The sequence below is a fragment of the Romboutsia sp. genome, from assembly GCF_056995035.1.
The window spans coordinates 115,343-162,503 of the sequence record NZ_JBXKIW010000083.1 but is presented as its reverse complement, the minus strand read 5'-3'; the positions used below and the strand labels follow the sequence as shown (position 1 = coordinate 162,503).

The following is a 47,161-nucleotide window of genomic DNA, read 5'->3' as shown; positions in this document are numbered from 1 at the left end:
GATTATATTTTCTTGCATCTGCTTCACCTCTGATTTTTTTATTTATTATTTATATTATATATCATAAATACATAATTTTATAGACTTTTTAGAAATTTCTTTGTCTATCTAAATACCCTTGTAAAATTATTGATGCTGCCACCATATCAATAACACTTTTTCTATTTTCTCTTCTTACATTTCCTTCTATTAATGTTCTTTCTGCTGCTACTGTAGATAGTCTTTCATCCCAATATTCTACTTTTATACCAGTTGCTTCTTGTAATAATTCACAGAACTTTATCACCTTTTCTCCTTGTGGCCCTAATGTACCATTCATGTTTTTAGGTAATCCTGAAACTATTTTATTAACTTGTCTTTCAGCTATTATAGCTTTTAATTCTTCTATATCTTTTTTCTTTCCAACTCTTTTTACTGTCGTAATTCCTTGGGCTGTAATTCCCATTATATCACTCACTGCAACTCCAATGGTTTTATCTCCTACATCAAGTCCCATTATTCTTCCGTCTAGCATAGTTTTCTCCTTAATTGTCTCTTTATATAAGATTAGTCAGGATTTTTTCCTGACCAATCTTATTTATTATTTGTATTTTAGTTTTTATTATTGTTATTCTCAAATATTATCATATTTATACTTATTATTATAAGTGGTATAAGTATATAAATGGAAGCAGTAGCTGCTGCAACTATTCCTGAGTCATTTACTAAAAGTGTAACTATACATCCAACCATAGATGCTACAAAGCCTTTAAATATTATTGGATATTCTCTAGCTATATCTCTAAAGTGCTTTGATGGTCTAAATATAAATGTTGCTATTATAGCAATTCCTGCAAGTAATATATTTACCCATACACTTGTTTGTGCAAGTTTTAAATTCATTTCTATTTTTCTAGCAAATGTTTGTATTATAACCCCTGGTCCATTTAATAATATTTGCTTAACAAATAATCCTAAATGAGATCCACTTCCTGTTATTATATCTACAGTTGCAAATATTACAACTACACCTACCGCTACTATTCCTAATAATATAACTTTCTTAAAATCAATCTTTACATCAAATATTAGTAATATAAATAGGAAATACGCTACACTCTCAGATATAGCCCCCCCTACATTAGCTCCCATAGGTGGATATGCACTTGTAATTAGTATTATTACTGATAATACTGCTATTAACCACTTTGGAATTTTTTTATAGTTTAGAAGTACTGCAAGACCAAATATAGCAGATGCTATAGTAACTCCTTCATATTCATTTCCTACACCATAGTATCTAGCACCTATCATAGCATCATAACTCATTATATTATTTTGCATTAAATAAGTTCCAAATATTGAATCTATAGTTATAACAGCTATAGTTATAAATGCAAAGAATCCCATTTGCTTTATATCATCTTTAAATAATTTTTTACCAATTAAGTAAAGTACTAATGTTGTTAAAAGAATTCCACCTGTTATTGTTATAGGTTGTTTAAAATTAAATATAGGCGACACCATGAATGATAGTGGCATTATTATACCTAATTTTATAAATTCTTTTAAAACTATAAATACTTTCTCTTTATTAGGTAAATAATTTCTAAGTAATATAGCAATCATAGCTATTATCCAAGATGCAGAAATTACTCCTACAAATCCATTTATGACACTTGCTCTTATATCCGATATTGATACTATTTTTTCATATTTATCTAAGATATGATCTACATTATCATCTTTTTCTATTAAGTTATAGCTTCTACCTACCATAGCATCATTTTTAAGACCAAATTCATTTAATATATCTACACCAACATCTAAATTAGCTACTATACCATCTCCTCTTGTTGTAGCTGAGGATAATATCCCTTTTTTATCTCCTTTAAACTTTATTATTGGAGATAATCTTCTTTTGTTTTTATAATCTAAGTCACTAGGAAAAGCACTACTTATATATACAGTGTCCTTTTCATCTACCATAGCAAATACTTCTTGAAGATATTTATCTATATTTTTTGATATGCTATTTTTCATGCCTTTGTATGTATTTTCATTTAAGCTCAATCTATAGTTGTCTAATCTATATGTATCACCTAAATCTACAAATATAGCATCACTTTCTTCATAGTACTTTTTAGTTTCTTTTTTTAATTTATCATAGTCAGTTTTTATTCCAAATGGCATAGTCGCATCTTTAATATTGATATCATCAACATTACCAGCATCTATTCTTCCATATTGATCCATAGCAACTAAACCTATGTTTCTATTTTTTTTAAGTTCTCCATTTTCTATAATATCACTGTTTCCTAAAACAGCGGTTTTAAGTCCATTGTCAGATAAAGTTTGTCCTAATGAACCTAATATAGAACCATATTGACCGTTTTCTATATTTTCATTTATAGATTTATTGATAGTTAAATCATTTATCTTTTTAGGATTTTTACCCGTTGATGATTTAAATTTTTGTGCAGTTTCTTTGTCTATAGCTTGAAAATTTATATATTCCTCAGTAGACACATTCACTCTTCCACCTGCACCCATACTAGCATAAGATCTTCTATCATCCGTACCTTGATCTCCTCTTATATTCATAAGACCTACATAACCTCTGTTTTGAACTTCTTTTTGCAGCGTTGGTACGTTTAACATATTTATCAAATTAGTTCTATTCATATTAATAAATATAACTTTGCCTTTTTCATCGGCAAAGCTATATTTTGGAATAGAAACTAGGAGTATCATAGTTACTACTAATAATGATACAATCTTCTTTTTCATAAGATTGACCTACTTTCTGTTTAAATAATGTGTGATTACTTCTTCAAGTATCTCATCTCTTTCAAATCTTTTTATTACAGTTCTCGCATCTTTGTAACTAGTTACGTAACTTGAATCACCTGAAAGAATATATCCTATAATTTGATTTATAGGGTTATATCCTTTTTCAAGTAATGCTTCATGTACAAAATCTATAGTTTCTCCAACGCTCATTTTATCAGTTACTACACCTTCAAACTTCATAGTATAATCTAAATCTTTATCCATGTTAAAAACCCCCTTGAGTAAATTATTTTACTTGTGATTTAACAACTTCATTTGCATGATTTAACGCTTCATCAACTTTTGCTATATCTGGTGCTCCAGCTTGAGCCATATTAGGTCTTCCTCCGCCTTTTCCACCTGCTATAGCTGAAACTTCTTTAACGATATTACCACAGTGTATTCCTTTGTCTATAGCATCTTTAGTTGCTGTGACTACAAAGTTTACTTTACCCTCAGCTACATTAGCAAGTGCTACTACACCAGAAGCTAATTTGTCTCTTAGGCTATCTGCTACTTCTTTTAATGTATTCATATCCATATCTTCAAACTTAGAACAAACTAGATTAACTCCATTTATATCTATCTTTGAATCTAATAATGAATCCATTGATTGTAAGCTCATCTTAGTCTTAAGATCATGTAGCTCTTTACCTAAGTTTTTATTCTCCTCTAGTAAAGATGTAACTCTTAAAGATAGGCTATCTTCTTTAGTTTTTAAGTTTGAACAAACATTAGCTATAAGTTCTTCTTTTTCTTTTACGTAGTTATAAACTGCTTTTCCTGTTATAGCTTCTATTCTTCTTACTCCTGCAGCTACTCCACCTTCAGATAATATCTTAAACATTCCTATTTGAGAAGTGTTAGTTAAGTGTGTTCCTCCACAAAGTTCTATTGAGAAGTCTCCCATAGAAACAACTCTTACATCATTACCATACTTTTCTCCAAATAGGGCCATAGCTCCTTTTTCTTTTGCTTCATTTATGCTCATATTTTCACAATTTATTTCTAAAGATTCTAAAATTGCATCATTTACTTTCTCTTCTATAATTTTTAATTCTTCTTTTGTCATAGCTTCAAAATGAGTTACGTCAAATCTTAATCTTTCTGGAGTAACAAGTGAACCTGCTTGGTTAACATGATCTCCTAATACATTTTTTAATACCTCATGAAGTATATGTGTTGCACTATGATTTCTTGCAGATGCCATTCTTATTTCTTTATTTACTATAGTAGTTAATTTTTCATTAGCATTTATAATTCCGCTTTTAACAAAACCAATATGCTTTATAGTATTATTTGCACCTTTTTTCGTATCTATTACTTCTATTACTATATTTTTATTTTTATTTACAAGTAATCCAGCATCTCCTGCTTGGCCTCCACCTTCTGGGTAGAATGTTGTTTTATCTAAAACTATAACAACTTTTTCACCAGCACATGCACTATCTACTATTTCATTATCTTTAACTATAGCTTTAACGACTCCAGCACTTTCTAATTCTTTATATCCATCAAATTCACTAGCAACTGAAGAATCTAATTTTGATAATGGATCTTCTTTCCAGCTTTCTCCATCCATGTTTCCTCTAGCATTTCTAGCTCTTTCTCTTTGCTTATTCATTTCATCATTGAAAGCATCTTCATCTATTAAAAGATTTTCTTCTTCTAATATTTCTTTAGTTAAATCTATTGGGAACCCATAAGTGTCATATAATTTAAATGCATTTTCTCCACTTAAAGTATTTTCTCCATTTTTCTTTAAGTCTGCTATGTAAGAAGCTAATATCTCACTTCCTTGGTCTATAGTTTCATTGAATTTTTCTTCTTCTATTCTTATAACTTTTTTGATGTAGCTCTCTTTTTCCACTAATTCTGGATAAGCGTCTCCACTTACTTTTATTATTTCGTCAACTAACTTGAATAAAAAGTTTTCTTTCATCCCTAATAATTTTCCATGACGAGCAGCTCTTCTAAGTAATCTTCTAAGTACGTATCCTCTACCTTCATTTGATGGAAGTACACCATCAGCCACCAAGAAACTTACAGCTCTTGTATGATCAGTTATTATTCTTATTGAAGTATCCGTTTTATTATCTTTTCCATATGTAACCCCTGCCATTTTTTCAACAGTGTTTAATATGTGTTTTATAGTATCTACATCAAATATAGTATCAACGCCTTGCATTATACAAGCTATTCTCTCTAGACCCATTCCTGTATCTATGTTTTTGTTTTCTAATTGTCCATAGTTCCCATTTTCATCTCTATCAAATTGAGTAAATACGTGGTTCCAGAACTCTAAGTATCTGTCACAGTCACATCCTGGTTTACAATCTGGATTATCACATCCGTATTCTGGCCCTCTGTCAAAGTGTATTTCTGAACATGGTCCACAAGGTCCTATACCTATTTCCCAGAAATTATCGTCTTTTCCAAGTCTAACTAATCTTTCTTCAGGGAATCCCATTTCTTTTGCCCATAGGTCATAAGAATCATCATCTTCTTCATATACAGTTACCCATATCTTATCTTCTGGTATGTTTAAGTGTTCTGTAACGAACTCCCATCCCCATCTTATAGATTCTCTCTTGAAGTAATCTCCAAATGAAAAGTTTCCTAACATTTCAAAGAAAGTACCATGTCTAGCAGTCTTTCCTACATTTTCTATATCTCCCGTTCTTATACACTTTTGACAAGTAGTCATTCTCTTACTTGGTGGTACTTCTACCCCTGCAAAATAGTTTTTAAGTGGAGCCATCCCTGAGTTTATAAGTAATAAACTCTTATCATTGTGTGGTACTAAAGAAGCACTTTCTTTCATATAATGTTCTTTAGACTCGAAAAAGTTTAGAAATTTACTTCTTATTTCGTTTAATCCCATTTTTTGCATTTTTGTTTCCTCCTGCATTATGTATTTTATAATAATTATTTTTATTTATATCGTAACTAATTACATTTAAATTAGTTATTAAAATTAAAAAACCCCGCGCCTATAAACAACTTATAGGGGCGAGGATTATATTCGCGGTACCACCCTAATTATCATAATAAATTATGACATCTTCGGAAAACCTTAGTTATAACGGAACTACCGTCAACCTCTACTAGACTTTCAAGATTGATACTCAAAGGCTGCTTCAATCATTTTATTCTAAGGGCTCCCACCATTTCCCTCTCTCTGTAAGACATCAAATAATTTACTATTTCTTATCACAGTATTTTAAATTAATTTAATTTTATATTACATTTTATCTATATGTTATCTTACTAAATTTTACATAATTAATCAATAGTAGCTTATTAAAATTTTCAAATTTTTTATGATATTAATCTATTACGCCTCCACCAACTACAACATCTCCATCATACATTACAACAGATTGGCCTTTAGTTATAGCTCTTTGTGGCTCATCAAATACTATTTTTATAGAGTTTTCTCCATGCTTATACACTGTGGCTGGAGATGGTTTTGCTGAATATCTTATTTTAGCTTGTATTCTTATAGGTTCAACTATTTCATCAAATGGTATGAAGTTAACATCCTTAGCTATAAGTTCTTTGTTAAATATATCTTCGTTATCTCCTAACACTACTGTATTTTTCTTAGGATCTATATCAACAACAAATGTAGGCTTTCCAAATGCTATTCCTAGACCTTTTCTTTGACCTATAGTGTAGTTTATTATTCCAGTATGTTTTCCTAAAACTTTACCACTAGTATCTACGAAATATCCTTCTTCAATTCTCTTTTTAGAATGTTTTTTTACATATCCAGCATAATCATTGTCTTTTACAAAACATATTTCTTGGCTATCTGGTTTATTATGAACTTCCATTCCCATTTCTTTTGCTATTTCTCTTACTCTATCTTTTTCAAACACTCCTATAGGTAGCAATGTATGTTCTAATTGCTCTTGAGTTAAATTATAAAGTGCATAAGTTTGGTCTTTTTTATCCGTAACTGATTTTTTAAGTAAAAATCTTCCACTTTCTTCGTCTTTCTCTATCTTTGCATAATGCCCTGTAGCTACATAATCACATCCTATTTGACGAGCTTTTTTAAAGAAGTCATCAAATTTTATATGCTTATTACAAGCTATACATGGATTAGGAGTTCTTCCATTTAAGTATTCATCTATAAAAGGTTCTATTACCTTTTCTTTAAATACTTCACTAAAGTTTAACACATAAAAAGGTATCCCTATACTATCTGCTACTTTTCTCGCATCCTCAACTGCAGCTAATGAACAACATCCACCTTCATTTTCTATTAACTCGTCATCATCATCTTGCCATAGTTTCATAGTTACCCCTATTACGTCATAACCTTGTTGTTTTAAAAGATATGCCGCAACAGAACTATCTACTCCACCACTCATACCGATCATTACTCTTTTTTTCATGTTGTCACCTCGTTCTATAAATTACATTTATTTTACTATTATATATATATTATGCTTTTTTTAAAAGGCTAAACTTTTATTTTTGAATAATCATAACTTAAATAATCATTAAGTATAATTTTTTATTTTAGCTTTTATATTAAATAATTATCTAAAATTATAATATCCCTTTTAAGTGTATTACCTAAAAGGGATATTATTCTACATCATTAAATATAATCTTAAGCTTCTTCTGCCTCTATATCATGATGATGGTCATGATCATTGTCTATAACTACACCATCTAATTCTGGTATATGGATATTGTTCTTCTGCGCATAATCTATTAATGCTGCTTTTATAGCTTGCTCTGCAAGTACTGAGCAGTGCATTTTTACTGGTGGTAATCCATCTAATGCCTCTGCAACTGCTTTATTTGTCACAGCTAATGCTTCATTTATAGTTTTTCCTTTTATCATTTCAGTAGCCATTGATGAACTTGCTATTGCAGATCCACACCCAAATGTTTTAAACTTTACATCCTTTATTACTTTTGTTTCCTCATCTATATCAAGATATATTTTCATTATATCTCCACATTTAGCATTTCCAACTTCACCTATTCCACTTGCATCATCTATTTGTCCAACATTTCTTGGGTTCATGAAATGTTCCATAACTTTATCACTATATTGCATTTGAACTTCCTCCTAATTATCTTGTTATAATGTCTACTTTTTATTATTTAACTTCTATACTTTTCATTATTTAACTTCTATACTTTTCATTGCCTCATCATAAAGAGGAGACATGCTTCTTAATCTCTCTATAACTGCTGGTAATTTTTCTATTATATAATCTATATCTTCTTCAGTTGTAAAATCTCCTATTGAAAGTCTAAGCGACCCATGAGCTATTTCATGTGGTAAGCCTATAGCCATAAGAACATGTGATGGATCTAATGATCCTGAAGTACAAGCTGACCCACTTGATGCAGCTATACCTAACATGTCTAACATTAAGAGAATTCCTTCCCCTTCTATAAACTCAAATGAGAAGTTCACGTTTCCTGGTAATCTATCTTCCATACTACCATTTACTCTTGTATATGGTATTTTATCTAATATTCCATCTATTAATTTCACTTTTAAAGATGTAAGATTTTCCATATGATTTTGCATATTAGCTTTTGCTATTTCTGCAGCTTTTCCATATCCAACTATTGATGGTATATTTTCAGTACCTGCTCTTCTTCTTCTTTCCTGTGCTCCACCATGAACAAATGTATGAAGCTTAGTTCCTGTTTTGATATATAGTGCACCTATTCCTTTAGGTCCATATATTTTATGAGAAGACATACTTATTAAGTCTACGTTTAAATCTTTAACATCTATTGGAATATTTCCCGCAGCTTGTACTGCATCTGTATGGAATATTATATTGTGTTTTTTAGCTATTTGCCCTATTTCTGCTATAGGTTGTATTGTCCCTATTTCATTATTAGCAAACATTATACTTATTAATACTGTAGTATCCTTTATTGCAGCTTCTAATTCATCTATTCTTACTTTACCTTCTGAATCAACATCTAGGTAAGTTATTTCAAATCCATGATGTTTTTCTAAGTACTCACAAGTATGTAATATACCATGATGTTCTATTTTTGATGTTATTATATGATTCCCTTTATCTTTATGTGTAAAAGCTACACCTTGTAATGCCCAGTTATCACTTTCTGTTCCACCAGCTGTGAAATATATTTCACTTGGTTTTGCATTTATAAGGCTTGCTACTTGCTCTCTAGCTTTATCTAAAGCTTTCTTTGCTTCTCTACCAAATGAATGAAAACTAGATGCGTTTCCAAAATAATCTGTTAAGTATGGCATCATTTCATCTAGTACTTCTTTTTTAACAGGAGTTGTCGCAGAATAGTCCATATATAATCTTCTTTTTTCCATTTTTATTCGTCTCCCTATCTATTTTATAATTAAGTTAGTTATGTCATTATCTAATCTGTTTGTATTGTAGTCATTTATCATATCTTGAAGAGTAATCGAATCTACAACATCTTCTATACCCTTTTTTATTTTTTCCCACACTACTTTTGTTACACACATGTTTGAGTTCTCACATACATCTTCATCTAATACACAATCTGATACAGATACTGGTCCCTCTAGTACTGTTAGGATATCTCCTACAGTTATATCTTTTGCTTCTTTAGCTAGTAGATACCCACCTTGAGCACCTCTTATACTTTTTACTAGTCCAGCTTTTTTCAAAGATGAAAATATTTGTTCTAAGTACTGTTCCGATATGCTTTGCTTTTGAGCGATATTCTTTAAGCACATAGGACCATTATTTTTATTTAATGACAGTTCGAACATAGCTTTAAGTCCATATCTACCTTTAGTTGATAGTTTCATATTTATCACCCTTTACCTTTAAATCTAATTCATACTGTTTTACTAGGAATTATCTTTAATATGATTTTATTATACCCTAGTAATTTTGTCAACATTAAATTCATACTATTTTACTAGGGATTAATATTTGTATCTTTAACCCTTTGAAATTTCTCTTTTCTCACTAATCTAGTAGGTTATATTTTACTTTATTTATACAAAATAAAGTAAAATATAACCCATCAAATAAAAAAACACCTAAAAATTCATTTTAGGTGGCGCCTATATTAAAGAGCTGATGCTCCAAGTATTCCTGCATCATTTTTAAATTTAGCTATTACTATTTCTCCAATATTACCTTCTTTAAACGGAAGATGCTGTTTAACTTTTTCTGTTAACCCTTCTAACATTATATCACTAGCATTTGAAACTCCTCCACCTATAGATATTACTTGTGGATCTATAAAGTTTACAATATTAGCAAGCCCTATTGCTAAATATTTTTTAAATCTATCAACAACCTCGATAGCTACCTCATCATTTTCTTTATATGAATCAAATACCATCTTGGCAGTTATATTATTTATATCATTTTCAGCTTTTTCAATTATTATAGTTTCTCTTCCTTCTTCTACTAACTTTTGAGCATATTTTATTATTGCAGTAGCTGAGCAGAATGTCTCAAAGCATCCATTATTACCACAATTACAATCAAAGTAATTGCTAGATATCATCATATGACCTATCTCTGCACCTATTCCGTTGCCTCCAGTTATAAGTTTTCCATTTATAACTATTCCTCCACCTACACCAGTTCCTAAGGTTATCATCACGCCGTTATCATAACCTTTCATACTACCATATGAATATTCTGCTAGAGCAGCTACATTTGCATCGTTCCCTATTGAAACTTTTTTGCTTTCAAAGTTTTTTTCTAAAATAGGCGCTATTAATGAATTATTTAAACCTAAGTTTACACATGTTACCGCTCCATCATTAGTAACAACACCTGGTATACCTATACCTATACTACTTACATCTTTAATATCTATCTGACTTTGAGCTAAAAGTTCTTTTACTAACTGTGTTATATCTTGTGCTAATATCTCTACTCCACCATCTCTATTTGTTTCTTTGCTTAATTTATGTATAATTTCCCCATTCTTTACTATACCCGATTTTATACTCATTCCACCTACATCTATTCCTACCTTATACATACTCTCCTCCTAAAACTCTCTCTAATATTTTTAACTTATAAAACTCGATTTTAATTTTCAAATGATGTTATCCTATTCATTTTGAAAAGGCTTTTCTATAACACCTAAAATTATACATGATATAAATATCTTTTTCACCAAGTTTTTTAATGATGTGAAATTCAATTACAATATAAAAGCAATATATATTTATTAGCTTTATTACAGCTATAAAACATATATTGCTTCACTAAAAAACTAATAGCTACTTATTTATAATATATAATCCATTTACCCAATTCTTGGAATCCTAGTTTTTTATATATTTTGGCAGCTTCTTCATTATCATAAAATAAACAAGGTATCTTTTTTTCATCTAACAGTTCCTTGCATATTTTGATTATGCACTTAGTTGCATAGCCTTGATTTCTATAATTAGGGTGAGTACCCACTCCAACTATCATTGCATGACTCTTGTTCTCTGAAGTACTCTTGGCCATAGCTACAACTTGCCTATTAATTTCTATACAATATCCCCTACCAGTTTTCAATCCATTTCTTATACTCTCAGTTGTAGTATTTTCAAATTCGTCTATAACCTCGTATAGTTTGGCTACTTTATTTATATTTCTAAATCTTATCTTCTTAATGTTTATATTTTTATCATCACTGATTAATGCTCTTTGGCTGTCTAGCTTACAAAAATTAACCACTCTTTTCTTTTCAAGATTGAGCTTAGTAGCTAATTTATCTACATTCTCTTTTTTCCCGCTTATCTCAATGTAATTTAATTGCTTTATAAACATAGCAAAATCATTTACATTAAATTTACCATTTGAATAAAATATGAGAAATTCAAAATATTTTAATAAAATCCCCTCTATATTTCCTCTTTTATTAATATCTGCCCATATATTTAAAAAGTAATTATCATAGCCATATCGTTCTATATCTCCGATTATAAATAAATTAAACTCAGGCTCTCTCTTTAGATATTCCATAACTTTGCTATGATAACTGTTATTGAGCTTTACAATCACAAAATTCCCCCCTGATACGAAACATTGTTTTTATATTCTATATCTATATTTTATGTTTAAACTATTCTATTTATGGGTTATATTTTAAAATAATATTTAACAATTATCATTTAAGTATTTTAAGTATCCCTTTATATTTTGTTCTGTTTTATTTTCTTGTGGTGCGTAATATACACTATCTTTAATACTATCTGGGAGGTATTGTTGTTTTACGTAATGATTTTTATGATTATGGGGGTATATATACCCTAAACCTCTACCAATATCTTTAGCTCCTGAATAATGAGCATCTTTTATATTATCTGGTATGTCCATTATAAATTCATTACCTAACTCTTCTAATGCACTTGCTATAGCTAAGTATATAGAGTTCGATTTAGGTGATGTTGCTAAAAGTATAGTCGCCTGTGCTAAAGGTATTTTAGCTTCAGGAAAGCCTATTTGCATAGCACTATCTACACAGGCTTTGACAATAACTATAGCGTTTGGATATGCAAGACCTACGTCTTCACTCGCTATAACTAAAAGTCTTCGGCAAATGCTTATTAAATCCTCTCCTTTTATAAGCCTTGCTAAATAATGAACTGCTGCTTGAGGATCACTTCCTCTTATAGATTTTTGAAATGCACTTAAAATATCATAGTGACTATCGCCTTTTCTATCAAAGTTTAGTATTTTTTTAAATGTAGATTTTTTTATAACCTCTGAAGTTATTTCAACTATATTATCTTTATTTGGTTTCGTTGAATAAACTGCAACTTCTAATACATTTAAAGCCTTTCTCATATCTCCATCTGAAACTATGGCTATATCATCTAGAGCTTCTTCTGTATAACTTATTTCCATATAGCTATCTTCTTTCAAAATTTTAACAGCTCTATGAAGTCCTCTTACTATTTCAAATTTTTCTATAGGTTTAAACTCAAATACACTGGATCTACTTAAAAGGGCTTTATATATACAATGATACGGATTATCTGCTGTACTAGCTATTAAAGTTATTTGGCCTTTTTCAATAAATTCTAGTACTGAAGATTGCTGTTTTTTATTGAAATTCTGAATTTCATCAATATACAATAAAACTCCATTCATGTTATTTAAACTTCCTAGTTCCGATATAACTTTTTTTATATCCTCTAGCGATGAATTAGTTGCATTTATTTTATAAAAATTCTTATTACTTTCTTTTGCTACTATCTCTGCTACCGTAGTCTTTCCAACCCCTGGTGGTCCAAAAAATATCATATTTGGTAAAAATGATGACTGCAATATTTTAGTTAGTACTTTTTCTTTACCTATTATATGACTTTGTCCCACTACTTCTTCTATTTTAATTGGTCTTATTTTATCTGCTAATGGCATAATATTACTCCTTTTATTAAAGGTTTATTTATAAAGTTATGTATCTACTTATTAAGTTTCTAAGTTCTTGTCACCGATGAATACTTTTTATATACTTTCAAATTATTAGTTACTTAAATAAATAAAAGGCATCTATATTATATAGATACCTTTTGTATGTTTATGAATTAATTCTTTATTAATGATTACTTTTTAATTTTTTTAATTCATCTGTAAGCTTATCATTAAGTATCTTTATATGTGTACCCTTCATTCCTAAAGATCTTGATTCTATGACTCCAGCACTTTCAAATTTTCTTAATGCATTTACTATAACTGATCTTGTTATTCCAACTCTATCAGCTATCTTACTTGCAACAAGTAATCCTTCTCTTCCATCTAATTCTTCAAATATATGCTCTACAGCTTCAAGTTCAGAATAAGATAATGTTCCTATAGCCATTTGAACTACAGCCTTTTTTCTCATTTCTTCTTCTAATTGCTCACCTATAGATCTTAATATTTCAAGCCCAACTACTGTTGCACTATACTCTGCTATAACTAAATCATCATCTGTAAAAACTTCATTATATCTTGAAAGAACTAAAGTACCAAGTCTTTGACCACTACCTAGTATAGGTACTATTGTAGTATTTTTTTGAGTTCTTTCTTGCTCATCTGGGAATACTTCAAGTATAAATTCGCCAGTTAAGTTTTCTTGGGTTTCTGAAATTTTTAATAGATTTCTAGCATAATCCTCTGGGAACATCTTTTGCTTAGTTCCTTGTTCTTCCACTACTGAACTATCTTTTTCATCATAAAGATATAATCCTAATACCTTCCCCTTAGAACTTAATACATATGCATTTGCATTTAATACTTCTCCTAATGCTCCGGCTAATAAATCGAAAGAGATATTACTTCCGCCACATGTTTGTAACGTTTTATTTATTTTTCTAGTTTTTTGTAGTACTTCACTTGCCATTTATAATTCATCTCCTCATGCAAATTATGCCTTTTATAAGCTTTTATCTTCACATTTCTGTATTTTAATATTTTCTCTATTTAAATATTTCTACTATTTTTTATTAGATTGTGCAATAAAAATATTATCATAAATTCCGACCTTTTTCAATATAATTGTTATTATTTTTCTAATTTTCGCTATTTTCTTTAACTATTTCTTCGTCTGTGTCTTTTTTATGTTCTTTGTTGCAATCTCTATCTGAACAGACAACCTTCGTCTCACTCTTAGTTACTTTTTCAATCATATAAGAACCACATTTATCACAAACTTCTCCTGTTGGCTTATTCCATGCTATAAAATCACATTCTGGATAGCTAGAACATCCATAAAAGGCTTTACCTTTTTTAGATTTTCTAAGTATAATATCTCCTTCATGACATTTTGGACATTTAACTCCAACTTTATTTATAAGTGGTTTAGTTGTTTTACATTCTGGATAATTCTTACAAGCCATAAATTTACCAAACCTTCCATATTTGATAACCATGTTTTCTCCACAAGTTTCACATATTTCATCTGTTTCTTCATCCATATTAATCTTTTCTATACTTTCCTTAGCTATTTCTATAGCTTCTTTTAAAGGCTCATATGATTGTGCTACAACTTGTTTCCACTCTATGTTACCATCTTCTATTTCATCTAACTTGCTTTCCATCTGAGCTGTAAAGTCGACATCTATGAATTTTTGGAAGTTATTTTCTAATATGTCAGTTACTATTATTCCTAACTCAGTTGGACATAAACTAGTTCCTTGCTTTTCAACATATTCTCTATTTAATATAGTACTTATTGTTGGTGCATAAGTACTTGGTCTACCTATACCTTGCTCCTCTAATGTTTTCACTAAGCTTGCTTCTGTAAATCTTGGTGGTGGCTGAGTAAAATGTTGAACTGGTAATATATTTTGTGGTTTTAGAATATCACCTTCATTTATTATCGGTAATATTTTATCTTCTCTGTCTGTAAAGTTATATATTTTAGTGTATCCATCAAACTTCATTTTAGAACCAGTTGCTTTAAATATATAATTGCCTACTCTACATTCTACATTTAAAATATCAAATACTGAGTCTTCCATTTGACTAGCTACGAATCTTCTCCAAATTAAGTTATACAACTTATATTGGTCTTTAGTTAAAGAACTTTTTATACTATCTGGAGTTTTATCTACATACGTTGGTCTTATTGCTTCATGGGCATCCTGAACCTTTTTCGTATCTTTTTTATCTTTTTTGTCAGAATTATCCTTATGATAATTTTCTCCTATTTCTTCTATTATGTAGTCCTTTGATTTTTCCTTAGCTTCATCAGATATCCTTTTCGAGTCAGTTCTTATATAAGATATAAGACCAACAGTTTCTTTATCTATATCTATACCTTCATACAATTCTTGTGCTATACTCATTGTTTTCTTTGTTGTAAATGATAATTTATTTGCAGCCTCTTGCTGTAACATACTTGTGGTAAATGGCTTTGGAGCCGATTTCCTTCTAGACTTAGATTCTATAGATACTACTTCTAAGTTTTTTCCTTCTATATCTTTTAAAATATCATTTACTGTTTCTTCATTTTCTATTTCTAATTTTTGACCATCTTTTCCATAAAACTTAAAACTTATATCTTTATCAGATTCAGTTTTAGCTTCTACATCTATTGTCCAATATTCTTTTGGTATAAATGCCTTAATTTCTTTTTCTCTATCACAAATTAATTTTGTTGTCACTGATTGAACTCTACCAGCACTAAGCCCTTTTCTAACTTTTTGCCACAGTATTGGACTTATCTGATATCCTAGCAATCTATCTAAGACTCTTCTAGCTTGCTGAGCATCTACTACACTTATATCTATACTTCTAGGATATTTTATAGCCTTTTTAATGGCATCCTTAGTTATTTCATTGAACTCTATTCTACATTCTTCAGTTTCATCTAAATCTAATATATGAGCTAAGTGCCATGATATAGCTTCCCCTTCTCTATCAGGGTCAGTTGCTAAGTACACTTTTTTAGATTTTTTTGCTTCTTTTTTTAATTCTTTTATTACATCGCCTTTGCCTCGTATATTTATATACTGCGGCTCAAAATTATTTTCTATATCCACACCTAATCTACTTTTAGGTAAATCTCTAACATGTCCTACAGATGCTTTAACTGTATAATGTCCTTTTCCTAAAAATTTTTCTATGGTTTTAGCTTTCGCAGGCGACTCCACGATGACTAATGTTTTGGCCATAAACCACACACCCCCACTATCTATGTTATTTATACATTCAAACTGTACGTTTTATTATTCATTTCTACTAATACATCTTTTAGTACTAACTCACTCAAAATTGTATTTACAGATTTTATTTCCATTCTAGTATTATCACAAATTTCATCTATATGCAAGACACCTTGTTTTTTTATAGTGTCTATTATTACAATACTTTCTTGACTTAAGTTTATATTATCATATTTTTTCGAATTTTCTACACTTTTAGTATTACTTATTTTATATTCACTTAAAACATCATCTATATTATTTATTAATTTAGCACCTTCTTTTATAATTTGGTGACATCCCTCACTCATATAAGAGTTTATACTTCCCGGCACTGCAAATATGTTTTTACCTTGTTCTAGACCAAATTCTACAGTGATTAAAGCTCCACTTTTTTTAGCTGCTTCAACTACTATTACACCTTCGCTAATTCCACTTATTATTCTATTTCTATTTGCATAATTACTTGGAAAAACTTTTGAATTTATATTATAATCTGAAATTATTAGTCCTCCATTTGCTAATATCTTGTCAGCTAAATAAATATTTTTTTTAGGTAATATATTATGAACTGAAGAACCTAAAACTGCAATTGTATTTGAATTACCTTTCATGCATCCTATATGAGCATAAGAGTCTATCCCCATTGCTAGTCCACTTATTATATTAATGCCCAAATTAGAAAGTTTTTCACTAATTGTAGTAGCACAATTAATACCATAATTTGTGGCTTTTCTTGAACCTACTACAGCAATTCCGAGATTCTTATTTACAATACTTATATCTCCTTTGTAAAATAATATATTTGGTGCATCATATATATGTTTCAAATTATTAGGATAACCTTTTTCTTCTATGCAAGTATAACTTATATTTTCTTTGTTCAATTTTTCTTTTATATCATCTAAATAAGCAAGACTTCTATATTTTACTATATTTTCCTTGATATTTGAATTTATATTTTCTAAACTGTATATTTCTTTATCACTCAAATAAATTAATTCTTCTATATTTACTATATTATTTTTTATTATCTTTATAGTTTTATTAGTTACTCCATTTATTGAATTTAACCACAAATATGCATCTTTTTTTTCCATAATTCACTCCTACTTAAAATAAGTATAATAAGCTTTTCTAAAAGAAAAAGCTTCCATAATATGATTTGAATCTATATTTTCACTACTTTCTAAATCAGCGATTGTTCTAGCCACTTTTAGTAATTTAGTGTAACTCCTATTGCTTAATTTATATTTATCTAATATTAGTTTTGTAGTATTTAAAGCAGCAGCATCTAACTTACAATAATCCAATAGTTTTGATGATTTAATTTCATCATTTGTTTTTATATTTTCATTTTCAAATCTATTACATTGAATTTTTCTTGCATTTTCTACCCTCTCTCTAATACTTTGTGAACTTTCTGATTTATTATTATTATTTAAATCTTCATAAGACACGGAATTTACTTGTATAAATATATCAAATCTATCTAATAATGGCCCTGATATTTTATTTATATATCTATTTATTTCAAATCCCCTACACTTACACTCATTGTCTGACAAGTAATATCCACATTGGCATGGATTCATAGCTCCTACTAAAAGTAAATTGCATGGATATTTTATATTTTGCTTTACCCTAGATATATTAATATATTTATCTTCTATCGGCTGCCTTAGAGTTTCTAGTATTCGCCTATCAAATTCTGCTATTTCATCTAAAAATAATACTCCTCTATGGGATAGGACCACTTCTCCAGGTGTTGCATTAGCGCCTCCACCTATCAAAGCTTGTCTTGTTGATGTATGATGTGGAGATCTAAATGGTCTTTTGTAAATAATACCTTCACTCTCATTAATAAGTCCTGATGCACTATATATTTTGCTAACTTCTATCATTTCATCTTTTTCTATATGTGGAAGTATAGTTCTAATTCTCTTGGCAATCATAGTTTTTCCTGATCCTGGAGGTCCTATCATAAGTATATTATGATTTCCTGCAGCTGCTATTTCTGCACTTCTTTTAACAAAATAATTTCCTTTTACATCTTCAAAATCTTCATCATAATATTTACTATTTACTTCAAGTGTATTACTTTTCCTCGTTGATAAAATTTCTTTTGTATTAATCACTAAATCATTATTTAAAAATCCAATACACTCGTTTAAAGAGCTTACAGGTACTATCTCTATATCGTCTATAAAAGAACTCTCTACTATGTTTTCTATAGGCAGAAATATTCTTTTTATGCCTTGTTTTTTTGCTCCTATTACTATAGGTAATATTCCTTTTACTTTTCTTATTTTTCCATCTAATGACAATTCTCCAACAAACATGCTCTCATTCAAATAATTATCATCTTTTTTTATAAATCCCCTCAAAATTCCTATAGATATAGGTAAGTCAAGAAATGAACCTTCTTTTTTCATATCTGCAGGAGATAAGTTTACAATTATTCTAGAGTTAGGAAATTTATATCCACTATTCATTATTGCTGATTTAACTCTATCTCTAGCTTCTTTTATTTCTGTGCTCGCAAGCCCTACTATATTAAAACAAGGTATTCCATTATTTATATCAACCTCTACCTTTATTAAAAAGCCTTCTATTCCTATTAAATTACTTGCATTTATAATACTAAGCATAAATATCCTCCCTAAAAAGCATTTACTATATGATTAACTTTATTTTCATTTAAATAAACTTCTATAACATCAAATCTTATTGGTGCATTATATAAATTATTTTGTAATATGTAATATTTTGCAGTTCCTGTTATCTTTTTAATTTTTTTATAACTTACCGCTTCGGAAGGGTATCCATATTTTATATTACTTCTTGATTTTACTTCAACAAATACAATTTCATTTTCTAATTTTGTGATTATATCTATTTCTCCAGTTTTTATTTTATAGTTAGACTCTAGTATTTCAGCGCCTTTGCTTAACAAATATCTACACGCTATATCTTCTCCTAAATCGCCTTTTTGTTTATTATTCATATTTTCTCCTAATTGTAAACTTTTTTGTCATTATTACCTTCTATATATACATGTATACTATTTTTAGTTTTATAATTGAAAATTTTGGTTTTTAGTACTAGTATTACTATATAAGGGGGTATGCATATGTCTAGGGTCAAAAGAAATGAAAATAAGAAAATAAAATTAAGAATAAGAATGAAGCAATTAGCTTTGTTTTTATCTTTACTAGTGTTATTTGCTAGCTTTTTTGTTATGGGAATGTTTAAAATATTTAAAAATAGTAGTAAAAATACCGTAAATGATAAAAATAATGAAGTTGTACAAACAATGACTACTTCGAAAAGTCATAAGCAAATAAATTTAAATGCAGTTGGCGATGTCATGGCTCATAAACCACAACTTCAAGCTCAATATGATTCTTCATCAAACTCTTATGATTTTGATAATAACTTCCAATACGTTAATAGTTTCATAGAAAAATCTGATTTATCTATCGCAAACTTAGAAACTACGTTAGCCGGCTCTTCTATTCCTTATACTTCCTATCCAACATTTAATTCTCCCGACTCTCTAGTAGATGCATTAAAGAATACCGGCCTTGATGTTTTATCCACTATAAATAATCACTCTTTTGATAAGGGAGATTTAGGATTGAAAAGAACGTTACAGGTCACTAAAAAAAAAGGATTTGAAACAGTTGGTACTGTTCAAAACGTAGACGATAAAAATTTTATAATAAAAGACATTAATGATATAAATTTAGGTATCACTTCTTTTTCTTATGGTGAGGTAAAGAATGGCACTAAATATGTAAATGGATTACAAATATCAAATGAATCTAAAGATAAGATGAATGTATTTGATATGCATAGTATAAACAATGCTTTCAATACTATAAAAAAAAACTTAGATAATATTAAAGATACCGACATGCAAATAGTTATACTTCATTGGGGTAGCGAATATAAGAGAACACCTAGTGAATTTCAAATGAACTTAGCTCAAAAACTTTCTGATTGTGGAGTTGATATTATAATAGGCTCACACCCTCATGTTGTACAACCTGTACAAATGATAAAATCCTCCGATGGTAACAATGATACTTTAGTAATATATTCCCTGGGTAATTTTATTTCTAATCAAAGAAAAGAACTTTTAGGATCGTCTTATCCTGAAGATGGTTTAATGTTAAATATTGTAATTAATAAAGATTTTAATCAAGATAAAACTTATGTATCTCAAGTAGAGTGCATTCCAACATGGGTTAATAAATATCAAAAATCAGGAAAATATGTTTATGAAATAATACCTATATATGATAAAGCTCAGATAAATACTATTGAAAATTTGCCGATGAATAAAGTTAAAGCATCTTACAATAATACAATATCTCAAATTAAACAATGTGATATTATTAAAATTCCACCCAATCCATTTGAATAATTATATAATATAAATAATAAACCCCTATGAAAAATTCATAGAGGTTTATTATTTATATTATATGTATTCCTTTATTATCTACGATACTTTTATATATTACTCTGTTGTTTATATCTTTTATAGATTGACATCCTGTTAATATCATAGTTGAGCTTAATTCACTTTTTATTTTCTCAACATAAGTTTCTACACCTTCAGTTTTACCTCCAAATGAGGCTGTCACAAATGGTCTTCCTATTAACACTGCATCCGCTCCTAAACCTATCATTTTAAGAACATCTACTCCACTTCTAACTCCACCATCTGCAAATATTTTAACTTTACCTTTTACTGCTCTCGCTATGTGAGGTAATACTTCTGCAACGCCTGGTGTACAATCTAAGACTCTTCCTCCATGATTTGATACTACTATCGCATCTACACCTGCATCTACTGCCATTAATGCATCTTGCACTGTCATTATTCCTTTTACTATGAACGGAAGTTTAGTTGCTTTTTTTAATACCTTTAAAGCTTTTATATCTTTAGGTTGTACTGTTTTTCCATGCATTGATAATGTAACTAAACCACATGCATCTATATCAACACCTACTGCTATTGCACCAGCTTCTTCTGCTAGTTTTATCTTCTTTATTATATCTTCATTTTCCCAAGGCTTTATAAATACAATCCCCGCCCCATTATTTTCTTTTAATACTTTTAAGTTCTCCATTAAAAATTCATCTACTGCTGTATCTCCTACCATAGCATATATCCCACTATTTGCACAACCTTCTACAACTGGTGTTATATATTCTCTTTCAGAAATTTGTCCCCCCATATTTAATGTAGTACCTGTTATTGGTGCTGCAAATATAGGAGCATCCATATTTTGTCCAAATAATTCTATAGACATATCAGGATTAGATACATTATGAATTACTCTCATATTTATCTTTATTTTTGCTAAACTGTTACTATTTTCAACGAATGAAGATCCACTTCCCTTTCCACCCATCCCTGGTACTTCTCCAGCACAAGCTATACCATTACATACTTTACAAACTTTGCAACTTCCATTTAAATTTTCTCTTGCACTTCTTTCTAATTCTTTAAAATTCATTAATGTTACCCCCACAATTTCATTAAATTTTCCATGAAAATCTCGCTTCCATTCTTATCTCTCAAGTAGTTCACCTATATAATATTAGACTATAAATCTGGTATATTGCTAGTTCTATATTTTAACATTATAAAGTTCAAATTTATTTATTGTACCATTTAATTATAGTATATTTCTTAAAAAACTCTTTCTATGAATAGGAGTTATTCCTTGTTTTTCAATAGCTTCATAATGTTCTTTAGTTCCATATCCTTTGTGTGATTTGAATCCATATTCAGGATACATTTCATCATATTGATACATTATACTATCTCTCGTAACCTTTGCTAATATACTTGCTGCTGCTATTGATATAGACTTTGAATCTCCTTTTATTATAGGGTTTTGTGCTATATCAACCCCCGGTATCGTAGTAGCATCTATTAATAAATAATCTGGTGTTTTTTCTAAACAATTTACTGCTTTTTTCATAGCCATATAAGTAGCCTGCAATATGTTAAATTCATCTATTTCTTCATTATTAACTATTCCTATTCCATAATCTAGAGCTTGGTCTTTTATTATGTCAAATAGTTCATCTCTCTTTGCTTCACTTAGCTTTTTAGAATCATTTATTCCCTCTATCTTAGTATTAGGTTTAAACACGACTACTGAGGCTACAACCGGCCCTGCAAGTGGTCCACGTCCAGCTTCATCTATACCTCCAATATATACATACCCCTTGTGATATCCTTCATTTTCAAATATGTTTATTGTTTCTAATCTTTCATTTTCTCTTCTAATAGCATCTAACTTTTTTGCCATTTTTATAGCTATACTTTGAACTGATTTTCTTTCATCACCTCTTAATATATCTATACATTCTAAATATTTATCAATACTTAAATTATCTATTATTTCTTTGATTTCTTTTACACTTTTGTCTTTCATATTTTTCTCCTTGGTATTATGTTTTCTTATATATTGAGTAGTCTTTACTACAGTAAATTATATATATGTCTAACTTATTAAATTTTTCTATAGTTTAGTATACCTTATAATAATTAATTATAGAATCTTTACACAAAAAAATCGTTGATAAATTAATATCAACGATTTTTTATTTATATATTAACCAACTTTATTAATGTGAGCGCTTTCTTGGTTACTAGCTGAAGGTATGAAGTTTCCTATAACTCCTGCTATTAAAACTGGTACTATCCAGTTAAATCCTAAATTATGCAAAGGTAATTTTGTAACAAATGATACAGAAATTCCTAAATCATTTACTACTGTTAACACGCTTATTAATAAAGCCATATAAGTTGCACCTTTAAAAGCATTATCATTTTTGATTTTATCTCCAAATAATGTCATTATAACTAATACAACTGTTGCTGGATATATAATAGTTAATATTGGACCAGAGAATTTTATTATTGAACTTACACCAAAGTTTGATACTATTGCACTAAATATACAAACTACTGTAACTATCATTTCATATTTTAATTTTCCATTTGTAAGCTTTTCAAAGTATTGTGCTGTTGCTGATACAAGACCTATTGCTGTTGTTAAACAAGCTAGTCCTACTATAGCAGCTAATATGACCTTTCCTGGTTGTCCAAGAAGTGATGCTGTCATTTGTACTATTAATGATGTTTGTACTACATCTTGTCCATATATTTTAGATACTGTTGCTCCAAGGTATGTTAGTCCTCCGTATACTAAAACTAATCCTACTGCTGCAACAACTCCTGCTTTCATAGTTAATTGAATTTTTTGTTTTTCTTCAGTATAACCTTTGTTTACAAGTGATGTTATTATAACAGTTGATAATGCTACTGCACCTAATGCATCCATTGTTTGATATCCTTGCTTAACACCTTCTCCAAATACACCTTGTATCATAGGAGTTGAACTTATTTCTCCTAATGGAGATATTATTCCTTTAACTATTAATACTCCTAATGCAACTAATAATGCTGGTGTTAAATATTGTCCTATTATATCTACAACTTTTGATGGTTTTATAGTTAATATAAAAGTTAATGCAAAGAATAGTATAGAGAATAATATCGGGTTGAATCCACTAAATACTGGTGATATACCCATCTCAAAAGTTGTTGCTGCTGTTCTAGGTATTGCTAAAAGTGGCCCTAGACATATCATTATTGCTGAACCTAATACTATAGCTAAATTTTTTCCTGATCTTCCAAGAACTCGGCCTATTTCTCCATTGCATTTAGCTGCTGCTGCTACTGCTAGTAATGCTAAACCAACATCAGCTAATAAAAATGCAACCAATGCAATTGCCCAACTTGGACCAGCTACTAATCCTAAATACGGTGGAAATATTAAGTTTCCTGCTCCAAAGAACATAGCAAACAATGCAAATCCTACTACTACCACGTCTTTATTTGTTTTGTTCATATTAACTCCCCCTTAAATCCGTTTGAATTTAAATAATTAAATTTTTAATATTAAATTATTTTATTATTTGACTTAATATTTCGAATTAATTGTATAATTTAATATTTTGAATTAATTATAACATCTATATTTTCAAAACGTCAACAATATTTTAAATTTATTAAATATTCTAAATTTTTATATTTTTCTTCTTCGAATCTTGTCACATTATGAAATTACTAGCTTTCAAATAGCTTCTTAATTCTATATTTTTATATATTTTTTAAAATTTCATTTTATATTTTTTTAATCATATGCTTTAATATTAAATTTTCAAAATTTATATCTTAACAAAAAAGTATAGGTAAAACCTATACTTTTTTGTTAAGATATATTATGCTATTAACTTTCCTTGTTTATTTACTTATTAATCATTTTTTTATCTTCTTAATTCCTTAACTAATATAGATACATCAATAACTGTAACTAAAAAGCCTGATGCTAGTTGTACAAATCATACTCTATTTAATCCAAAGAGCTTAGACAATACAACAATCATAGATATTAATAATATCACTAGTCTTAATAAACTTAAAATCATTACTACCTTCACTTTTGCTATAGATTGTATGGGGTTAAATAAATAAAAACTTGCTTTTATTTATTACCTTGAACATTATTTAATAATTTTTCTCCTAAATCTTTTATTTGATTTTCTAAATCATTTATTTTTATATTAAAATCTTCTTTTTGTTTAATTAATTCATCTATTCTTGCTTGTTTTACTTCTATTAATTCTTCATTATTCTTGTCTATTGTCTCTAATTGTTTCTTTAAATCTTCAATTATTTTGTTCTGATTAGCTTCATTTTTTTTTAATTCATCTATAATTTTATAATTTTCACTTATTAAATTACTTACATACAATAAATTCTTATCTTTTATAATTATTGAATTTTTAAGTTCTTCTATATTTTTATCTTTATCCTTTATAATTTTTTCTAAATCTTTAATTTTATAATCTTTATCATTTATTAATTTATTTAATTTATCTATATTATTCTCTTGTTCTTTTATTAACTTATCTAGTTCATTTATTTTGCCCTTCTTTGTAATTATTAAAGAATCTAATTTTTTTAAACTATCTTCTTTTGATTTTATTAAACTATCAAATTCACGCATCTTTGTATTTTTTTCACCTATTATAATATCTTTGTTATTTATTTCTTCTTCTAAATCTTCTTTTTGTATCTGCAATGAATCTACTATCTTATTACTTGTATTTAATTGTCCTGTTAAACTTTGTATTTCGTTATTTGCTGATGTATATTTAATTCCTAATACAATTAACGACACAGCTAATGCAGTACTAACTGCTACTAATATGCTTGACATACGATTCATCTTTCATCACCCTTTAGCATTTTACTTTATAATATGTTAAAAGGTTAATAAGTTTCCATTACAACATAGTTACACTAATCTATTTATCTCCGTTTAATAATTCATTTAAATTATCATACTTTATTTCTTTTTAAATCTAAACATATACTTTCAACTGACATTTAGAACTCAATACCATTACCTAAGGCAATGTTTATTATTTTTATATGTCCTACTATATTAAACTTACACTTCATCACTTAGTTTTAATTTTTTTAAAATTTCAAAAGCCTTCTCTTTTGTTGTCAAAGTTAGCTTAGCATCGTCTGCTAAACTTTCTCCTACATATTTTTTATCAACAAAACTTGCACCATTTTTTATTTTTATAAAATATGGTTTTTTAACATTTGTTTTTGTTATTGTGCAATATGATATGATATCTTTTTCTTTATCATATTCCCATACTTGTACTGCTGTCGATATATTATCCATTGATTCGAATTCAGAAATTATATGTACTTCCTCTATTTCCCCATTTATTAGTTTTTTCATTTCATCTTTACATGCTCCCATAACAAGTACCCCCTCTGATATTTTCATTCACCTATATAACGATTATATCACTTTGTATTTTTTGATGTCATATAATTTAAATACATAAATATATTTATTGATTGTGAACTTTTTAAGCTAAAAAAATTGCTATATTATAAAAATAACATAGCAATTGCAAATATATTTACTTATATAAAATAATTCTGTAATGGTATATAGTTTATTTTCTCATTATTCTTTTTTATATTTATAGCTTTTAAAAATAGTTTAGCTGTATCAATACATGTAAATATAGGTATTCTTCTTTCCGTTGCTTTTCTTCTTAGTTTAAACCCTTCAGTTTCAATATCATCTCCCTTTGTAGGAGTATTTATTACTATACTTATATTTCCATTTGATATAAGATTATTTAATTCATCTAAATCTATTTCTTGTGGGCAAATTCCTTTTTCATTTAAAAACTCATTTGTTCCCTTTGATGCATATATATTAAATCCTAAATCATAGTAATCTTTTATAACATCAAAGCTTTCCTCTTTATCTACATCTTTTAAAGATACGTATACTCCTCCATTTATAGGTATATTAAGATTTACTGCGCTAAATCCTTTGTATATAGCTTTATCTAATTCTTTATCTACTCCCAATACTTCTCCAGTTGATTTCATTTCTGGACCTAAATATACGTCTACATTTGGTAGCTTTTCACTTGAAAATACAGGTATCTTTACTGCATATAGATTTTTATTTTCCATAAGCCCTGTTCCATAATCTAAATCTTTTAAATTCTTGCCTAGCATAACTTCAACTGCAATATTAACCATAGGAACAGAAGTTACTTTGCTAAGTATAGGTACTGTTCTTGAAGATCTAGGATTTACTTCTATTACATATATATCTTTTCCATCAAATACATACTGGATATTAACAAGACCTATTATTTTTAATTCTTTAGCTATTTTATTTGTATAGTCTACTAATGTATCTATTGTTTTATTATCTAAATTTATAGTAGGATATACAGTTATACTATCTCCAGAATGTACCCCTGTTTTTTCAACATGCTCCATAATTCCAGGTATTAATATATTTTCCCCATCAGATATTGCATCTACTTCTATCTCTATTCCTCTTACATATTTGTCTATAAGTACTGAATATTCACTTGATAGACTTACTGCTTCATTTATATAATTTTCAAGAGCATCGTCTTCATAAACCACCTGCATGGCACGTCCACCTATTACATATGAAGGTCTTACTATTACAGGATATTTTAGATTATTAGCTACATTTAAAGCATCTTTTAAATTAGTTACAGCTTCTCCACTTGGCATTGGTATATCTAATTCTTTTAATAGCTTTCCAAATTTTTCTCTATCTTCTGCTAAATCTATAGACTTAAAAGATGTCCCTAAAATATTTACCCCTTTTTCATAAATTTTTTTAGCTAGATTTATAGATGTTTGGCCACCAAATTGAACTATAACACCTTCAGGATTTTCTTTATTTATAACATTCATAACATCATCTATATATAGAGGGTCAAAATAAAGTTTATCTGCAGTATCAAAATCTGTGCTTACAGTTTCTGGATTATTATTTATAATAATTGATTCATATCCTAAGTCTTTTATTGACCATGCTCCATGAACACAACAATAATCAAATTCTATTCCCTGCCCTATTCTTATAGGCCCTGATCCTATAACCACAATTTTCTTATTATCAGATACTATACTTTCATCTTCTTCTTCATAACAAGAATAATAATATGGAGTATTAGATACAAATTCTCCACTACATGTATCTACCATTTTATATATTGGATATATATTATTATCTTTTCTAATTTTATCTAGTGATCTAGAATCAATCCCTGTAATTTCACATATCTCTTTATCTGTAAATCCTATTTCTTGTGCTTCATAAATTAGTTTTGTATCAATAGTTTCTTCTTTTAGTTTATTTTCCATATTTACTATATTATTTATACCATTTAAGAACCATTTATCTATCTTTGTTAATTCATATATTTCATCTATAGATATATTAAGTCTTAGAGCCTGAGCTAGCGCAAATATTCTTTCATCATCACACATTTTTATTTTTTCAATTATTTCATCTTTATTCATATTTATTAAGCTAGGCATTCTAAGTCCTGTGAAATTTGCTTCTAATGATTCTATTGCCTTTAAAAGAGCACTTTCAAAACTTCTGCTTATTGCCATAACTTCTCCAGTTGCTTTCATTTGAGTTCCTAATTTTCTTGTAGCTTTACTAAATTTATCAAAAGGCCACTTAGGTATCTTTACTACTACATAATCTAAGCTTGGCTCAAATAAAGCACTAGAATTTTTTGTTACATAATTTTTAAGCTCGTCAAGGCTGTATCCAATGGCAATTTTAGCTGCTATTTTTGCAATTGGATAACCTGCTGCTTTAGAAGCCAAAGCACTAGATCTACTAACTCTTGGATTAACTTCAATTACAACATATTTATTACTATTTGGATCAAGTGCAAGTTGAACATTACATCCACCTTCAATTTTTAAACTTCTTATTATATCTATAGAAGCTTTTCTAAGCATTTGATATTCTTTATCTCTTAGCGTTTGAGATGGAACAATAACTATACTATCTCCAGTATGAACTCCTACTGGGTCTATATTTTCCATATTACATATAATAATACAGTTATCTTTTTTATCTCTTATTACTTCATATTCTATTTCTTTCCATCCTGCTACACTCTGTTCTAGAAGTATCTGTCCTATAGGACTACTTTTTATACCATTTTCACATAATGGTATAAGTTCATCATAATTATTTGCTATACCTCCACCAGTTCCTCCTAATGTATATGCAGGTCTTATAATTACAGGATATCCAGATTCTTCAATGAATTCTATACAATCATTTATATTTATTGCTATCTTACTCATAGGAACTGGCTGGTTAATTTCTAACATTAATTGTTTAAATAATTCTCTATCTTCCGCTTTTTTTATAGTGTCGCTATTTGTACCTAAAAGTTTTACATTATACTTATCAAGTATTCCTTTTTCGTTTAAATCCATAGCCAAATTAAGTGCTGTTTGACCACCAAAGCCAGCTAAAATTCCATCTGGTTTTTCTTGTTCTATAATTTTTTCTAAAGCTTCTATATTAAGAGGTTCTAAATATACCTTATTCGCAATATTCATATCTGTCATTATAGTCGCAGGATTACTGTTTATAAGAATAGTTTCTATTCCCTCTTCCATTATAGCTTTACATGCTTGTGTTCCTGAATAATCAAATTCTGCTGCTTGTCCAATAACTATAGGTCCTGATCCTATAATTAATACTTTCTTAATATCTTTATCTACTGGCATTACTTATCCCTCCTTTAATACAGATATAAATTTATCGAATATATAAGATGAATCTTCAGGTCCCGGTGAACCTTCTGGATGAAATTGTACTGAAAATACAGGAAGATATTTATGCTTCATTCCTTCTACTGTATCATCATTTAAGTTTATATGGGTAACTATCATACCTTTATCTTTTATACTTCCTGGATCTACTGTATAACCATGGTTTTGAGAAGTAATATATGATTTATCTCTTTCTATATCATAAACTCCATGATTTCCTCCTCTATGACCATATTTCATTTTATAAGTATCTCCGTCAACTGCTAATGCGAGTATTTGGTGACCTAAACATATTCCCAAAATAGGTATCTTTGGTATAAGTTTTTTAGCTGTTTCTATAGCCTCTTTTACTTCTTTGGGGTCTCCAGGCCCATTACTTAATAAAACTCCACTAGGATTTATGTTCATTATGTCTTCAAATGAAGCACTATATGGGAATATAGTTATATCGCACCCTTTAATTTTTAAGTTATTGATAATATTAGCTTTTACGCCGAAATCTACCAAAGCTACTTTAGGTCCATCACCAGGTATATGGGTTACTTCTTTAGTACTAACATCTTTCATCCAATCATCTTTTATTTCATATTTTAAAAGCTCTTTTACCTCATCTATAGATAAACCTTCATTAGATATTACACATTTTAAAACTCCGCTATTTCTAATTTTTTTAGTTATACTTCTTGTATCAACACCGTAAATTCCTACTATGTCCATACTCTTTAGCATTTCATTAATACTATTTTCACTCATGTAATTTGAAGGATTTGTAGATATATTTTTCACAATAAACCCTTTAGCATGTATTTTTGATGATTCGTTTTCAACTTTATTTACTCCATAATTTCCTATAAGTGGATACGTCATATTTATTATTTGTCCAGCATAAGAGGGATCTGTAAGTATTTCTTGATATCCCGTCATAGATGTATTAAATATAAGTTCCCCAAAAGTTGTTCCAACCTTCCCTAATCCTTTTCCTTCATATATACTTCCGTCTTCTAAATATAAAATTGCTTTCATTATTAATCACCTCTTTTTATATTAATCACATAATTCATATAAAACTTTATCTAGTATATCTAAACCTTTATCTATTTCTTCCTTAGTAATATTTAAAGCTGGTACTACCCTAACTACATCCTCCCCTGCACCTACTAATAAAAGCCCTTTTTCAAGACATTTGTTAATTACCTTGTTTTTGTCCGTTTCTAGTTTAATTCCAAGCATTAAGCCCATGCCGTGAATTTTACTTATAACATTATATTTATTTTTTAATTCTGAGACCTTATTTATAATGTATTCACTTTTTTCATTTACTTCATTTACTACACCTTTATCCATCAATTCTTCTAAAATTGCCAATGCTACTGAACACCCAAGAGGATTTCCACCAAAAGTGCTACCATGATCACCGGGAACAAATGCACTAGCTGCTTTTTGTGTTGCAACTACAGCTCCAATAGGAAAACCTCCACCTAATCCTTTTGCCATACATATTATATCTGGAATAACATCAAATTTTTTATATGCAAATAAGCTCCCAGTTCTACCCATACCACACTGTATTTCATCAAATATTAAAAGAGTATCGTACTTTTTACATAAATCTTTTATTTCTTTTAAAAAATCTATTTGTGCAACTACTATTCCGCCCTCACCTTGTATAGGTTCAACTATAACAGCACAAGTATTTTCATTTATTTTATTTTTTATATCTTCTATGTTATTGAATTTTGCACTTTTTACGCCTTCCATAAGTGGCATAAAATCTTTTTGATATTTCTCCTGACCTGTAACAGCAAGTGATCCGAGTGTTCTTCCATGAAAAGAATTTTCCATATATATTATTTCATTTTTTTGATCTCCTCCATTTTGTTTGCCATATTTTCTAGCTAACTTTAAAGCTGCTTCTACTGCTTCTGCACCACTATTACAGAAAAATACTTTATCGTGATCACTATAATCACATAATTTTTTAGCAACTTCTAATTGCTTTGTATTCCAATATAAATTTGATACATGCATTAAATTACTACTTTGATCATTTATAGCTTTTATTATAGCTGGATGCGAATGGCCTAAACAATTTACTGCAACTCCTGAAACGAAATCAATATATGCTTTTCCATTTATATCATAAATCTTACTACCTAATCCTTTTTCAAGGACTATATCAAATCTTGAGTAAGTATTCATTAAACTATCTTTTGACATTTATCTACACCCCCTTAAATATTTCCAATAGTAGCAACCATTACTGCTTTAATTGTATGCATTCTATTTTCAGCTTCATCAAATACAACTGAATATTTAGATTTAAATACCTCGTCTGTAACTTCCATTTCTTTAATTCCAAATCTTTCATATACTTCTTTACTCACATCTGTATTTAAGTCATGATATGCTGGTAGACAGTGCATAAATATAACATTTGTATTTTCAGTTTTATTTATCATATCCATATTTACTTGATATGGAATTAATGATTTTATTCTTTCTTCAAATTTATCTTCTTCACCCATAGATACCCAAACATCTGTGTATATTACATCAGCATCTTTAACTTCGCTTATATCTTCAGTCAAAGTTATTGTAGCTCCAGTTTCTTTTGCAACTTCTTTCATTTCATGTACTAATTCCTCACATGGCCATAGTGATTTTGGCGCTAGAGCAACAAAATTCATTCCCATCTTAGATGCACCTATTAATAAAGAATTACCCATATTGTTTCTAGCATCTCCAGCATAAACAAACTTAACTTCGTTGAGAGGTTTATTTACATGCTCCATAATTGTTAAAAAATCAGCTAATATTTGTGTCGGATGATACATATCTGTTAAACCATTCCATACAGAAACACCAGCATTTTGTGCTAAAATCTCAACAGTTTCTTGTTTAAAGCCTCTAAACTCTATACCATCATAAAATCTTCCTAGAACCTTAGCTGTATCTTCTATTGATTCTTTTTTTCCCATTTGGCTATCATTAGATCCTAAAAAAGTAACATGACCACCTTCATCTAATGCTGCAACTTCAAATGAACATCTAGTTCTTGTAGAAGTTTTTTCAAATAGTAAAACTATGTTTTTGTTCTCCAGTAACTTTCCCTTTATTCCTGCTCTTTTCTTAGCTTTTAAGTCCTTCGATAAATCTAAAAGATATCTTATTTCCTGTGGAGTAAAATCTTTTAGTGTTAGAAAACTTCTTCCCTTTAAATTAATTGGCATTTTCCTTTCCTCCTTCTATCATTGTACCTATTCCTTTATTTGTAAATATTTCTAGTAATAAACTGTGTTCTTTTCTTCCATCTATCAAATGGATATTTTTTGTTCCACTTTCTATAGCATTAATGCAACACTCAATTTTTGGTATCATACCACCTTTAATAATTCCCAACTTGATATAATCTCTCGCTTTATCTACGGTTATATGTGATATAAAAGTTGACTCATCATTCAAATCCGCATATATTCCTTTTACATCTGTTAAAAGAATTAACTTTTCTGATTTTAAGTTCGCGCTTACAGCTGATGCAACATAATCAGCATTAACATTATATACATTTCCTGCTAAATCGCATCCAATAGGAGATATTACAGGTAAGTACTCTTTTTCAAGCAAATCTAATAATAATTTTTTGTTTATATTTGTAACTTTTCCTACATATCCAATATCTATCTTTTCACTACCTTCAAGAATATATTTTTTCTTAGATTGAATTAGATTTCCATCTCTTCCACTAATACCAATGGCATCTATACCATGCATACATAATTTTGAAGTTATGTCTTTATTTACTTTTGATGATAATATCATCTCTACTGCTTCCATAGTGTCCTTATCCGTTACCCTTAACCCTTTGATAAATTGACTTTCTATATCTAATTTATTTAAAAACTTTGAAATATCTGGCCCTCCACCATGTACAATTACTATGTCTATTCCTACAAGTTTTAGCAAAACAACATCTTCTATAAATGCTTTTTTAGAATTTTCATTTTCCACTATACTTCCACCGTATTTTATTACAAAGGTTTCGCCCTTAAATTTTTTAATATATGGCAAAGCTTCCATAAGTATCGATATTTTTTCACAATTCATTGATTTCCCCTCCTTAATTATCTCTCTTCTGTTTTGTATTTTTATACAAAAAAATCTCATCTCTTAAAATAAAGAGACGAGATTTATCCCGCGTTACCACTCTTGTTAGTATACAGTTTACACCAATAAATGAATTTGCTTATACTTAATACGAAATTTACATATTTATATCATAAAAATACATATTTTTTTGTATTAAAAAAACTCCCATCTCTTGAAAAATCAAGAGACGAGAGTTATCCCGCGTTACCACACTTATTGGTATAAAAAATTTATACCCACTCTATCCCTTTAACGGGGGAATCCGTATTTTCCTACTTAGTTTCAGAAAATCTCCTCTAGGGCTCTCTTCAATATAGCTATATTACTAGACTCACACCAACTCTAGCTCGCTGAAACAGTCGCAATATTTACTTTCCCTTTCACTGGATTTACCACTTTATTGTATTGATATGTACTATACCAAAATATTTTTAACATTACAATATATTTTTTAAACTTTTTCAAATTTTATTTTATTCGAGAGTTAATTATTTTTGTATTGATACGTATCATATCAAATTTTTTTTAATGTTACAATATATTTTTTAATTTTTTTTTCAAAAAATATTTTCTGCCTAATATTTACATTCCTCTCAAATTAACTATTTTCAAAACTTTCAGTCTAATTTATACTTAAATATTTAATTGAAAAAATATTTTAGGTATTGCAAATTATGAATCAGTTTTGTATAATTTGCATTAAAATACTTTCAAACAATTAAAACCTAAATTGTTAAAAGGGGTGATATAGTGATTAAAGTAGGTGTGATAGGATCTACCGGATATGCAGGTCAACAATTAGTTTGGCTTTTACATAGACATCCTGATGTTAGAATCTCTTTTTTATCTTCTAACAGTTATGTTGGTAGTTCATTTTCTAAAGTTTATGGTAATTACTCTAAGAATTTAGAGATGTTATGTATAAACATGGAAGAAGCAGAAAATAGACTTAATGAAATTGATATTCTTTTTATTGCTTTACCTCATGGTAAATCTTTTAATATCGTTAAAAAATCTTTGAATTTAGGAATAAAAGTTGTAGATTTAGGAGCTGACTTTAGACTTAAAGATGAAAATGCTTATAAACAATGGTATCACCTTGACCATGAAGCAGTTGATTTATTACCAAATTCTGTGTATGGATTACCTGAGATAAATAGAGATGTTATTAAAAACTCTAATTTAATAGCTAATCCAGGTTGTTATCCAACTGCAAGTATATTAGCATTAATTCCTTTATTGAAAAATAATCTTATTGAAAAATCATCTATAATCATAGATGCTAAGTCAGGAGTGTCTGGCGCTGGTAGAACTTTAAATGTTTCTACCCTTTATGGAGAATGTAATGAATCAATAAAAGCATATGCTATATCTTCTCATAGGCATACCCCTGAAATAGAACAAGCATTATCCCAGGTTGCTAATGAAGATATTTATTTATCATTTACACCTCATCTAGTTCCAATGAACAGAGGTATATTAGCAACGTGTTATGCTAATTTAGTAAACGATATTTCCGAAGAAGAATTACATGAATTATACAGCTCCTTTTATAAAAATGAGCATTTTGTAAGAATTATCAAAAATCTCCCAGAAACAAAATGGGTTAAAGGTTCAAATATATGTGATATTAGTATAAGAGTTGATAAGAGAACAAAAAAAGTAATAGTAGTATCAACAATAGATAACTTAATAAAGGGAGCTGCAGGACAAGCAGTTCAAAATATGAATATTATGTTTGGCATAAATGAAAATATGGGATTAGATTTATTATCTATGTTCCCATAAATATATATAATACAATCCTATGATAGGAAGAGTAGATATAGCAATTGTTTCAGCGAGCTAGAGTTGGTGTGAGCCTAGCAACATAACTATATTGAAAAGAGCCCTAGAGGAGATTTTCTGAAACTAAGTAGGAAAATACGAATTCCACCGTTAAATGGATAAAGTGGGTATAACTTTTTTGTACCAATAAGTGTGGTAACGCGGGATAACTCTCGTCTCTTGATTTTTCAAGAGACGGGAGTTTTTTTATTAAAAATATTAAATTATATATTTTAAGATATAATCTAAAAAAAGTTATATCTTATTACAAAAGAAGGGGTAATTATTATGAAAATATTAGAAAACAAAACTATTACAGATGTTCCTTATTTTAAGGCAATAGGTATTCATTGTGGTGTAAAGAAAAAAAGAAAAGACCTATGTATATTATACAGCGAAAAGAAAGCTGTAGCTGCCGGTACTTTTACTACAAATAAAGTTAAAGCAGCACCAGTCATTTTAAATATTGAAAACATAAAATCATGCAATACACAGGCTATAGTAGTTAATAGTGGAAATGCTAATGCTTGCACCGGTGATGAAGGATTAAATAATGCTTATACTATGGCTAAAACTGCAGCTGATTGTTTAGGATTATCTCCTAAAGAAGTATTAATAGGGTCTACTGGAATAATAGGTGTCCCTCTTCCTATGGATATTATTATTCCTGGAATAAAAAAAGCATGTGATTCATTGTCATATACAGGCGGAGAATCTGCAGCTGAAGCTATAATGACTACAGATACTTTTACTAAAAAAATAACAGTTTCAATAGAAATAGATGGAAAAAATATATTAATAAGCGGTATTTCAAAAGGCTCTGGAATGATACATCCCAACATGGCTACTATGCTAAGTTTTGTAGTTAGCGATGTGAATATATCTAAAGAAATGCTTTCTAAAGCATTAAAAGATAGCGTTGAAGATTCATATAATATGATATCTGTTGATGGAGATACTAGTACTAACGATATGGTTATAGTTATGGCAAATGGTTCAGCTCAAAACTCTTTAATAGATAATGAAAATAGTGACTTTATTAAATTTAAAGAAGCTTTGGATTTTGTAAATAAAGAACTTGCTAAAATGATTGCCATGGATGGTGAAGGTGCTACAAAATTAATTGAAGTTTCTTTGTACAATGCAAAAACTGCGAAGGATGCTAAATTATGTGCTAAATCAGTTATTTCATCGAGTTTAGTAAAATCAGCATTCTTTGGAAGCGATGCCAACTGGGGAAGAATTCTTTGCGCCTTAGGTTATTCAGATGGAGAATTTTCTCCTGAAGCAATAGATATATCCTTTAAAAATAATGTTGGGATAGTTCAACTTGTTAAAAATGGTAAAGGACTTTGTTTTAATGAAGAATTAGCTAAAGATATATTGGACCAAAAGAATATAAATATAACAATAGATTTAAAAGATGGTGTACATAGTGCAACAGCTTGGGGTTGTGACTTAACCTACGATTATGTAAAAATAAATGGTGCTTATAGATCATAAAAAAATAAGTAAAGGAATTTTCCTTTACTTATCAATTTATATTTTAATTATAAACTTATATTTTTAAATTCTAAATATCCATTCATTCTTAATTTACAAGCTGGACATTCTCCACATCCACTACCTTTAATTCCATTATAACAAGTTAATGTTTCTTCCTTGATTACTTCAAGTACTCCTAAATCGTCTGCCATTTTCCAAGTCTCTGCTTTATTAATCCACATTAGAGGAGTATGAATTTCAAATTGATAATCCATAGATAAATTCAATGTTACATTTAAAGATTTTATAAACACATCTCTACAATCAGGATATCCACTAAAATCACTTTCTGATACTCCTGTTATTATATGATTTATTTCTCTTTGCTTAGCAAATATTGCTACAAACGATAAAAACAATAAATTTCTTCCATCTACAAAAGAATTTGGAAGTTTATCACTATGGACCTCTTTATCAACTACTATATCTTGTCTAGTTAATGAATTCGGTGCTAATTGATTTAATAGGTTTAAATCTAAAATATGATGTTCTACATTGTATTTTTTACAAATATCCTTTGCACATTCAAGCTCTAGCTTATGTTTTTGGTTATAATCAAAAGATAGCGCTATAACCTCTTTAAACTTTTTCTTTGCCCAAAATAAACAAGTTGTACTATCTTGTCCACCACTAAAAACAACAATTGCCTTATCTTTATTCATAAAACAACACCATCCATTTCATTATTATTTATATAACATCATTAATTTATTATTTAAAATTACATCAGTATTAAATCTTCCTCTTAATGTAGTAGTTATTGTTTTAGAATTAGCTTTTTTGATTCCTCTAGTAGTCATACAACCATGTTCACCTTCTATAATAACAGCAACATCCGCTGAATCGGTTATTTTCTCCATAACTTCAGCTATATCTGTTCCTATTCTTTCTTGTAGTTGAAGTCTTCGTCCTACCATATCAGCTATTCTTGCAATTTTACTTAAACCAATAACTTTTTTATTAGGTACATAAGCTATTGATACCTTCATATTGTACATTAATGCTAAATGATGTTCACAATGACTAAAAATTTCAATATCTTTTATAAACACAATATCATTACTATTTTCAGATACACATAAATCATCTTCAAATGTTGTATTAAACAGATCTGCAATCTCATCATTTGTATAACACATTCCATTAAATACTTCTTCATACATGTTAGCTACACGTTTAGGTGTATCCTTTAAACCTTCTCTATCTGGATTTTCTCCTAAAGCTATTAATATTCCTCTTATATGCTTTTCAATTTCTTCTTTGTTAATTTTTTTCATATTAACTATACCCCCTTTTTATTAGGGTCCCAAATAACCTTATGAAGTTGTATTTGAAGTGTAGCTCCATTCATTTTGTTATTTTTCATAAACTCTACAATATCATTCATATCAACTTCACCAAATACAGGACTGATATATACGTTAGTTGTATTTATCAAATTATATTTATCAATTATATATTTAGTTCTCTCTAAATCTTTACTACTTACTACAAACTTAACAGTATCATTTTTTGTTAAATAGTTAAAATTATTTACTCTCATCTTATCTTCCATATTACTAAATGAAAGTTTATAATCCATTGTGAACTTCGGTCTATTTTTTTCTATTTTAGTAAACCTCTCTATATCAACACTTCCATTTGTTTCTATCTCTATTGATATATCTTCGTCTTTACATAAAAAGCTCAGTAATTCCATCATTCCTTCTTGAATTAAAGGTTCTCCACCAGTTAAAGTTATATTTTTAACTTCGCTAGATTTTATATAATTATATATATCTTCTTTAGTCATTAGCTCATAAGTTGCATTCTCTTCATTTGCCCATCTTGTATCACAATAACTACAATCTAAATTACAGCCTTTAAATCTTATAAATATTGCAAGTTGTCCGGATAAATAACCTTCACCATTAATACTAATAAATTTTTCAACTACTTTATATTTCAAACTACTTCACCTCACTTTGTTCATATACAGCACTATTAGTAGGTGTTTCATATACAGTCGCTCTTTTTACGTTATAACCTTTTTCTTTCATACAATTAAAGAAAAAGGCCGCAAAATTTTCTGCCGTCGGTCTAAACTTAACTTCTATTAATCTAAATCCATCTTCTATAAGACAATTTGAAGTTTCTTTTCTCATAGTTTTTTCTTGTATAATTAATTAATGATCATAAAAATCAATCATGTCTTTAACATCTCTTTTTAAATCACCAAAATCTATTACCATTCCATCAAGTTGTCCGCCATTTACTAACGTTTCTGATTGAACCTCAATTTGTACCCTCCATCTATGTCCATGAATATTAGCACATTTACCTTCATAGCCTGAAAGAAAATGCGCACTATCAAAACTATGTTCTGCCTTTAATATATACATATATATTCCTCCTAAATTTATATCGTAAAATTCTTTGCATAGAAACAGCATCCTATTGCCCCATTAAACTGAGTATCCTCAACAAAAACTATCTCATCATAATCATTTTTAAGATACTGCTTTATTCCAATGTTATTAGCAACACCACCAGTTAAAACTAACTTTCTTCCTTTAAACTTTGTTAAAAGTGGTTTTAATCTTTTATATAAAGAATAATTAACTCCTGCATATAAGCGTTCTACACTAATTCCTTCAGCTATCTTTCCAATAAGCTCTGATTCAGAGAATACTGCACATGTTGAATTAAGCTCTACAGGATTTTCATAATATTTACTCATTTCATCTAAAGATACTTCTAATACATTTGCCATATTTTCTAAATACCTACCACAAGAAGCAGCACATTTTTCATTCAACTCTAAATCTGTAACAATTCCCTTTTCAACCTTAACTACTTTAACATCTTGTCCACCTACATCTAAAAGAATAAAATCCTTTAGTCCAGTTTGATAAAAACCACCATAAACATGAGCTTTTATTTCATTTATTGCCGTAAATTTATTAAGATCTGTATTATTTCTACCATATCCTGTTGATACAGCCCTATCAATATTATCTATATTAAGTTTATTTAAATCTACAATAATCTTTCCATCAAAACTACAATAATCTCTATAAAAAGACATTGTACTTATTTTTTGCTTTTTAATTATCTTATCGTCTTCCATTACTACAATTTTAACTTCTCTACTACCAAGGTCTATTCCTAATGTTCTCATATAAGCCCTCCTTTTAAATCCGGCAACATATCAAGAAAAGCTTCTAATCTAAGTTTAGTTCTGGCATCTAATGTATTTATTTTATCTCCTTCAATATTTAGAATAGGAACGTCTAATTTTTGCTTTAAAACAATATCCTCAACCGCTTTATGACAAAAAGCTTGAGTATAGTGAACTATACCATCGAGATTTCTCTCTCTTATTTGCTTTTTTAATTCAATAATTCTAAAATTAATATCATAAGGATAGGTATAATCATAATACTGTTCATATATATTTATTGCTTTATCATATCTTGGAAAAGCAAACTCTCTTTGAACCTCATTGTATACAATTTTAGCATCAAACAGCTCTACAAATTCATATAGATCTCCAGTCATAGGAGGAACTCCAATATATCCTAATCTAATTTTTTTCTCATCAGGCTTTCTTTTTCTAATATTTGAGATAATATTTTTAAGCTCATCTTCAAAATTATCTACATCACCATTAAAATCACTTAAACTTACCTGGTATAAATGATTTTCAAATCCATTCGCTTTATTATCTATATATGTTAGCTTATCAATTTCTTTTGATAAATTTCTTATTGTACTTAACCTATTTCTTACATTTTCAACATCTTTAATTTCCACACCAAAAACATTCATAAATTTATTTATTTCATTTTCTACATCTTCTATTTTATGACTGTGAGGAAATGAAAATGGATAAACCTTAATACCTCTTAACTGAAGTACCTCTATAAGTACTTTTGTATTAGAACAGTCACCTTCCATTACTCCAACTATCTCTTTAATATCATTCTCTACACAAGCTCCATATATTCCTTTTATCCATGCACATAAACTTTTTGGAAATCCATCTCTTTCAGCTATATCTATATATCTTGAATAATCTTTAGAAGTTATAAAAAGATTATTTAAGTCTATTGGTTTATATCCTGCCGCTAATAAAACTTCTACAGGAACGGTAGTAGTTAAACCTATTTTTTTCATCATAATATCCTCCTTAGATTATTAAAAAGGACACAAAAAAAGGGCACAACTGCCCTATAAACAAAAAACCTACCCAAAATGGTAGTATATCCTAGTTTTGTTTATAGACAGGATGGTATACGAACTGTCTCATTTTGTTGTCGAAGATAAGTATAACATACATTTCTAACCTTTTCAATGATGTTTAATTCACCCTTCAATTTCTGCTACTTTAGTCCATTTTAAGTACTTTATGATTCTAAATTTACAACCCTAAAAACAACAGTAATAGATTTTCCAATACCGTTGTGGATTTCAACGGTGGAGACGAACATTACAAAATCCCTCTCCACCTTATAATTACTATTTAATATCTTCAGGAACTTCTAAAGTTATTCTCCCTATCTTACCTTCTCTAAACTCATTTAAAACAGTAGTAGCTATACGAGTATAATCAGGTTCTTTTTTACCTATTATAAATCCTCTTTTAGACCCTATCATTTCCATAGTCTCTATATCTGTTTCACCTAAAGTTTCTAACTTATATCTAGCTTTTAATTTTTCAGGTTCTATAACCATAAGTTTTGCGATAAGTCTTAATGCTAAGGTTTCTACATCTAATACTTCATCTTTTATAGCTCTAGTAAATGCTAAGTTAAGAGCAACTTCTTGGTCTTCAAATTTAGGCCAAAGTATACCTGGAGTATCTAATAACTCTAAGTTTCCTTTTAGTCTTACCCATTGCTTTCCTTTAGTTACGCCTGGTTTGTCTCCTGTTGCAGTACTTCTTCTACCAGTTAACTTATTTATAATAGAAGACTTCCCTACGTTAGGAACCCCCACTATCATTATTCTTATCGCTCTTTCTTTTCTACCTCTTGCTATTAATGCATCCATCTTATCCTTAACTGCATCCTTACATTCATCTACTATCTTGTTTAAGCCTACACCTTTCATAGTGTCCATAGGTATAGCTTTTATTCCACGCTCTTTATAATATTTTATCCATCTATCTAATTTTGCTCTATCTGATAAATCACTTTTATTTAATATAACCACTCTAGGCTTATCTCCTGCAAGTTTATCTATATCTGGATTCTTACTACTAAATGGTATTCTAGAATCTAAAAGTTCTACTACAACGTCTACTAATTTCAAGTTATCTCTAACTAATTCCTTAGTTTTCTTCATGTGTCCTGGGTACCAATTTATATGTAAATCATCGTCCACAAGATACTCATCATAATTAACTCTCATGTTATCTCCTCTTGCCATGATTCTCACTCCTTCATTCATACTAATTCGCTCATTTTATTTCAACTTATCTATTATACCATAATATCATTTTTAATGCTTGTCTTATATTTTCATATCCTTTTATTGATATTATTTCTATAATATTTATATTTTAAACCTTTTGTATTATCATTCCCATCTTGAAATAATTTGATTAATAGTTTTGTAAGTAGTTACTGCTAACGGACAATTCAAAAATATAACACTATCTCAATTATAGAGAATTATTTAAAAATACATCTAGATATAAATTTCCACTACTTACTAAAATTATAGATGTAAACTATAACCTTTCTGTTCAAGTTCATCCTAATGATGAGTATGCAAGTGTTAACGAAAATAGAGAACTCGGCAAAACAGAGTATTAGCATATAATAAATTGCGACGATGATGTTGAAATATTTTTTCTCACATATAACTTATTCAAACAAAAAATATACTAAAATTTAGTATATTTTTTATTTGAATAAATGATTGTACTAAAAAGGACTGATAAAATCAGTCCTTTCAATTTATAGTAAAGTTTAATTATCTAGCAACTCTTAATTCTTTTATCTTAGCTGCTTTACCAACTCTACCTCTTAAGTAAGTTAATTTAGCTCTTCTTACTTTACCTTTTCTAGTTACTTCTATCTTGTCTATTCTTGGAGAGTGAACTGGGAAAGTTCTTTCTACCCCAACATTGAAAGATATTTTTCTAACAGTGAAAGTTTCTTTTATCCCTCCACCTTGTCTCTTTAATACAAATCCTTCGAATATTTGTATTCTTTCTCTCTTACCTTCAACTATTTTAACGTGTACTTTTACAGTGTCCCCAGGTCCAAAGTTAGGTACTTCGCTCTTTACTTGCTCTTGCTCTAATGATCTTAATAATTCGTTCATTTTTATTCCTCCTAGTATCATAGACATTCTTAATTACCTCATTTGTGTAAAAAGAGGAGTGCCCGTTTATTTTTTCAACATTTAAAATTATACTATATTTCTTATTTATTTACAAGCTTTTTTATACAAATCCGGTCTTCTTTCTTTAGTAATTCTAATAGATTCGTCATTTCTCCACTTATCTATATTCTTATGATTCCCAGATAACAAAACATCCGGAACTTCTAAATCCATAAATTCCCTAGGTCTTGTATAATGTGGATATTCCAATAAATTATCTTTAAAAGATTCTTCTTCAAATGACTCATTTTGATTTAATACACCAGGTATAAGTCTTGATATAGAATCTATTAATATTAGCGCTGGAAGTTCTCCACCTGTTAATACATAATCTCCTATAGATATTTCGTCCGTTATAATTAAATCTATAATTCTTTGGTCTACACCTTCATAGTGTCCACATAAAAAAATTATATCATCTAATTCAGAAAATTCTTCTGCTATACTTTGATTATGTACTTTTCCTTTAGGAGTTAAGTAAATAACTCTAGGTTCTTTTATATTATGTGTATCTATAATATGTTTATATGTGTCATATATAGGTTGAGGAGTCATTACCATACCAGCTCCTCCTCCAAATGGATAATCGTCTACTTTTTTATGCCTATTAATAGAAAAGTCTCTAATATTATATATACATACTTCTATTTTTTCTTTTTCCACAGCTCTTTTCATTATACTTTCATTCATATAGGAGTTAAATATATCTGGAAAGAGGGTCATTATATGAAATCTCATATTGTCTCCTAGTCTAACATTCCCTTAATAGGGTCTATTATCATTTTTCTTTCTTTCATGTCTATAGTAGGAACAAACTTCATTATAGCTGGTATCAGATACTCTTTATCTTCTTGTCCTTTTACAACATATACATCATTAGCTGCATATTGAAGAACTTCATCTAATACTCCTATATGCTCTCCGTCTATTGTGTATACCTCTATGCCTATCATGTCAGATATAAAGAATTCGCCTTCTTCTAAATCTCTACTTTCTTCTCTTGATACGTACATAAATTTATTCTTTAATTTTTCAGCATCTTCTACAATATCTATGCCTTTTATTTTCATTATTACCATATTACCTTTATATCTAATTTTTTCTACTTCCCACTTAGTTTCAAGATCTTTACCTAAGTAAAAAGTTTCTAAATCATCAAATCTATCTATTTCATCCGTATAAGTATATACTCTTACTTCGCCTTTTAAACCTTGAGTACTAACTATTTGTCCTATTTTAAAGTGTGTTAGTTTATTCATTAATACTTCTCCTTACGCTTTGAATTAATCTTACTTTGTGTATAAATGATATTTTTTATTCTTTGTGATTATATACAAAAAGGATTAGGTATATACCTAATCCTTCTATACTATCTCAAGAGAAACTTTAACATTTTCTCTATTTGCAGCAGATTTTACGACAGTTCTTATAGCTTTAGCTATTCTGCCCTGCTTACCGATAACCTTCCCCATGTCATCTTGAGAAACTTTAAGTTTTAAGATTATTTCATCTTTTTCCTTTGTTTCTTCAACTATTACAGCTTCAGGATCATCAACTAGAGCTTTAGCTATATCTAACACTAGCTCTTTCATATACTCATCTCCTACTTTTAAAAAAATTATTTTTTAGAAGCTTCGAATTTTTCCATAACTCCGTTATTAACTAATAAAGATTTTACAGTATCAGTTGGTTGAGCACCGTTTGATAACCACTTTACAGCTTTCTCATCGTTTATTTTAACTTGCTTTGGTTGAGAAATTGGATTGTAGAATCCTATTTCTTCTATGAACTTTCCATCTCTTGGAGATCTTGAATCCGCTACTACTATTCTGTAGAAAGGTTTTTTGTTTGATCCCATTCTTTTTAATCTTATTTTAACTGCCATTACAGTCACCTCCGAAAATTTTGTCTATTATTTATTTAAAGAAAGGAAGTCCGGCAAAACCGCCCCTTTTCTTCATACTTTTTTGTGAGCCTGTAAACATCTTCATCATTTTCTTCATCTCGTTGAATTGTTTTATCAGCCTGTTTACGTCTTGGACACTAGTTCCACTACCTCTAGCTATTCTTTTCTTTCTAGAAGCATTTAATATGCCTGGGTTTCTTCTTTCTTCTACTGTCATAGATTGTACAATGGCTTTAGTTCTTTTCATTTCTTTACCATTTAAATCTACATCACCAAGTTGGTCTTTTATATTCCCCATACCTGGCATCATTCCTAGTATTTTATCAAGAGGACCCATATTTTGAATTTGTTCCATTTGTTGTAAGAAGTCTTCAAAATCAAGATCTTGTTTCTTAATTTTTTGTTCCAACTCCCTAGCTTTATCCAAATCCATACTTTCTTGTGCTTTTTCTATTAAGCTTAGGATATCTCCCATGCCTAATATTCTAGATGCCATTCTGTCTGGGTGGAAAGGTTCTAAATCATCTAATTTTTCCCCCATACCTATAAACTTTATAGGCTTTTGTGTTACAGCTCTTATTGAAAGTGCTGCCCCACCTCTAGTATCTCCATCTAGCTTAGTTAATACTACTCCATCTACACCAAGAGCTTCATTGAAGCTTTCTGCTACATTAACTGCATCTTGACCTGTCATAGAATCTACAACTAAAAGTATTTCATGAGGTCTAACTTCACTTTTGATTGATTTTAATTCACCCATTAAATTTTCATCTATATGAAGTCTACCTGCTGTATCTATAATAACTAAGTCATTATTATTTTTTAATGCATGACTTAATCCTGCTTTTGCTATATTAACTGGACTTTCTTTATCACCCATGTTGAATACTGGTATATCTAACTTTTCTCCAACTACTTGTAACTGCTTTATAGCCGCTGGTCTATAAACGTCACAGGCAACAAGTAAAGGTCTTTTTCCTTGTTTTTTAAAGTATCCTCCAAGTTTACCAGATGTTGTAGTCTTTCCTGCCCCTTGAAGTCCGACCATCATTATTACTGTTGGTGGCTTAGAAGATATCATGACTTTACTAGATACATCACCCATTAAGCTTGTAAGTTCTTCATTTACTATTTTAATGACGTATTGCCCAGGAGTTAAACTTTCCATAACTTCTTGTCCAACACATCTTTCTTGAACTTTTTTTATAAAATCTTTAACTACTTTAAAGTTAACGTCTGCTTCTAAAAGAGCAAGTTTAACTTCTCTCATAGCATCTTTTACATCTTTTTCAGTAAGTTTGCCTTTAGACTTTAACTTACTAAGTGCTCCTTGTAGTTTATCAGATAATCCTTCAAATATCATTTTAACATCTCCCTACATATATCTTCTATATTTTCTAGCTTAGGGATTAAATTAGCACAATCTCTATTTTGCAATAAATTTTGTTTAATGTCAACAATTTTATCTACTATATTTTTGACGAATTTTTCTTGTTCTTGAAATCTGTATAATAAATTCAATTTATTGTCATAATCTTTAAGTATTTTCTCTGAACGTTTTAATGTATCATAAACACCTTGTCTAGATACATTCAAATTTTCGCTG

At 29.0% G+C, this 47,161-nt stretch carries 42 protein-coding genes, 2 pseudogenes and 3 other annotated features (1 of these 47 only partly in view); of the genes and pseudogenes, 4 read left to right on the top strand and 40 right to left on the bottom strand.

Annotated elements, in window-relative coordinates; translation table 11 throughout:
- Positions 1-88: 88 nt before the first annotated feature.
- The 16 genes from ruvX to AC11VW_RS13735 all read right to left on the bottom strand — a co-directional run bounded on the left by ruvX (position 89) and on the right by AC11VW_RS13735 (position 19,478).
- Positions 89-514, bottom strand: coding sequence for a Holliday junction resolvase RuvX (gene ruvX / locus AC11VW_RS13810; RefSeq protein ID WP_484302007.1), 426 nt, complete (start codon positions 512-514; stop codon positions 89-91).
- A gap of 77 nt (positions 515-591) precedes the next feature.
- Positions 592-2,769 (bottom strand): hypothetical protein, encoded by a 2,178-nt coding sequence (locus AC11VW_RS13805; RefSeq protein ID WP_484302006.1) that lies wholly within the window; start codon positions 2,767-2,769, stop codon positions 592-594.
- A 9-nt stretch (positions 2,770-2,778) separates the two neighbouring features.
- On the bottom strand, positions 2,779-3,036 hold the full coding sequence (locus AC11VW_RS13800) for an IreB family regulatory phosphoprotein (protein ID WP_484302005.1): 258 nt from the start codon (positions 3,034-3,036) through the stop codon (positions 2,779-2,781).
- Positions 3,037-3,058: 22 nt separating this feature from the next.
- Complete coding sequence (alaS, locus tag AC11VW_RS13795; RefSeq protein WP_484302004.1) at positions 3,059-5,704, bottom strand: alanine--tRNA ligase; 2,646 nt, start codon at positions 5,702-5,704, stop codon at positions 3,059-3,061.
- A 112-nt stretch (positions 5,705-5,816) separates the two neighbouring features.
- Positions 5,817-6,037: a binding site (T-box leader), on the bottom strand.
- Between the two features lie 103 nt (positions 6,038-6,140).
- The gene (gene mnmA, locus AC11VW_RS13790) at positions 6,141-7,217 is read right to left on the bottom strand and encodes a tRNA 2-thiouridine(34) synthase MnmA (RefSeq protein WP_484302003.1); all 1,077 of its coding nucleotides are present in this window, start codon (positions 7,215-7,217) and stop codon (positions 6,141-6,143) included.
- Between the two features lie 221 nt (positions 7,218-7,438).
- Complete coding sequence (nifU, locus tag AC11VW_RS13785) at positions 7,439-7,894, bottom strand: Fe-S cluster assembly scaffold protein NifU (RefSeq protein WP_484302002.1); 456 nt, start codon at positions 7,892-7,894, stop codon at positions 7,439-7,441.
- A 66-nt stretch (positions 7,895-7,960) separates the two neighbouring features.
- Positions 7,961-9,154 carry a cysteine desulfurase NifS gene (nifS, locus tag AC11VW_RS13780; protein WP_484302001.1) on the bottom strand — a complete coding sequence of 398 codons (1,194 nt, stop codon included), beginning with the start codon at positions 9,152-9,154 and terminating at the stop codon, positions 7,961-7,963.
- Positions 9,155-9,172: 18 nt separating this feature from the next.
- Positions 9,173-9,622 carry an RrF2 family transcriptional regulator gene (locus AC11VW_RS13775; RefSeq protein ID WP_484302000.1) on the bottom strand — a complete coding sequence of 150 codons (450 nt, stop codon included), beginning with the start codon at positions 9,620-9,622 and terminating at the stop codon, positions 9,173-9,175.
- Between the two features lie 266 nt (positions 9,623-9,888).
- The gene (locus AC11VW_RS13770) at positions 9,889-10,821 is read right to left on the bottom strand and encodes an ROK family protein (RefSeq protein WP_484301999.1); all 933 of its coding nucleotides are present in this window, start codon (positions 10,819-10,821) and stop codon (positions 9,889-9,891) included.
- Positions 10,822-11,069: 248 nt separating this feature from the next.
- Positions 11,070-11,840: a GNAT family N-acetyltransferase gene (locus AC11VW_RS13765; RefSeq protein WP_484301998.1), complete on the bottom strand. Its 771-nt coding sequence runs from the start codon at positions 11,838-11,840 to the stop codon at positions 11,070-11,072.
- A gap of 96 nt (positions 11,841-11,936) precedes the next feature.
- Entirely contained in the window at positions 11,937-13,202 is a 1,266-nt protein-coding gene (locus AC11VW_RS13760) for a replication-associated recombination protein A (protein ID WP_484301997.1), read from the bottom strand.
- Positions 13,203-13,380: 178 nt separating this feature from the next.
- Positions 13,381-14,166, bottom strand: a complete 786-nt coding sequence (gene codY, locus AC11VW_RS13755) for a GTP-sensing pleiotropic transcriptional regulator CodY (RefSeq protein ID WP_484301996.1) — start codon at positions 14,164-14,166, stop codon at positions 13,381-13,383.
- Between the two features lie 169 nt (positions 14,167-14,335).
- Entirely contained in the window at positions 14,336-16,441 is a 2,106-nt protein-coding gene (gene topA / locus AC11VW_RS13750; protein WP_484301995.1) for a type I DNA topoisomerase, read from the bottom strand.
- 29 nt (positions 16,442-16,470) lie between these two features.
- Positions 16,471-17,571, bottom strand: a complete 1,101-nt coding sequence (dprA, locus tag AC11VW_RS13745) for a DNA-processing protein DprA (RefSeq protein WP_484301994.1) — start codon at positions 17,569-17,571, stop codon at positions 16,471-16,473.
- A gap of 9 nt (positions 17,572-17,580) precedes the next feature.
- On the bottom strand, positions 17,581-19,122 hold the full coding sequence (locus AC11VW_RS13740) for a YifB family Mg chelatase-like AAA ATPase (RefSeq protein WP_484301993.1): 1,542 nt from the start codon (positions 19,120-19,122) through the stop codon (positions 17,581-17,583).
- A gap of 11 nt (positions 19,123-19,133) precedes the next feature.
- A complete protein-coding gene (locus tag AC11VW_RS13735) occupies positions 19,134-19,478 on the bottom strand; it encodes a YraN family protein (protein ID WP_484301992.1) in 345 nt (114 codons plus the stop codon).
- Positions 19,479-19,604: 126 nt separating this feature from the next.
- Here AC11VW_RS13735 and AC11VW_RS13730 point away from each other — a divergent pair, with 126 nt between their 5' ends.
- Positions 19,605-20,903: a CapA family protein gene (locus tag AC11VW_RS13730; protein WP_484301991.1), complete on the top strand. Its 1,299-nt coding sequence runs from the start codon at positions 19,605-19,607 to the stop codon at positions 20,901-20,903.
- Between the two features lie 52 nt (positions 20,904-20,955).
- Here AC11VW_RS13730 and AC11VW_RS13725 read toward each other — a convergent pair whose 3' ends face one another.
- The 10 genes from AC11VW_RS13725 to argB form a co-directional block, all read right to left on the bottom strand.
- Positions 20,956-22,005: an alpha-hydroxy-acid oxidizing protein gene (locus AC11VW_RS13725; protein ID WP_484301990.1), complete on the bottom strand. Its 1,050-nt coding sequence runs from the start codon at positions 22,003-22,005 to the stop codon at positions 20,956-20,958.
- A gap of 162 nt (positions 22,006-22,167) precedes the next feature.
- On the bottom strand, positions 22,168-22,935 hold the full coding sequence (locus tag AC11VW_RS13720) for a ribonuclease HII (RefSeq protein ID WP_484301989.1): 768 nt from the start codon (positions 22,933-22,935) through the stop codon (positions 22,168-22,170).
- A gap of 180 nt (positions 22,936-23,115) precedes the next feature.
- Positions 23,116-24,417 (bottom strand): branched-chain amino acid transport system II carrier protein, encoded by a 1,302-nt coding sequence (gene brnQ / locus AC11VW_RS13715; protein WP_484301988.1) that lies wholly within the window; start codon positions 24,415-24,417, stop codon positions 23,116-23,118.
- A 636-nt stretch (positions 24,418-25,053) separates the two neighbouring features.
- On the bottom strand, positions 25,054-25,800 hold the full coding sequence (locus tag AC11VW_RS13710) for a hypothetical protein (protein WP_484301987.1): 747 nt from the start codon (positions 25,798-25,800) through the stop codon (positions 25,054-25,056).
- A 225-nt stretch (positions 25,801-26,025) separates the two neighbouring features.
- Entirely contained in the window at positions 26,026-26,352 is a 327-nt protein-coding gene (locus tag AC11VW_RS13705) for a hypothetical protein (protein ID WP_484301986.1), read from the bottom strand.
- Positions 26,353-26,522: 170 nt separating this feature from the next.
- A complete protein-coding gene (carB, locus tag AC11VW_RS13700; protein WP_484301985.1) occupies positions 26,523-29,711 on the bottom strand; it encodes a carbamoyl-phosphate synthase (glutamine-hydrolyzing) large subunit in 3,189 nt (1,062 codons plus the stop codon).
- Between the two features lie 3 nt (positions 29,712-29,714).
- Positions 29,715-30,779 (bottom strand): glutamine-hydrolyzing carbamoyl-phosphate synthase small subunit, encoded by a 1,065-nt coding sequence (gene carA, locus AC11VW_RS13695; RefSeq protein ID WP_484301984.1) that lies wholly within the window; start codon positions 30,777-30,779, stop codon positions 29,715-29,717.
- Positions 30,780-30,800: 21 nt separating this feature from the next.
- A complete protein-coding gene (locus AC11VW_RS13690; protein WP_484301983.1) occupies positions 30,801-31,973 on the bottom strand; it encodes an aspartate aminotransferase family protein in 1,173 nt (390 codons plus the stop codon).
- 14 nt (positions 31,974-31,987) lie between these two features.
- Positions 31,988-32,986, bottom strand: coding sequence for an ornithine carbamoyltransferase (gene argF, locus AC11VW_RS13685; protein ID WP_484301982.1), 999 nt, complete (start codon positions 32,984-32,986; stop codon positions 31,988-31,990).
- A complete protein-coding gene (argB, locus tag AC11VW_RS13680; RefSeq protein ID WP_484301981.1) occupies positions 32,976-33,860 on the bottom strand; it encodes an acetylglutamate kinase in 885 nt (294 codons plus the stop codon). The genes argF and argB overlap by 11 nt, the downstream gene beginning before the upstream one ends.
- 222 nt (positions 33,861-34,082) lie before the next feature.
- Positions 34,083-34,295 (bottom strand) — a binding site (T-box leader).
- 357 nt (positions 34,296-34,652) lie between these two features.
- On the opposite strand from argB, the gene argC reads away from it, so the two are divergent.
- Positions 34,653-35,690, top strand: a complete 1,038-nt coding sequence (gene argC, locus AC11VW_RS13675; RefSeq protein ID WP_484301980.1) for an N-acetyl-gamma-glutamyl-phosphate reductase — start codon at positions 34,653-34,655, stop codon at positions 35,688-35,690.
- A gap of 10 nt (positions 35,691-35,700) precedes the next feature.
- Positions 35,701-35,913: a binding site (T-box leader), on the top strand.
- 104 nt (positions 35,914-36,017) lie between these two features.
- Positions 36,018-37,232: a bifunctional glutamate N-acetyltransferase/amino-acid acetyltransferase ArgJ gene (gene argJ / locus AC11VW_RS13670; RefSeq protein WP_484301979.1), complete on the top strand. Its 1,215-nt coding sequence runs from the start codon at positions 36,018-36,020 to the stop codon at positions 37,230-37,232.
- Between the two features lie 47 nt (positions 37,233-37,279).
- Here argJ and queC read toward each other — a convergent pair whose 3' ends face one another.
- The 7 genes and pseudogenes from queC to ylqF all read right to left on the bottom strand — a co-directional run bounded on the left by queC (position 37,280) and on the right by ylqF (position 42,668).
- The gene (queC, locus tag AC11VW_RS13665) at positions 37,280-37,936 is read right to left on the bottom strand and encodes a 7-cyano-7-deazaguanine synthase QueC (protein WP_484301978.1); all 657 of its coding nucleotides are present in this window, start codon (positions 37,934-37,936) and stop codon (positions 37,280-37,282) included.
- Between the two features lie 24 nt (positions 37,937-37,960).
- Positions 37,961-38,551, bottom strand: coding sequence for a GTP cyclohydrolase I FolE (gene folE / locus AC11VW_RS13660; RefSeq protein ID WP_484301977.1), 591 nt, complete (start codon positions 38,549-38,551; stop codon positions 37,961-37,963).
- Between the two features lie 5 nt (positions 38,552-38,556).
- Positions 38,557-39,222, bottom strand: coding sequence for a putative 7-carboxy-7-deazaguanine synthase QueE (queE, locus tag AC11VW_RS13655; protein WP_484301976.1), 666 nt, complete (start codon positions 39,220-39,222; stop codon positions 38,557-38,559).
- 1 nt (position 39,223) lies between these two features.
- A pseudogene (queD, locus tag AC11VW_RS13650) lies at positions 39,224-39,655 on the bottom strand (6-carboxytetrahydropterin synthase QueD).
- 17 nt (positions 39,656-39,672) lie between these two features.
- Positions 39,673-40,434: an acyl-CoA dehydratase activase gene (locus tag AC11VW_RS13645; RefSeq protein WP_484301975.1), complete on the bottom strand. Its 762-nt coding sequence runs from the start codon at positions 40,432-40,434 to the stop codon at positions 39,673-39,675.
- Entirely contained in the window at positions 40,431-41,435 is a 1,005-nt protein-coding gene (locus tag AC11VW_RS13640; RefSeq protein ID WP_484301974.1) for a 2-hydroxyacyl-CoA dehydratase family protein, read from the bottom strand. The genes AC11VW_RS13645 and AC11VW_RS13640 overlap by 4 nt, the downstream gene beginning before the upstream one ends.
- Positions 41,436-41,774: 339 nt before the next feature.
- Positions 41,775-42,668 (bottom strand): ribosome biogenesis GTPase YlqF, encoded by an 894-nt coding sequence (gene ylqF / locus AC11VW_RS13635; protein ID WP_484302011.1) that lies wholly within the window; start codon positions 42,666-42,668, stop codon positions 41,775-41,777.
- A gap of 266 nt (positions 42,669-42,934) precedes the next feature.
- On the opposite strand from ylqF, the pseudogene AC11VW_RS13630 reads away from it, so the two are divergent.
- Positions 42,935-43,075, top strand: a pseudogene (locus AC11VW_RS13630) (type I phosphomannose isomerase catalytic subunit); the annotation flags it as partial.
- Between the two features lie 160 nt (positions 43,076-43,235).
- On the opposite strand, the gene rplS reads toward AC11VW_RS13630, so the two are convergent.
- The 7 genes from rplS to AC11VW_RS13595 all read right to left on the bottom strand — a co-directional run.
- Positions 43,236-43,589 carry a 50S ribosomal protein L19 gene (gene rplS, locus AC11VW_RS13625; RefSeq protein ID WP_484301973.1) on the bottom strand — a complete coding sequence of 118 codons (354 nt, stop codon included), beginning with the start codon at positions 43,587-43,589 and terminating at the stop codon, positions 43,236-43,238.
- A 105-nt stretch (positions 43,590-43,694) separates the two neighbouring features.
- Positions 43,695-44,387, bottom strand: coding sequence for a tRNA (guanosine(37)-N1)-methyltransferase TrmD (gene trmD / locus AC11VW_RS13620; RefSeq protein WP_484301972.1), 693 nt, complete (start codon positions 44,385-44,387; stop codon positions 43,695-43,697).
- 8 nt (positions 44,388-44,395) lie between these two features.
- Positions 44,396-44,908 (bottom strand): ribosome maturation factor RimM, encoded by a 513-nt coding sequence (gene rimM, locus AC11VW_RS13615; protein WP_484301971.1) that lies wholly within the window; start codon positions 44,906-44,908, stop codon positions 44,396-44,398.
- A gap of 105 nt (positions 44,909-45,013) precedes the next feature.
- Positions 45,014-45,241: a KH domain-containing protein gene (locus AC11VW_RS13610; RefSeq protein WP_484301970.1), complete on the bottom strand. Its 228-nt coding sequence runs from the start codon at positions 45,239-45,241 to the stop codon at positions 45,014-45,016.
- A 26-nt stretch (positions 45,242-45,267) separates the two neighbouring features.
- Positions 45,268-45,534 (bottom strand): 30S ribosomal protein S16, encoded by a 267-nt coding sequence (rpsP, locus tag AC11VW_RS13605; RefSeq protein ID WP_484301969.1) that lies wholly within the window; start codon positions 45,532-45,534, stop codon positions 45,268-45,270.
- 31 nt (positions 45,535-45,565) lie between these two features.
- Positions 45,566-46,918 carry a signal recognition particle protein gene (gene ffh / locus AC11VW_RS13600; RefSeq protein WP_484301968.1) on the bottom strand — a complete coding sequence of 451 codons (1,353 nt, stop codon included), beginning with the start codon at positions 46,916-46,918 and terminating at the stop codon, positions 45,566-45,568.
- On the bottom strand, positions 46,915-47,161 hold the 3' portion of the coding sequence (locus tag AC11VW_RS13595) for a putative DNA-binding protein (RefSeq protein ID WP_484301967.1). 122 nt of this gene lie beyond the right edge of the window; 247 of the gene's 369 nt are visible here — the last part of the coding sequence; its start codon lies beyond the right edge, outside the window; the stop codon is at positions 46,915-46,917. Before AC11VW_RS13595 ends, ffh begins: the two co-directional genes overlap by 4 nt.

Excerpts from the sequence above, each read along its gene's own strand:
- AC11VW_RS13770 (WP_484301999.1), bottom strand. The coding sequence starts at position 10,821 with ATGTATAAGGTAGGAATAGATGTAGGTGGAATGAGTATAAAATCGGGT.
- AC11VW_RS13735 (WP_484301992.1), bottom strand. The coding sequence starts at position 19,478 with ATGAATAATAAACAAAAAGGCGATTTAGGAGAAGATATAGCGTGTAGA.
- ffh (WP_484301968.1), bottom strand. The coding sequence starts at position 46,918 with ATGATATTTGAAGGATTATCTGATAAACTACAAGGAGCACTTAGTAAG.
- trmD (WP_484301972.1), bottom strand. The coding sequence starts at position 44,387 with ATGAGATTTCATATAATGACCCTCTTTCCAGATATATTTAACTCCTAT.
- ylqF (WP_484302011.1), bottom strand. The coding sequence starts at position 42,668 with ATGAGAGTTAATTATGATGAGTATCTTGTGGACGATGATTTACATATA.
- nifS (WP_484302001.1), bottom strand. The coding sequence starts at position 9,154 with ATGGAAAAAAGAAGATTATATATGGACTATTCTGCGACAACTCCTGTT.
- nifU (WP_484302002.1), bottom strand. The coding sequence starts at position 7,894 with ATGCAATATAGTGATAAAGTTATGGAACATTTCATGAACCCAAGAAAT.
- mnmA (WP_484302003.1), bottom strand. The coding sequence starts at position 7,217 with ATGAAAAAAAGAGTAATGATCGGTATGAGTGGTGGAGTAGATAGTTCT.
- carB (WP_484301985.1), bottom strand. The coding sequence starts at position 29,711 with ATGCCAGTAGATAAAGATATTAAGAAAGTATTAATTATAGGATCAGGA.
- brnQ (WP_484301988.1), bottom strand. The coding sequence starts at position 24,417 with ATGAACAAAACAAATAAAGACGTGGTAGTAGTAGGATTTGCATTGTTT.
- AC11VW_RS13640 (WP_484301974.1), bottom strand. The coding sequence starts at position 41,435 with ATGATGAAAAAAATAGGTTTAACTACTACCGTTCCTGTAGAAGTTTTA.
- AC11VW_RS13760 (WP_484301997.1), bottom strand. The coding sequence starts at position 13,202 with ATGCCATTAGCAGATAAAATAAGACCAATTAAAATAGAAGAAGTAGTG.
- AC11VW_RS13610 (WP_484301970.1), bottom strand. The coding sequence starts at position 45,241 with ATGAAAGAGCTAGTGTTAGATATAGCTAAAGCTCTAGTTGATGATCCT.
- codY (WP_484301996.1), bottom strand. The coding sequence starts at position 14,166 with ATGGCAAGTGAAGTACTACAAAAAACTAGAAAAATAAATAAAACGTTA.
- AC11VW_RS13775 (WP_484302000.1), bottom strand. The coding sequence starts at position 9,622 with ATGAAACTATCAACTAAAGGTAGATATGGACTTAAAGCTATGTTCGAA.
- AC11VW_RS13690 (WP_484301983.1), bottom strand. The coding sequence starts at position 31,973 with ATGTCAAAAGATAGTTTAATGAATACTTACTCAAGATTTGATATAGTC.
- argB (WP_484301981.1), bottom strand. The coding sequence starts at position 33,860 with ATGAATTGTGAAAAAATATCGATACTTATGGAAGCTTTGCCATATATT.
- AC11VW_RS13705 (WP_484301986.1), bottom strand. The coding sequence starts at position 26,352 with ATGGGAGCATGTAAAGATGAAATGAAAAAACTAATAAATGGGGAAATA.
- rplS (WP_484301973.1), bottom strand. The coding sequence starts at position 43,589 with ATGAACGAATTATTAAGATCATTAGAGCAAGAGCAAGTAAAGAGCGAA.
- AC11VW_RS13800 (WP_484302005.1), bottom strand. The coding sequence starts at position 3,036 with ATGGATAAAGATTTAGATTATACTATGAAGTTTGAAGGTGTAGTAACT.
- rpsP (WP_484301969.1), bottom strand. The coding sequence starts at position 45,534 with ATGGCAGTTAAAATAAGATTAAAAAGAATGGGATCAAACAAAAAACCT.
- AC11VW_RS13725 (WP_484301990.1), bottom strand. The coding sequence starts at position 22,005 with ATGAATTTTAAAGAATTAGAAAGAAGTGCAAGAGAAAATTTAAATGGA.
- folE (WP_484301977.1), bottom strand. The coding sequence starts at position 38,551 with ATGAAAAAAATTAACAAAGAAGAAATTGAAAAGCATATAAGAGGAATA.
- argJ (WP_484301979.1), top strand. The coding sequence starts at position 36,018 with ATGAAAATATTAGAAAACAAAACTATTACAGATGTTCCTTATTTTAAG.
- AC11VW_RS13740 (WP_484301993.1), bottom strand. The coding sequence starts at position 19,122 with ATGCTTAGTATTATAAATGCAAGTAATTTAATAGGAATAGAAGGCTTT.
- topA (WP_484301995.1), bottom strand. The coding sequence starts at position 16,441 with ATGGCCAAAACATTAGTCATCGTGGAGTCGCCTGCGAAAGCTAAAACC.
- alaS (WP_484302004.1), bottom strand. The coding sequence starts at position 5,704 with ATGCAAAAAATGGGATTAAACGAAATAAGAAGTAAATTTCTAAACTTT.
- AC11VW_RS13730 (WP_484301991.1), top strand. The coding sequence starts at position 19,605 with ATGTCTAGGGTCAAAAGAAATGAAAATAAGAAAATAAAATTAAGAATA.
- AC11VW_RS13805 (WP_484302006.1), bottom strand. The coding sequence starts at position 2,769 with ATGAAAAAGAAGATTGTATCATTATTAGTAGTAACTATGATACTCCTA.
- AC11VW_RS13710 (WP_484301987.1), bottom strand. The coding sequence starts at position 25,800 with ATGAATCGTATGTCAAGCATATTAGTAGCAGTTAGTACTGCATTAGCT.
- AC11VW_RS13645 (WP_484301975.1), bottom strand. The coding sequence starts at position 40,434 with ATGAGAACATTAGGAATAGACCTTGGTAGTAGAGAAGTTAAAATTGTA.
- rimM (WP_484301971.1), bottom strand. The coding sequence starts at position 44,908 with ATGAATAAACTAACACACTTTAAAATAGGACAAATAGTTAGTACTCAA.
- dprA (WP_484301994.1), bottom strand. The coding sequence starts at position 17,571 with ATGGAAAAAAAAGATGCATATTTGTGGTTAAATTCAATAAATGGAGTA.
- AC11VW_RS13720 (WP_484301989.1), bottom strand. The coding sequence starts at position 22,935 with ATGAAAGACAAAAGTGTAAAAGAAATCAAAGAAATAATAGATAATTTA.
- carA (WP_484301984.1), bottom strand. The coding sequence starts at position 30,779 with ATGAAAGCAATTTTATATTTAGAAGACGGAAGTATATATGAAGGAAAA.
- argF (WP_484301982.1), bottom strand. The coding sequence starts at position 32,986 with ATGCCAATTAATTTAAAGGGAAGAAGTTTTCTAACACTAAAAGATTTT.
- ruvX (WP_484302007.1), bottom strand. The coding sequence starts at position 514 with ATGCTAGACGGAAGAATAATGGGACTTGATGTAGGAGATAAAACCATT.
- queC (WP_484301978.1), bottom strand. The coding sequence starts at position 37,936 with ATGAATAAAGATAAGGCAATTGTTGTTTTTAGTGGTGGACAAGATAGT.